This is a genomic window from Halomonas sp. V046 (genome assembly GCF_052645355.1).
In genome coordinates this window covers 171,909-229,579 of sequence record NZ_JBQXYF010000008.1, presented here as the reverse complement: position 1 = coordinate 229,579, position 57,671 = coordinate 171,909, and the positions used below count along the sequence as shown (strand labels likewise).

The window sequence follows — 57,671 nt, the reverse complement described above, 5'->3', positions numbered from 1 at the left end:
AATGTCCACTACGTGGAAGCGCTCTACGAGCAGTACCTCGACGACCCCGCCGCCGTTTCCGACGAATGGCGCGATTATTTCGACCAGCTGGCCGAGGCGGAAGGCTCTGCGGCCCACGATACCCCCCTCACGCCGGTCCGCGAACAGTTCTATCAGCTGGGACGCGAGCGCCGCACCGCGGTTGCCGCAAGCGCCACGGCCGGTGACAGCGAAGAGAGCAAGAAGCAGGTCAAGGTTCTCCAGCTGATCAACGCCTACCGCTTCCGCGGCCACCAGAAGGCGGATATCGACCCCCTCGGCCTGCGCGATCCGACGCCGGTGCCCGACCTGGACTTGTCGTTCCATCAGCTGTCCAAGGCCGATCTCGACACCGAGTTTCAGACGGGGTCGTTCTTCCTTGGCGAAGACACCGCGAGCCTGAAGGTCATCGTTGACGCCCTCGAGCAAACTTACTGCCGGTCCATCGGCTGTGAGTTCATGCACATTGTCGATACCGAGGAAAAACGCTGGCTGCAGCAGCGCTTCGAATCGGTGCGCTCGAAGCCGGCCTTCAGCGAGGACATGCGCAAGCACGTTCTGGAACGCCTGACCGCCGCCGAGGGACTGGAGAGCTATCTGGCTTCCAAGTACCCCGGCACCAAACGCTTCGGCCTCGAAGGCGGCGAGACGTTCATCCCGATGATGGACGAACTGATCCAGCGTTCCGGTAGTTACGGTACCAAGGAAGTGGTCATCGGCATGGCCCACCGTGGTCGTCTCAACGTGCTGGTCAATATCCTCGGCAAGAACCCGGGCGAGCTGATCGACGAGTTCGACGGCAAGAAATTGATCGAACGTGGCTCCGGCGATGTGAAGTATCACCAGGGCTTCAGTTCGAACGTCATGAGCCCGGGTGGCGAAGTTCATCTGGCGATGTCGTTCAACCCCTCGCATCTCGAGATCGTGGCGCCGGTCGTCGAAGGCTCCGTGCGAGCCCGCCAGGATCGGCGTGGCGACACCGAAGGTGGCAAGGTCCTGCCGATCAACGTGCATGGCGATGCGGCCTTTGCCGGTCAGGGTGTGGTCATGGAGACATTCCAGATGTCCCAGACCCGCGCCTACAAGACGGGCGGCACGGTGCATATCGTCATCAATAACCAGGTGGGCTTCACCACCTCGCACCCGCTGGACACCCGCTCCACCGAATACTGCACGGATATCGCCAAGATGGTTCAGGCGCCGATCCTGCACGTCAACGGCGACGACCCGGACGCGGTCCTGCACGTGACTCAGGTGGCGCTGGACTACCGTCACCAGTTCAAGAAGGACGTGGTGATCGACCTGGTGTGCTACCGCCGTCGCGGTCACAACGAGGCCGACGAGCCGTCCGGCACCCAGCCGATGATGTACCGCAAGATCAAGGATCACCCGTCGTCGCGGGCGATCTACGCCGAGCGCCTGGTCAAGGAAAAGGTGCTGACCGAGGAGGCGGCCAAGGCCAAGGTCGAGAAGTACCGCGATGACATCTCAGCCGGTAACCATGTCGCCAATGCGCTGGTTCAGCAGCCGAACACGTCACTGTTCGTCGACTGGAAGCCGTACCTGGGGCACGAGTGGACCGGGCACGCCGATACGTCATTCGACATGAAGCGTCTGCAGCAGCTGGCCGGCAAGATGTGCGAGGTGCCGGACGGTGTCGTCGTCCAGCGCCAGGTGGCCAAGATCTATGACGACCGCCGCAAGATGCAGGGCGGTGGCATGGGGCTTAACTGGGGCTTCGCCGAGACCCTGGCCTATGCCACGCTGATCGATCAGGGGCACCCGATTCGCCTGACAGGGCAGGATGTCGGCCGCGGGACCTTTTCCCACCGCCATGCCGTCATTCACAACCAGAAGGATGGTTCGGTCCATGTGCCGCTCCAGCACATGTCGGATGGCCAACCCACCTTCACCATTCACGATTCGTTCCTCTCGGAAGAAGCCGTGCTGGCCTTCGAATACGGCTACTCCACCACCATGCCCGGTGCGTTGGTGATCTGGGAAGCCCAGTTCGGTGACTTCTTCAACGGTGCCCAGGTGGTCGTTGACCAGTTCATTTCCTCCGGCGAAACCAAGTGGGGACGACTGTGTGGCTTGACCATGCTGCTGCCCCACGGTTTCGAAGGGCAGGGGCCGGAACACTCCTCCGCGCGGCTCGAGCGCTTCTTGCAGCTGTGCGCCGAGTGCAATATGCAAGTGTGCGTTCCGACCACGCCGGCGCAGATCTTCCATCTGTTGCGCCGTCAGGTGATTCGTCCGCTGCGCAAGCCGCTGGTGGTGATGTCGCCGAAGAGCCTGTTGCGTCACAAGGAAGCCACGTCGAGCCTGGATGATCTGGCCAACGGGGCCTTCCAGATGGTCCTGGCGGACCAGGGCAAGCGCGACGCCGACAAGGTCGAGCGCATCATCATGTGTTCCGGCAAGGTCTACTACGATCTCGCCAACTGGCGTGAAGAGAACCTGCGTGACGACGTGGCGATCCTGCGCGTCGAGCAGCTTTACCCCTTCCCGAAGGAAGAGCTGTTCGAGGCGATCCAGGACTACACCAATGCCACCGACCTCGTGTGGTGTCAGGAAGAGCCGCTTAACCAGGGCGCCTGGTACTCGATGCAGCATAACCTGCGTAGCGTGGCAGACCTGCTCAAGGACGGCCACGGCGGCAATCTGAAGTTCGCCGGACGCCCGGCTTCGGCAGCACCCGCGGCGGGCTATATGTCCGTGCATACCGAACAGCAGCGCCAGCTGGTCGAAGACGCCTTCAATCTCTAAGGCGCACGATCGGGACGAGAGAACATACTAAGGATACGACATGGCTACCGAGATCAAGGCACCCACCTTTCCGGAATCCGTTGCCGAAGGCAGCGTCGCCACCTGGCACAAGAAGCCGGGTGACAGCGTCGAGCGCGACGAGTTGATCGTCGAGATCGAGACCGACAAGGTCGTGCTGGAAGTGGTGGCGCCCGAGGCCGGCGTACTTTCCGAGGCGCTGGTGGAAGAAGGCGACACCGTGGAATCCGAGCAGGTGCTGGGCCGCATCGGTGAAGGCAGCGGCAAGCAGGAAGCCAAGGCCGATGGCGATGACAAGGACGATGCCAAGGACGACGCCAAGGACAGCGCCGAGAAAGACAAGGGCGATGACCAGGGCGCGGCGCCCAGTGGCGGCGGTGAAACGACTGAGGTGAAGGCGCCTACCTTCCCCGAGTCTATCCAGGAAGGCACCGTTGCGACCTGGCACAAGAAGGTCGGCGAAGCCGTCAAGCGTGACGAAGTGCTGGTCGATATCGAGACCGACAAGGTCGTGCTCGAGGTCGTCGCACCAGCCGATGGTGCGCTCAAGGAAATCAGCGCAGAAGAAGGCAGTTCCGTCGAATCCGAGGCGGTGCTGGCTGTGTTCGAAGCCGGCGCTGGTGGCGGTGAGGCGAAAAGCGCCGATGGCGGCGCCGACAAGGCCAAGGCCAGCACCGGTGAGGGCACCAACGACGAGCAGGTGGGTGACAAGATCGTGGCCCCCGCCGCGCGCAAGTTGATCGCCGAGCACGACCTCGATGTCGCTGCCATTTCAGGCTCCGGCAAGGATGGGCGTGTGCTCAAGGAAGACGTGCTCAAGGCCGTCAAGGACGGCAGCGCCAAGAAAGCGGCCAAGCCGGCGTCCAGTGCCAAGGCAGCGCCCAGCGCTCCGGCGGTGGAGGGCGAGCGTCCCGAGAAACGTGTGCCGATGACTCGGCTGCGCAAGACCATCGCCAAGCGCCTGGTCGAAGCCCAGCAGACCGCCGCCATGCTGACCACCTACAACGAGGTGGACATGAGCGCGGTGATGGCGCTGCGTGGTCAGTACAAGGAGACGTTCCTCAAGTCTCACGACGTCAAGCTCGGCTTCATGGGCTTCTTCGTCAAGGCGGCCTCCGAGGCGCTCAAGCGTTTCCCCGATGTCAACGCTTCCATCGACGGCAGCGACATCGTCTATCACGGTTATCAGGACATCGGTGTTGCCGTGTCCACCGATCGTGGCCTCGTGGTGCCGGTGCTGCGTGATACCGACAGCATGAAGATCGCCGACGTCGAGAAGGGGATCGTCGACTTCGGCAAGCGCGCCCGTGATGGCAAGCTCGGCATCGATGAGATGCAGGGTGGTACCTTTACCATCACCAACGGCGGCACCTTCGGCTCGCTGATGTCGACGCCGATCCTGAATCCGCCGCAGACCGCGATCCTCGGTATGCACAAGATTCAGGACCGCCCGATGGCGGTAAACGGCCAGGTCGAGATTCGCCCGATGATGTATCTGGCGCTGTCATACGACCATCGCATGATCGATGGCAAGGACGCGGTGCGGTTCCTGGTGACCCTCAAGGAGCTGCTCGAGGATCCGGCGCGCCTGTTGCTCGACATCTAAGACCGTGACTGCAAGCGACTGACTGCGACCCTAAACGAACAGGAGCCAACATGGCCGATAAGTTTGATGTGATCGTCATTGGTGCGGGCCCCGGCGGCTACGTTGCCGCCATTCGAGCCGCCCAGATGGGCCTCAAGACGGCCTGCGTCGAGAAGTGGATCGGCAAGGAAGGCAATGTGGTTCACGGTGGTACCTGCCTGAATGTGGGCTGTATCCCGTCCAAGGCGTTGCTCGAGGCGTCACACAAGTTCATCGAAGCCAAGCACGATTTCGATGATCTGGGTATCCAGGCCGGCGACGTCACCATGGACGTCAAGAAAATGGTCGCCCGCAAGGACAAGATCGTAAAGCAGCTGACCGGCGGTATTTCTGGCCTGTTCAAGGCCAATGGTGTCACTGCGATCGAAGGCACCGCCAAGGTCGCTGCCAAAGGCAAGGTCGACGTCACCGACAAGGATGGCAAGGCCACTACCTATGAGGCCGACAACATCGTCGTCGCCGCGGGCTCCGTGCCGGTGGAGATTCCGCCGACGCCGTTGAAGGACGATCTGGTCGTCGATTCCACCGGCGCGCTGGAATTCCAGGAAACGCCGAAGCGTCTCGGCGTCATCGGCGCCGGTGTCATCGGCCTGGAGCTCGGCAGCGTATGGAATCGTCTCGGCTCCGAAGTCACCGTGCTCGAAGCCCTCGATGACTTCCTGCCGATGGTCGACTCCGCGGTCGCCAAGGAAACCCAGAAGCTGCTCAAGAAGCAGGGGCTGGATATCAAGCTCAATGCTCGCGTGACCGGTTCCGAGGTCAAGGGCAAGGAAGTCGTCGTCAAGTACGAGGACAACGAGGGCGAGAAGGAAATCACCTTCGACAAGCTGATCGTCTGCGTCGGTCGCCGTCCGTACACCAAGGGCGTGATCGCCGACGGTGTTGGCGTCGAGCTCGACAACCGTGGGTTTATCCACGTGGATGATCAGTGTCGCACCAGCGTGCCCGGCGTCTTCGCCATCGGCGACTGCGTGCGCGGCCCGATGCTGGCGCACAAGGCGTCCGAAGAGGGCGTCATGGTGGCAGATATCATCGCCGGCCATAAGGCCCAGATGAACTACGATGCCATCCCCAGCGTCATCTACACCTTCCCCGAAGTGGCCTGGGTCGGCATGACCGAGCAGGACGCCAAGGCGGCCGGTATCAAGGTCAAGAGCGGCAGCTTCCCGTTCGCGGCCAGCGGCCGTGCCATGGCCAACAATGCCACCGATGGCCTGGCCAAGGTGATCGCCGACGAAGAAACCGATCGCGTGCTTGGCATGCACATCGTCGGTCAACATGCCGGTGAGATGATTGCCCAGGGCGTAATCGCCATGGAATTCGGTTCCAGTGCCGAGGATCTGGCCCTGACCTGCTACGCGCATCCGACCATGTCGGAAGCCGTGCATGAAGCCGCTCTGGCGGTGGAAGGCCACGCTATTCACATGGCCAACCGCAAGAAGCGCAAGTAAGACAACAAGCGCCGATGCCCGTGACACCGCAAGCCTGTGCAGTTTTGCCAGGCTTGCCGGTGTTTCTCGGCTGGCGCATCGTCCTCGGCCACGGATCGGGGACGGTCGGTGGCGACACCGGAGTACAGCCCCGCCCAGGGGTGCCGGGTCGCCGTTCGAGTCACATGCAACCAATGGCATGAATCGATGAACCTTCACGAGTATCAAGGCAAGCAGCTGTTTGCCGACTATGGTCTGCCCGTTTCCAAGGGCTTCGCCGTCGACACCCCGGAAGAGGCCCTCGAGGCCTGCAAGAAGATCGGCGGTGAGATGTGGGTCGTCAAGGCCCAGGTCCACGCAGGCGGCCGCGGCAAGGCCGGCGGCGTCAAGCTGATCAAGAGCCCGGAAGAGGCCAAGGCCTTCGCCGAGCAGTGGCTCGGCAAGAACCTGGTGACCTTCCAGACCGACGAACACGGCCAGCCCGTCACCAAGATCCTGGTCGAGAACTGCACCGACATCGCCAACGAGCTGTATCTTGGTGCCGTTGTTGACCGTGCCACTCGTCGTGTGGTTTTCATGGCGTCCACCGAAGGTGGCGTCGAGATCGAGACGGTCGCCCACGAGACGCCCGAGAAGATCCTCAAGGCCCAGATCGATCCGCTGGTCGGCGCTCAGCCGTACCAGGCGCGTGAACTGGCCTTCGCCCTCGGTCTTGAAGGCGCCCAGGTCAAGCAGTTCACCAAGATCTTCCTGGGTCTGTCGAAGATGTTCCACGATAAGGATCTCGCCCTGCTCGAGATCAACCCGCTGGTCATCACCGACGAAGGCAACCTCCACTGCCTCGATGCCAAGATCAACCTGGACTCCAACGCCCTGTACCGTCATCCGGACCTGCAGGAAATGCGTGACCCGTCTCAGGAAGACGAGCGTGAAGCCAACGCCGCGCAGTGGGACCTGAACTACGTCGCACTGGAAGGCAACATCGGCTGCATGGTCAACGGCGCGGGCCTGGCCATGGGCACCATGGACATCATCAAGCTTCACGGCGGTCAGCCGGCCAACTTCCTCGATGTGGGCGGCGGTGCCACCAAGGAGCGCGTTGCCGAGGCGTTCAAGATCATCCTGTCTGACGACTCCGTCAAGGCCGTGCTGGTCAACATCTTCGGCGGCATCGTGCGTTGCGACATGATCGCCGAGGGCATCATCGGTGCCGTCGAGCAGGTCGGCGTCAACGTGCCGGTCGTGGTGCGTCTGGAAGGTAACAACGCCGAATTGGGTGCCGAAAAGCTGGCGTCCAGTGGTCTGAACATCATCGCTGCCAAGAGCCTCACCGACGCGGCTCAGCAGGTTGTCAAGGCAGCGGAGGGCAAGTAATGAGCATCCTGATCGACAAGAACACCAAGGTCATCTGCCAGGGCTTCACCGGCGGCCAGGGGACCTTCCACTCCGAACAGGCCATCGCCTATGGCACCCAAATGGTCGGCGGCGTGACCCCGGGCAAGGGCGGCCAGGAGCACCTGGGCCTGCCGGTGTTCAACACCGTCAAGGAAGCCGTTGCCAAGACCGGTGCCGAGGCCAGCGTGATCTATGTGCCTGCAGCGTTCTGCAAGGATTCCATCCTCGAAGCGGCCAACGCCGGCATCAAGCTGATCGTGTGCATCACCGAAGGCATCCCGACCCTCGACATGCTCGAAGTCAAGGTCAAGTGCGATGAGCTCGGCGTGCGCTTGATCGGCCCGAACTGCCCTGGCGTGATCACCCCGGGTGAGACCAAGATCGGCATCATGCCGGGTCACATCCACCAGCCTGGCCGCGTCGGCATCGTGTCGCGTTCCGGCACCCTGACCTACGAAGCGGTCAAGCAGACCACCGACCACGGCTTCGGCCAGTCCACCTGTGTGGGCATCGGCGGCGACCCGATCCCGGGCTCCACCTTCATCGACATCCTCGAGTTGTTCGAGAAGGATCCGAAGACCGAAGCCATCGTCATGATCGGTGAGATCGGCGGCACCGCCGAGGAAGAGGCCGCGGCCTTCATCAAGGCCAACGTCAGCAAGCCGGTCGTCTCCTATATCGCGGGTGTCACCGCGCCTCCGGGCAAGCGCATGGGCCACGCCGGCGCCATCATCGCCGGTGGCACGGGCACCGCGGACGAGAAGTTCGCCGCCCTCGAAGCGGCAGGCGTCAAGACCGTGCGTTCGCTGGCCGACATCGGCGACGCGCTGAAGGAAGTCACCGGCTGGTAAGCGGTCACTACTGTCAGAGCAAAGGCCACCTTCGGGTGGCCTTTTTTATCGGCGAAATTCGGGGAAGTGTCATGTCAGCACGGAGTGCGACACGGGGCGGAATGGTGGGGGCGCGATCGGAGTGGGGGGATGATCATCTGCCCCTCGCCCGCCACCAGCCGATCAATTGCGCCACAAACACCGGCGCGCCGGCGACCAGATACAGATGGTAGCTGACCAGACGCCACACGATCACCGCCGCTGCAGCCTGTTCTCGCGCCATCAGCGGCAGGAGCAGGGCGCCTACGCTGACTTCGGCCGCGCCGGCGCCGCCCGGCAGCACGCTCAACTGGCTGGCGGCCATGGCCAGCATCTGCACCAGAAAGGTCCAGGCCCAGTCGGCGCTCCCGCCGACGCCCAGCACCGCCAGGTACAACAGACTGTAGCGCACCAGCCAGTGCAGGCAGCACAGCACGAACGTGCCGACCAGTACGCGCTTTGGCAGCCTCAGCGTGCTCGTCAGGGTCTGGCGGCAGCGCAGCAGGCGTCGGGTCAGTCGACGCCTTGGTCCGCGGCCGACCAAGGGTGGGGGAGGCGCGTGGCGTAGTAGCCACGGCAGCCCCACGATGACCACGGCGAACAGCAGGAGCGCCAGCAGCAGTGCCGCCAGGGAGGCCTCCACCAGCGCCTGGTGGGGCCAACTCGCCAGCCCGCTCAGCGATAGTGACACCAGCACGCCCAGCATCAGGCTGAAGAACAGCATGTCCGCCAGCTGATCGACCAGAAAGATCGCCGTGGCCTGGGCCGGTGGATAGCCACGCCGTGCCAGCAGCCATAGCAGGGTGGCGATGCCGCCGCCGCCGGCGGGGGTGGCGCACAGCGCAAACTTCGACGACATCTCGATGGCCAGGGCTCCGCTCTGGCCGAGGCGTCCGGCCCGGCCGTCGAGCAGCAGCCGTAGACGCGCCGCGTTGAGGTTCCAGCAGATCACTGCCAGGGCCGCCATCAGCGCTACCAGGGGCAGCGGGAAGGCGGCGACCGCATTGAAGGTGCCGGTGCCTCCCAGCCACCAGGGCAGCACCAGGGTGATGGTCAGCGTCAGCGCCAGCAGAGCCGCCTTCCACCGTAGCCGTGATCGTGCTCCGACAGGGGGGCGCGTAGTCTCGTCCAGTGCCACCGTTGTCTCGGGCCTAGCCATAGCGTCGATCGTGTGGGCAGACCGGGTCGATTACTGCCTCATAGTGGTTGCGCAGCGCGACCATCCCCTTGTTCCAGTCGAACCGGTGCTCGACGAAGCGTCGAGCGTGGCGCCCGGCCGAGCGAGGGTCATTGGCAAACAGCGCCTCCACGGCCTCGGCCATGGCCGCTGCCGAACGAGGCTGACACAGCATGCCGCCGCCGAGTGGCACATTCTCGATCAGGGCGCCGGCCCGGGCGCCGATCACCGGGATGCCGCTGGCCATGGCCTCCAGGGCGATCAGGCCGAAGGTCTCCCGGGTGCCGGCGTGCAGCATGGCATCGCTCGATGCCAGGGCGCGTGCGACCTCGTGCACGCCGACGCAACGGTTGATCACGCTGACGTTGGCGGGCACCTCGGTGGGCATGCCGGGACCCATCAGCAGCAGGTGGTAGGGACGCCCCAGTCTCCTGGCGGTGTCCAGCAGGATCTCGATGTTCTTCTCCCGCGAGTAGCGCCCGACGAACACCAGCAGGCGGCGGTCGTCGGGGAGGCCCAGCTTGCGTCTGAGCTCAGGGTCGCGCTTGTCGGGGTGAAACGTCGCCAGGTCGACGCCGAGCGGCTGCACCCGCACCCGCTTCACGCCCCAGGTACGCAAGCGGTCGGCCATCGCCTGACAGGGTGCCAGCACGCTGTCAAAACGCGAGTAGAGATCCACCACGTAGCGCTCCAGTCGGCGTTGCACGAGGCCGCCGAAGCGGTCTCCCATCAGGCGCGGCAAGTCGGAATGGTAGAAGCCGACGACGGGTACCCCGAGGCGTTGACCGGCCTCCAGCGCCGCCCAGGCGGTGACGTAGGGATCGCCCGCCTCGATCAGGTCCGGCGAAAGCTCTACCAGGGCGTCGCGCCAGGGGCGGCGGCGCAGAGGAAAGCGGTAGCTCTGCCCGAGCGGCAGGCGCAGCGCGGGTAGGGTGTGATGGTCGCCCAGGCTATCGCGTTCGGCGCCGGGCACCAGCAGGCTGGTGCGAAGGCTCGGGTCGGCGGCGAAGACACGGTGCTTGGCCTGCAGGTAGGTGCGAACGCCGCCGCTGGCGGGGGCGTGGAACATGGTGATGTCGGCGAGATGCAAAGGGGCCTCCATGGCAATCGCGTCGTTGCCACGAGCCTACGAGGGAAGTAAGTCAGTTCAGCGACAAGGGACCAGGCGGCGGGCTGGACCTTTAGTCGATGAGTGCTGTGATCAAGATGTGCTAGCGGATCGTGCCTGGCGAATGGGGCTAATAGTTGAGAATTTTCTTACGGATGCAGGAGGGGAAATCCCTTAGGCTGAGAAAAGTCCACGCTCTAAGGTAAGAGCACTTGGCCTTTTGGTCATGACCCTCGAACCGTTAGCCGTCCTTTCCTCGGAGGATGGAATGGACTCGCTCAGAGAGGGCAGGGTCGGCCTGGCGGTGGCGCTGCTGATCGTGGTCTTCGAAAAGAATCAGCTTGAGACCTGGCTATCGCGCTGCGTCTTTGGCAAGGGAGAGCCGGATGCTCGTTACAGGGACCTTCAGGCGGCGCTCGATGCGCTGGATGAGATGACGCGATAAGGGACGCTTGCGATGATCAATGAGTACTTTACCCAGATTCTGTATCGCCATCGTGGGCTGGACTGGTTTGCCGAGCCGCTGGATATCCCCAAAGACGACGATATCCCCTTTGATCACTCCGTTAGGGCAACGCAAGAGCCCTATGATGCCGAGTTTATCTACGCCAAGAATGATATATTCCTGGAAGCCGTCAATGCCGATGAGTTCTGTCGGCGAGGACTATATACAGCGACATTTGGTTTTTTTTCTTTAGTTTTTTTTTCAATATTTTTTTTATCTTTTTTTATATAATGTCTGGTGGATGTTTGCATTTGAGATTGATGTGCTTTCTATTATATCCGTTGCCTTTTTTTTATTTGCATCTGGGCTCGTTTTTTTTTGTAGTCACCAACGCCCACTCAGCCTGGGACTGCTTTACCTATCGTCATGCGGCGATTCGCTTTAATCGACGCACCCGCCAGGTGCATGTGTTCTATACACCCAAACTCGGTGGTCCGCGCAGCTATAACTGGGACGATATCCAGGCGACGATCACCGCCTTCGACAACGGCGGCTACTTCGTATTGAACTTGCTGGCGGCGACGCCGGATGGCACCCATTACTACGACAGCTTTCCGGTGGGAGGCGAGTTGGTCAAGGAAGAGGAGTGTCTGGGCTGGTGGGAGTATATCCGCCGCTATATGGAAGAGGGCTCGGACAGTGTGCCGGAGCCCGGCTGGTACCACACCGACAGGTTGTCGCTGAAAGAGTCCTTTCTGCGCTGGTTTCCGCTGCGCGAGATGCGGCGTGACAAGGCCCGGGGCCACGATATCCGCTACTCCCAGCGGCGCATGGTCCTGATGTCGCCGATGTTGGTGCTGTTCTCGCTGGGTCACTTCGTCTCGATGCTGACCAGCCGCAAGGTAGTCTGGTCGAAGGAGATCCGTGAAGCCTGTGGAGAGGCTTAGGTGTCGGTAGCCGCAGTGGGACGAATCTCTTGGGTTTTACTGATAAGAAGGCATCGCAAAAAAACGGCGACCCGAGGGTCGCCGTTTCGTTATTCAGGCCAGGCCAGGCGCTCAGGCCACCGGGCGGGCCACCAGCGAGCGGGTTTCCTCCCGCGCTTCGGTCAGGATGACCTGGACCGGGTCGCCGAGCTTGAAGCGCTCTTCGCCCTCGATCTGAATGCGGCCTTCCTTGTCGTCCACCACCACCTTGTCCCGGTCTGAGTGCATCAGCGGTGCCGGCACGAAGGCGGTGGCGCCGTTGGCGGAGAGGCGGACGCGCATGCCGCCACGGTTGATGGCGATGATTTCGGCCTCGAAGGTCTCGTTGGCCTGAGCCGCCGGAGTCAGGTAGCGCACGTACAGCCAGTCCTTGACGTCGCGCTCGGCCATGCGGTTCAGGCGACGACGCTCGGTGAGCTGCTCGGTGAGCGCCTGGCTGGCCTCGGCCGGCGCCTGCTCACCCTTCAGCACGCGCTTGATCAAGCGGTGGTTGACCATGTCGCCGTACTTGCGGATCGGCGAGGTCCAGGTGGCGTAGGCGGCGAGACCCAGACCAAAGTGCGGACCGGGTTGGGCCGACATGTTGGTGAAGCCCTGGAACTTGCGCAGGCGGGCGTCGAGCCAGGCATCGTCGCGACTCTCGAGGGCCCGCTTGAGTTCCTTGTAGCGGCCCAGATCGGTCAGGGCCTCGCGCTCGACGTCGATCTCCTGGCTCGCCAGGAAGGTCTGGGCGGCCTCGGCCTTGTCGTCCTCGAAGGCGCGGTGCACGTTGAAAATGCCGTGCCCGACCTGGCTTGCCAGCAGATCGGCGCAGCAGGCGTTGGCCGCAATCATCGATTCCTCGATCATGCGGTTGGCGATACGGCGTTCTTCGGTACGAATCGCCAGCACGTTGCCGGCGGGATCGAGATCGAACACATAGTCCGGGCGATCCTTGAACACCAGGGCGTTCTCGGCGCGCCAGGCGCTGCGTGCCTCGGTTAGCTCATGCAGGGCCTTGAGCTGCGTCGCGATGGCCTCGGATGGTGCCCAGTCGCCCTGGCCGTCGATCCAGTCGGAAACGCGGTCGTAGACCAGCTTGGCGTGGGAGCGGGCGGTCGCGGCGAAGAAACGGTATTCGCCGAGGGAACCGTCGGCGTTGATGTCCAGGCGGCAACCCAGCACCGGACGATCGCGATCCTCCCACAGCGAGCACAGGTCGTCGGCCAGCTGCTCCGGCAGCATGGTGACGTTCTGACCCGGCAGGTAGACCGTGAACGCGCGGGTGCGAGCTTCGAGATCCGCGGCATGACCTTCCTCGACGTAGGCGGTGGGGTCGGCGATGGCGACCGTCAGGCGCCAGCCGCCGTTCTCACGGGCCTCGACGCGCAGGGCGTCGTCCATGTCGCGGGTCTTCTCGCCGTCGATGGTGAAGAACGGCTCGGCGGTCAGGTCTTCACGCTCTAGGCCCTCGTCCTTCAGCGGCCAGTCGGTTCCCGCATCGGGGCAGTCTTGCTCGAGGGCATGACGCGCCAGTGTCACCCGCCACGGCACCGCCGGGTCATCGTTCTTGGCGACCAGTTCATCGATCTGGGTAAAGAAGGCGCGATCATCGGGCTTCAGCGGGTGGCGCACCAGGCGTGCCACGACCCAGTCGCCGTCGGCGATGCTGTCCTCGTCGAGACTGCGCTTGATGCGTGCCTTGAGCACGTTCTTTACCGACGGATGGTCGGGCAGTACGGCCAGGCGTCCCTCGCGCTTCTGCACGCGAGCGACAAAGCGCTGTAGACCGATTTCGATCAAGGTGTCGGGTTCCACCGACTTGCGCTCGCCGTCTTCGTGCAGCACCGCCTCGACGCGGTCGCCGTGCAGTACCTGCTTCATGGCGGGGGGCGGCACGAAGTAGGACTCGCCCTCGTCGGTTTCGAGGAAGCCGAAACCTTTGTCCGTGGCTTTGATGACACCGGTGACGCGGGGGGTGCTATCGCGGAGGTTTTGCTTGAGCTGAGCCAGTAGGGCGTTGTTCTGCAGCATGGTCTCGATCGAGTGGCGGGAACAAGCGGCCACTATACGTAAATGTCGGCCTGCAGGCCAAACGCCGTGTGCGTCCCAGCGAAGAATCAACGGCTGGATTCTCAGCGCCCGGGAACGGTTCGCCCTCCGATGGGGTATTGCCCCGCCGCTCCGCGGCGTGTCTTGTAGCGATCCGCGTCGGTCTAGTGACGCTTCAGCGTCATTTATGTGCTGAATTAGACCAATGTGGTATGTAATTGGTATTCAATTGGTCTCTATTCGGGTCTATATTGGTCTTATGACCCGTTGACTGAGGTATGCCATGGATTCGCGCTTCGAGAAGCTCACTCTGGACGCTGCGTTGGCGACTCCCCTGTATCGCCAATTGGCGCGACAGCTGGAGCTTGCCATCCGAGAAGGGACCTGGCGTGCCGGCGAGGCCTTGCCGTCGGAGCGCAACCTCGCCGACGCGCTGTCGGTGTCGCGAATCACCGCACGCAAGGCCATCGACCAACTGGCCGACAGCGGCCTGATTCGTCGGGACCGTGGCTCGGGCACCTTTATCCGGCCGAGCATGAATCAGTCGCTGACACGCCTGGCGAGCTTCAGCGAAATGTTGACCCGCCGGGGCTTCACACCGCATTCACGTTGGTTGTCCCGTGAGCTGTGCACCCCGAGCAATGAAGAGAATCTGCGCCTGGGCCTGTCGGCCAACGCCCAGGTCGCCCGGCTGAAACGCCTGCGCCTGGCCGACGATGTGGTGATGGCGGTGGAGGAGAGCTGTCTGCCGGTGACGGTGCTGCCGGACCCCGAGGCGGTCGAAAGTTCTCTTTACAACTGGCTGGAGGCCGCGGGGCGGCCGATCGTCCGGGCACTGCAGCAGGTCACGGCGGTCAATGCCGACGCCGATCTGGCGCGCCTGGCCGAGGTGGAGCAAGGGCAGGCCCTGCTCAAGGTGACGCGGCTTGGCTATCTCGCCGACGACACTCCCGCCGAGCTGACCATTACCTACTGTCGTACCGACTACTACGACTTCAATGTCGAACTGGCGCGCTAGGAGGCCCTATGTCGTTATCCACGCAGTCCCCGTCCTCACTACGCGGCAACCTGCTGACGCCGGACGGGTGGCGTCTGGGCGAGTTGCATGTCGACGGCGGTCGGATCTGTCGTGTCGAGGGTCCGGTGGTCGATCCGGCCGATAACGACCTGCCGCGGTTGCTGCCGGGGTTCATCGACTTGCATGTGCATGGCGGCGGTGGCGCGGATGCCATGGAGGGACAAGCGGCTGTCCGTACCCTGGCCGAGACCCATCTGCGCTTCGGTACCACCAGCTTGCTGGCGACCACCATGACCGCGCGTCGTGATGAGGTGCGTCGGGTGCTTGGCGAAATAGCCGCCTATCTGGAAGCGCCGTCGACGAGGGCAGCGCGGGTGTTGGGCGTACATCTCGAGGGGCCCTACATCAACCCCGGCAAGCTCGGCGCTCAGCCGGCCCATGCCCAGACCGCGACCATCGAAGAGCTTGACGCGTTGCTGGCGATGGCGCCGATCAAGCTGATCACCCTGGCCCCGGAGCTCTCGGGCCATGCCGAGGTGATTCGCTATCTCAGTGACCGGGGCGTTCGGGTTCAGCTCGGGCATACCCTTGGCAGCTACGAGGAGGGTGTCGAGGCCCTGGCTCACGGTGCCTGCGGGTTTACCCACCTGTTCAACGCCATGACCGGCCTTCATCACCGCAAGCCCGGCATGGTCGGGGCGGCCTTGGCTCACGCCGAATACGCCGAACTGATTCCGGATCTGTTGCACGTGCATCCCGGTGCGATTCGGGCTGCCTTGCGCTGTATCCCTCGCCTGTACGCGGTCACCGATTCCACCGCGGCGGCCGGCATGCCGGATGGTGAATACAGGCTTGGCGAGCAGTCGGTCACCAAGTGCCTGGGCGGCGTGCGCCTGGCCGATGGCACCCTGGCCGGTAGCACCCTGACCATGGATCAGGCGCTGCGCAACTTCGTCACCCTCGGCTTGAGCCTGGCCGAGGCGTCCGACCGCCTGTCGCGCTTCCCCGCCGACTTCCTCGGCCGTCATGACATCGGCCGGCTGAGCGTGGATGCCAGGGCCGACGTCGTCACCCTCGATGCCGAACTCAATCTCGTGTCCGTCCATGTGGACGGCCGTCTCGTCTGTGGAGAGTCCCATGTCCCTCATGCTTGAAGAGGCGCTTAACGCGCCGGAACGTCTGCGCGGCCAGCTCGGGCGCAATCAGGAAATGTTGCGTGAACTGGGCCATCGGTTACGCGCCGAGCCACCCCGCGGCGCCGTCACCGTAGCGCGAGGAAGCTCCGATCACGCCGCCAGCTACTTCGCCTACCTGTGCATGCAGACCCAAGGCATCCCGGTGGCCTCGCTGCCCCCTTCGCTGTCGACCCTGGCCCGGGCGCCATGGCGCCTCGATGGCCAGTTGGCGGTGGCCATCTCGCAGTCGGGTCAGAGCCCGGATCTTGTCGCCAGCCAGGCCGCGCTCAAGGCCGGGGGGGCGCGTACCGTCGCCTTGGTCAACTCCCCCGAGTCGCCTCTGGGTGGGGAGAGCGACGTCGAGGTGCCCCTTTACGCCGGTGAAGAGCGCAGCGTCGCCGCTACCAAGAGCTACCTGGCGACCCTTTCGGCCGCTGCCCAACTCATCGCGCATTGGAACGAGAGCTCGCTGATGTTGAGTGCATTGAGCGAGTTGCCGGACCTGTTGGTCGAGGCCGCCGCTCAAGACTGGTCGCCCGCCATCGACGCGCTGCTCGAGGCCGACAAGCTGATGGTCATCGGGCGCGGTCCGGGCCTCGCGATTGCCCAGGAGGCCGCCTTGAAGTTCAAGGAGACGTGCGCCATTCAGGCCGAGCCGTTCAGCGCCGCCGAGGTGCGGCACGGCCCGATGGCGCTGATCGAACCGGGGTACCCGGTGTTGGTGTTCGCTCCTCCGGGACCGGAGCAGGCCGGACTGCTCGAACTGGCCGACTGGCTCGCGAGCGTCGGGGCCAAGGTGCTGCTGGCTGCCGACAACCGCGTCGTGCGTCGCCACCTGACCCTGACCGATGTCGGTCACGAGGCGCTGCAGCCGCTGTCGGTGATCCAGAGCTTCTATCCCATGGTGGCGGGGCTTGCCGCGGCGCGCGGTATCGATCCAGACAAGCCACGCCACCTGCGCAAGGTTACCCGCACGCTCTAAGGCCGATTTCAACCAACAACTATTCGGAGCCGATAATGTCATCCTCCTTTCTCACTCTGGTATCACCGGTCAAGGGGATCATCGTGCCCTTGGCCGAGGTGCCGGATCCCGTGTTCGCCGAGGGGGCTCTGGGCCAGGGCATCGCCCTGGACCCCCTCGGCGGCTGCCTGCATGCCCCCTTTGCCGGTGAAGTCATCCAGTGCGCCCGAACGCACCACGCCTTTACCTTGCGAAGCGACGACGGAATCGAAGTGCTGGTCCACCTCGGCCTCGATACGGTCGCCCTCGAAGGCCGGGGTATCGAGCCCTGCGTGAGCGTCGGGCAGCGGGTGGAAGCGGGGGAGCCGCTGTGCCACTTCGACGTCGATAAGCTGGCCTGCGAGGCATCGTCTCTGATCACGCCATTGGTGGTGCTGGACGCACCGGGGTGGCGGTTGACCGAGACCGGGCTCAGATCGGGGGAGGTGGTTCAGCGGGGGGACCCGCTGATCGTGCTCGAAGCGATCGCCAGCAGCGACCGGGCCGAGGCGTCGGCATCGGGACCTGGGCAGGAACGTCGTGTGGTGGTGGCGCTGGAAACCGGCTTGCATGCGCGCCCCGCGGCTCGCCTGCGGGCGATTGCACGGGAGCACGGGGTCACGCTGCGCGTTGGCCACGACGAGCTCATTGCCAGTGCCGAGAGTGTCAGTGGTCTGATGAATCTTGGCCTGATGTGCGGCGCAACGGTGACGCTGCTAGCCGAAGGCGAACGCGCCGAGGCGGCGCTGGATGCGGCCGAGCGGCTGCTGACGACGCCAGAAGGCACGCCCCCGGTCGCGGTAGCACAGGGCGTGTTGCCGGCGGAGCTGGGCGAAGGCCTTGTCGCCGGGTTCACCGCCAGCCCGGGGCTCGCCAGCGGTCCCCTGGCAAGGCTCGAGGTCGGGCTGCCCAACGTGCCGGAAAAAGGGCAGGGCAGCGCCCAGGAGACACCGCGACTCGACGCGGCCTTGACGGTCGTCGGGTCGCGGCTGGAAGCGGCTCGGGCTCAGGCCGAGCGTGCCGGTCAGAGCGCCGAGGCCGAGGTCTTCGAGGCACACCAGGCCTGGCTCGAGGACCCCGACCTGCGGCAGGCCGCCGTGGCACTGCTGGAGCAGGGGCGTGGCCCTGGCCAGGCCTGGCGCGAGGCGTTGGACGTCGAGGCCGAACGCCTCAAGGCCAGCGGCAATCCGATTCTGGCGGGACGCGTCGATGACCTTCGTGACCTGCAGCGCCAGGTCATGGCCGAGTTCAGCGATGCTTGCGGCGATGCCACGTCGGCGCTGCCCGACGGCGCCATTGTCGCGGCGGCGGACATGACGCCGTCGGCCTTCGTTGAACTGTGCACCCATAACCCTGCGGGCCTGGCCCTCGTCGCGGGAGGAACGACGTCCCACGTCGCGATCCTGGCGCGTGCTCGGGGCATTCCTTGCCTGGTCGCCATGGGCGAGGGCCTGCTCACGTTGGCCGAGACCACGGTGGTGCTGGATGCCGACCAGGGCCGCCTCGAGACTGCCCCCGACCAGGCCCGTCTCGATGAGGTCCGCCGCTGCCTCGAGCGGCGGCGTGCCCAGGCCCGGCAAGAGCGTGCCGAGGCTCACCTCGACGCGGTGACCCGTGATAGCCGCATGATCGAGGTGGTCGCCAATATCGGGTCCAGTGAAGAGGCGCGCCTGGCCGAGGACAGCGGCGCCGATGGCGTCGGCCTGATGCGCAGTGAGTTTCTGTTTCTCGGTCGCGACGCCGCACCGAGCGAAGACGAACAGCGCCACGAGTACCAGGCCAGTGTCGAAGCCATGCGCGGCAAGCCGGTGATCATCCGCACCCTGGATATCGGTGCCGACAAGCAGTTGCCGTATCTGACGCTACCCGAGGCCCCCAATCCTGCGCTCGGTGTGCGTGGCGTGCGTCTGTGGCAAAGCGAGCCGGCCCTGCTCGACACTTAGTTGAGGGCCCTGCTCGGGGTCAAGCCCTTGCGTCACCTGCGCATCATGGTGCCGATGATCAGCGATGGCAGTGAGCTCGAGTGGGTCCGTGAGCGACTCGAGGCGATGGCCGTCGAGATGCGCCTGACCGAATTGCCGTTGCTGGGTGCCATGATCGAAGTCCCCAGCGCCGCGCTGTGTGCCGGCGCCATGGCCCATGTGGCCGACTTCCTGTCGATCGGTACCAACGATCTGACCCAGTATGGCCTGGCCATGGACCGTGAGGACCCGCTGTTGGCGGCCCAGGCCGATGTCCTGCATCCGGGCGTGCTCAGGCTGATCCAGGCCAGCGTGAACGGCACCGCGGGTCGCTGTCCCGTCGGCGTTTGTGGTGCCGCCGCCGGCGACCCCCTGGTGGCGCCGCTGTTGATCGCCATGGGCGTCAATGAGCTGTCGGTGGAGCCATCGCGTATCGCCGCGGTCAAGGCCCTGATACGGCGCCTGGATGCCGCCATCATTGCCCGCGAGATCGACGCGCTGCTGGCCTTGCCCGATGCCCAGGCGGTGCGCCGTCACCTGACGCCACTGGTCGACTCCGCCCTTTTACCCGAGCTTACCCGCGAGAGGATCGTGTCATGACTGCCACCTTCGGATCCCGGATCATGGCGGCCCTGCAGCTGCTCGGCCGCTCCCTGATGCTGCCCATCGCCGTGCTACCCGTCGCCGGCCTGTTGCTGCGCCTCGGCCAGCCTGACCTGCTGGATATCGCCTTCGTCGCCAGCGCCGGTCAGGCGATCTTCGAGAATCTGGCGCTGATCTTCGCCATCGGTCTGGCCGTGGGCTTCGCCGATGACAGCAATGGTGCCGCAGGCCTCGCCGGTGTGATCGGCTACCTGGTCCTCGACGCCGTCCTCGCCAGCATCAATGAGGATATCAACATGGGGGTGCTGGCAGGCATCATCATGGGTACGGTGGCGGGGCTTTTGTACAATCGCTTCAAGGCGATCAAGCTGCCGGACTATCTGGCCTTCTTTGGCGGGCGGCGCTTCGTACCCATCGCCACGGGGCTTGCCGGGGTGGTGCTCGGCATCGCCTTCGGCTGGGGTTGGCCGCCGATTCAACACGCCATCGATACCCTGGGCCACTGGTTGATCGATGCCGGCGCCATCGGCAAGTTCGTCTATGGTGCGCTCAATCGTCTGTTGATCGTCACCGGCCTGCACCACGTGCTCAACAGCTTCGTCTGGTTCGTGTTCGGCGGCTTCGGCGAGGCCACCGGTGATCTCAACCGGTTCTTCGCCGGTGACCCAACGGCGGGTGGCTTCATGGCGGGCTTCTTCCCGGTGATGATGTTCGGTCTGCCGGCCGCGGCGCTGGCCATGTACCACACCGCCGCCAAGGACCGTCGTGCCCAGGTCGGCGGCCTGTTGATGTCGCTGGCACTGACCGCTTTCCTGACCGGGGTGACCGAGCCCATCGAGTTCACCTTCATGTTCCTGGCACCGCTGTTGTATGCCTTCCATGCGGTGATGACCGGGATCAGCATGGCCTTGATGCAGTGGCTCGATGTGAAGCTTGGCTTTACCTTTTCGGCTGGGGCCTTCGACTACGCGTTGTCCTATGGCCTCTCGACCAACGGCTGGCTGATGCTGCCGGTCGGTGGCGCCCTGGCGGTGATCTACTACGTCGTGTTTCGCTGGGCCATCGTGCGTTTCGACCTGCCGACCCCCGGTCGTGAGGTGGAGCCGCAGGGCGCACGGACGGTGACGGCCGAAGAGCTCGGAGAGCGAGGTCCGGCATTTGTGACGGCCCTTGGGGGGGCAGCCAACCTGACGAGTGTCGGTGCTTGTACGACTCGCCTGCGCCTGGTGCTCGACGATCCCTCGCGGATCGACGAGGCGGCGCTCAAGGCGCTCGGATCCCGCGGCGTGATGCGCCTGGGCGGCGGCGGGGTGCAGGTCATCCTCGGCCCGATCGCCGACAGCGTCGCCGACGAGGTGCGTGCCGCCATGGCCGCGGCGGGGCTCGCCCCGGAGGCCGCCCGCCCGGCAGCTAGCGGTCAGACGGCGGGCACCGGCATACCGACGACGAGGCTCGCCCTGAGTCAGGAGCAGGCCACGGCCTGGCGGCAAGCGCTCGGCGGCGAAGATAATGTGCGGCGTTTTGAAGTGCGCGCCGCTACCCGGTTGCGGGTGGAGCTTAAGCGTGACGGCGGGCTCGATGAATCGGCGCTCCGTCAGTTGGGTTGCCAGGGCGTGATGCGTGTCGGTGACGGAATATGGCACCTGATCGTCGGGCGTGACGCCGAGGCGCTGGTCGGCGCCCTGGCCCTGGACGCCAGTGCTCGCTAGTACGAGTTGGGCACGACCTTGAATGGACAACGGCACGCCTTTCGGCGTGCCGTTGTCGTTGATACGCGCTAGCCTAGACGTCCTCTACGGACGGGCCCTAAGGACCAGGGCTCATCGGATTCACCTGCGGAGCCGCCATGACGCCACATCTGATCGTATCCGACCTCGACGGCACCCTGCTGGGGGCCAATCATGACCTGGCCGAGGTCACCGTCCAGACCCTACGTGAGCTGGCCGCCCTGGGACACCACGTGGCGCTGGCCTCGGGGCGCCATCATCTGGATATGCTGCCCTTCTGTGAGCGCCTGGGGGGCGATGTGCACCTGATCAGCAGCAACGGAGCCTGGACCTTCGACCCGGCGGGACAGCGACGCCAGGCCCGCTACCTGGCGCCGGCACTGGCCAGGGCGTTGATCGACCTGCCGCGCCCGCCACAGGTGCGTTTGAACCTGTATCGCGATAACGCCTGGTTGATCGACGACCACGCCCCGGGGCTCCTCGACCTGCACGATGCGACCGGTTTCGCCTATCAGGTTCAGGCCTCCCCGGAGATGAACGAGGAGGGCGTCGGCAAGGCGCTTTACATCGGCATGCCTGATGATCTCGCCCTGATCGAGGCCGAGGCACGAGAGCTTGCGGGCGAACAATTGCATATCACCTACTCGATGGCGCATTCCCTGGAGATCATGGCGGCCGGGGTCAACAAGGGCACCGCCGTCAGCGAGCTGCTCGACTATCTTGGCCTGCCTGCGACCCGCTGTCTGGCCTTCGGTGACAACCTCAATGATCGGGAGATGCTGGCGTTGGCCGGGGAGGCTCAGGTCATGGCCAATGCCCATCCGAGCCTGGCGCAGGACCTGCCCGAGTCCCGCGTTATCGGTCATCACCGCGACGCGGCGGTGGCGCTCTGGCTACGTGAGCGCTTCGCCCTCGACCGCTGATGCGGCCCGGCAAACCCTGCACGGCTAGCCCTTGAGTGTTTCCCGGGAGACGTCGCCGCCGTGGTTGTCGAGCCTGAGCGCGTCGAGGCCGACGTCGGTGACGTTGCCACCATGGTGCAATCGCCGGACCGGCCGCGGTTAGGTAGGCTTGGGGAAAGGCCATGCTGGCCGGCCTGGCCGGTCGGCATGCTCGCCCCGACAATAATGAAGCGCCGCCCATGACGAAGGTCCCCGATACGCTCATCGTGGTCGATGACGACCCCGAGATTCGCGAGCTGCTGGTCGACTATCTAGAGCGCCACGGCTTTCGCGCCTTGGCCGCCGAGGATGCCGATGCGCTCTATGCGTTGCTCGACACCCTGACGCCTGCGTTGGTCGTGCTCGACCTGATGTTGCCCGGCCAGGACGGCTTCGCCATCTGTCGCCGGCTGCGTGAGCAAGGCCAACTGCCGATCATCATGTTGACCGCCAGTGACGATCATACCGATCGTATCCTCGGGCTCGAGTTTGGCGCCGACGATTACTTGAGCAAGCCCTTCGACCCGCGTGAGTTGCTGGCGCGAATCAAGGCCGTTCTGCGTCGCTGTCGTCCTTCGGCCGGCCTCGCTCGGGCCGCTGAAGCGCGGATGGTGGCCTTCGGTGACTGGTCGCTGGACAGGGTCTCGCGGGAATTGATCGATGGTCGCGGCAAGCGATCGGCGCTGACCGGCGCGGACTTCCAGCTGCTGCAGGTCTTTCTCGAGCGTCCCGAACAGGTGCTGTCGCGTGAGGAGCTGTACCGTTTGACCCGGGGGCGTCCGGCGCCTCCCCTGGACCGCTCCATGGACGTGCACGTCTGCCGCCTGCGTCAACGCCTGGGGGACGACGCGCAGGACTCGCCGCTGATTCGCACCGTGCGAGGGGAAGGCTACGTGCTGGCCGCTCGCGTCGCGGCGGTCGCCTGAGTCATGGGGCAGTGGCCCGAGGACGATTCGCCATCACCACTGCGCCATTGGCGGCGCCGGGCCGCGAAGGCGCTGCCGCGCACCCTACGCGGGCGCTTTCTGTTGATCATGATCGTCGGCGTACTCGGGGCCCAGCTCGCCAGCTATGCCTGGTGGAGCGCCCAGGAGCGTGACGAGCAGCATGCGCGCCTCGATGACATGTCGCGCAATCTGGCCTACAGCGTGGCGTCCACGGTGCGCTTCTTTCGCTCATTGCCCCAGGCCTATCGCCATGTGGCGCTGGATCAACTGCGTGACATGGGGGGCACGCGGTTCTTCGTCAGCATCAACGACCATCGCCTGGCGGTAGACGATCTTGGTGACGGCCCCGAGAAAGCCCTGGTGGTCGATAACCTGAGACGGGTACTCAAGCGCGAGCTGGGGCTGTCCGAGGTCGAGGTCGAATTCTCGCGACCCGAGACATTGCGCCTGCTCAATGCCGAGGTACTGTTGACCGAAATGCCACCTCGCTGGGGCCAGCACAGCCTGCTCTCGGCTTCCTTCGATCAGCCGATCGTGGTCTTGCAGCTGGCGTTGGACGAAAGCCAGTGGCTCTATGTGGCGACCCTGATTCCCATGCCCGGCGTGCTGCGCCCCGCCCATTGGCTACTCGCCGGCGACCGGCTGTTCGTGCTGCTGGTGGTCCTGGCCACGGTGATGGGCCTTTCCGGGCTAGGCATCCGCAGCGCTACCCGAACCCTGGGGCGCCTGGCCGCCGCGGCACGGCGCCTGGGGGAGGATCTCGACGCGCCACCGCTCGGTGAGAACGGCCCCCAGGAAGTGGCGACCGCCGCCGCGGCGTTCAATCGCATGCAGCGGCGGCTTCAGCACCAGGTCGAGGAGCGCGAACGCCTGTTCTCGGCGATTTCCCATGACCTCAAGACACCCATCACCCGCTTGAGGCTGCGTGCCGAAATGCTCGACGACGCCCATCAGCGAGAGCGCTTCACCGCGTCTCTCGATGAGCTCGACTGTCTGGTGCGGGGGGCGCTGGAGTCGGTCAAGGGACTCGACATGCACGAGCGTGTTGCGTTGCTGTCACCGCGCACGATGTTGGATGATCTGGCTGAGGAGCTGGACCTGCATGGGGGCAAGATCGAGGTGCAGGGGCAGGCCGATCCGTGTTGGGTCAAGCCCCTGGCGTTCAAGCGCGCCCTGTCCAATCTGCTCGAAAACGCGATCTTCTATGGCTCGGAAGTCACGGTCAGCCTGGCGGACAAGGAAGGCCGGCTATGGGTACGTCTCATCGACCGCGGCCCTGGCATTCCCGCCGACCAGCGCGACAGGGTGTTCGAGCCCTTCGTGCGCCTGGAGCCCTCGCGCAGCCGCCATACCGGCGGCAGCGGTCTGGGCCTTGGCATCGCCCGGCATATCATCGTCTCCCACGGGGGTAGCCTGACCCTGGGGGAGGCGGCGGGGGGCGGTCTCGACGTCACCCTGAGCCTGCCGCGCCCAGGCCCCTTCGCCGAACAGGACCGCGGTATCGCTAACCACCTTGCGACGCGTCCGTCGGCCACGGCGGTCGGGGATAAGACTTTGTAGCAATTCATCGCTGCCGCCGCCAGAGGCCTTGGCGTAGGCTAGGCAGGCTAGCGAGTCTTATTCGATCCGGCGGTGGCCGGATTCTCAGCGACGGGAGACCTTGTCAGATGAACGTTCGTGATCCGGCCTTTCTCGAGCGCCACGTGCGCGACACCATGGCCTTCTATCACCCCCGAGCCATCGACCCCCATGGCGGCTTCTTTCAGTACTTCCGAGATGATGGCTCGGTCTATGACGCCGACCATCGTCATCTGGTCTCCAGTGCCCGCTTCGTGGTGACTTATGCGCGCTATGCCCGGCAGCACGCTCGCCAGGCAGATCAGGCCGAATACCGGCACTGGGCCCGCCACGGTCTCAAGTATCTCGAGCAGGCCCACTTCCAGACACGGCATCAGGGCTATGCCTGGACCCTGCGTCACGGCGAGGTAGAAGATGGAACCCACCACTGCTATGGCCTGGCCTTTGTCCTGCTGGCCTACGCCGAGGCCTTTCGCGCCGGTATTCTAGAGGCCCGCGAGGGCATCGCCCGTACCCATGCCCTGCTCGACAAGCACTTCTGGCAGCCTCAGTGGCAGCGCTTTGCCGACGAGGCCGACCCGCACTGGCACCTGTCTGACTATCGCGGCCAGAACGCCAACATGCATGGCTGCGAGGCGCTGATCAGCGCATTCGAGGCGACCGGGAACAAGCGCTACCTGGACCAGGCCATGGCCATCGCCGCGGCGATCACCGGGGCCAACCGTGACCATGTCCATGGCTGGATCTGGGAGCATTACGATACCCAGTGGCGACGCGATCTCGACTACAACCGCGACGACCCGAAGCACCTGTTTCGGCCGTGGGGCTACCAGGTCGGGCATCAAACCGAATGGGCCAAGCTGCTGGTGCTGTTATCTCACCATCGCGATGACGCCTGGCTGATTCCTACTGCCGAGCGGCTGTTCCTGAGCGCCGCCGATGCCGGCTGGGATCGCCACCACGGCGGCCTGGTCTACGGTCTCGACCTCGATGGCAAGGTCTGCGATGGCGACAAGTACTTCTGGGTCCAGGCCGAGAGCTTCGCCGCCGCCGCACTACTCGCCGAAGCCACCGGCAAGGCGGTGTACTGGCGCTGGTACGAGACGCTATGGGACTACAGCTGGCAGCATATGATCGATCATCGCTTCGGCGCCTGGTATCGCATACTGAGTGCAGAAAATCGGTCGTATTCCGATGAAAAGAGCCCCGCCGGAAAGGTCGACTACCACACCATGGGCGCCTGCCAGGATGTGCTGGCGGTGCTGGCACGAATGGCGCCTGGCCACGTATCCCGGCGCTAGCGCGGCGCCTGCCCAAGAGGCGCAGAGCCGCCGACGCGAAACCCGCCCCGTGGCTTGGCGTTGACGAAACCGAGGCGCAGGCCTTGAGCGTGCGCCATACGCCGAGCCGAGGCGCCGTTTCGATGGCCGGGAGGCAGCGTCGTTCTGTGCCAGGCAGGTCGTTCCGAGAAATGCGCCGCTAGACGGACCAGGTGACACACAAGAAGGCCGGGCTGATGCCCGGCCTTCTTGTGTGTTGGACGCCAGGGGGCGGGTTGGGCTTTTGCCGTCCTGGTCTTACGGCGGCTGAGCCTGACCTGGTCGATTTCAAGGCAAGAGTCCGTCGAAACTCGACGATTTTTCGAGCGACAAATTCAGCGTCATGATGGCAACTTGGGAGTGGGGCCTGTCGACGTTGACTAGGCTGGCGATGCTCTGATCGCCGTTTGTACGCCTGACGGATGTGCCCGCGAAGTGGTCGCCGTCGTCTTACTTGCGTCAGGCCGTTGGCGGGGGCTGCATGAGGCACAGCAATGAACTAGCTGGCTCGGCGTATATGGCCGCCCACCAGCCGAGGAGCTGTTTGGGAGGCACTGCGGAAGAAACCCGCCTGCCCGAGGCTTTGGTGAGTGTCGGCGCGATTGGCACAGCCAAATATTACAAGACCGTAATATCCCGGCAATACTATTCAGCACTTGTTAACCCCACAAGGGGCGAGGATTGGGCTAGCGTGTCAGGACATCCCTGGTGGTGATTCGGCCATGTCGGGGATCGACCCTGGCCGCAGGCCGGTCCCGTCCGCCGCGACGTCGGTCCCGCCCAGTGACGCACGATGAGTTCGATAACAATGATCAGGAGAGACGCCATGTCTGCCAAGCTTCCGTACGCTCGCCGCGCCCTCGGCGCCTTCGTTACCGCCGCTGCCGTGAGCGTCCCAGCCGCCCAGGCGGGGGAGGTTGAGGTGCTGCACTGGTGGACCTCCGGTGGCGAGGCCGAGGCGGTAGGTACCTTGCGCGACCTGCTCGAGAGCGAAGGCCATACCTGGAAGGACTTCGCCGTGGCCGGTGGTGCCGGTGACAGCGCCATGACGGTGCTCAAGTCCCGGGCGATGTCCGGCAATCCGCCGGCGGCGGCTCAGATCAACGGCCCCGAGATTCAGGAGTGGGGAGAGCTTGGCCTGCTGGCCAATCTCGATGCGGTGGCCGAGGAGGGCAACTGGGACGAGTTGCTGCCTGGTGTGGTCGCCGACATGATGCAACACGATGGCCACTACGTGGCGGTGCCGGTCAATGTGCATCGGGTCAATTGGCTGTGGGCCAACCCCGAGGTGCTCGCCGATGCCGGGGTCGAGATGCCGACCACCTGGGATGAGATGTTCAGCGCCGGTGAAGCGCTGCGCGAGGCCGGCTATGTGCCGCTCGCCCACGGTGGCCAGCCATGGCAGGACGCGACCATCTTCGAGTCGGTGGTACTGAGCCTCGGCGGGGCCGACTTCTACCGCGACGCCTTCGTCGAGCTCGACGAAGACAGCCTGAAAAGCGACACCATGATCGAGTCACTGTCGACCTTCAAGCGTCTGCGTGGCTTGATGGACGAGGGCATGCCGGGACGTGACTGGAACCTGGCCACCGGCATGGTGATCAACGGCCAGGCAGCGATGCAGATCATGGGCGACTGGGCCAAGGGCGAGTTCACGGCGGCCGATATGCAGGCGGGCAGCGATTACCTGTGCGCGGCGGTGCCGGGCACCGAGGACGCCTTCACCTTCAATATCGACAGTTTTGCCATGTTCAAGCTGGACGACGAGGCCGCTCAACAAGCCCAGCAGACCATGGCACGATTGGTACTGGAGCCCGAGTTTCAGCAGACCTTCAACCAGATCAAGGGCTCGATTCCGCCGCGCACCGATCTCGACATGAGTGCCTTCGATAGCTGCGCCCAGCAATCCATGGCCGACTTCCAGTCGTCCCGTGAAGCCAGCACTCTGGTGCCGAGCTTCGCTCACCGCATGGCCATGCGCAGCGATGTCCAGGGGGCCTTCTTCGACATCATCACCAACTATTTCAATGATGAGTCGATGAGCGCAGAACAGGCCGCCGAGCGCCTGGCTCAGGCTGCTAGCCTGGCGTTCTGATTCTCCTGCCGCACGCGCAACGCTCAGCCCGGCGTCCGACGACATGACGCCGGGCTGAGGGGCGCTTCCCGAGGTATTCGTGATGACGTCTTCTTCGACTTCTGCCGCCAGCCGCCGGGCGGCGAGCGGGCCCGTTCGCGGGCGACGCTCGAGCGGCGGTCTACTTCAGGCCTGGCTGCCGCGCCTGGTGCTGGCGCCTTCGGTCGCCGTGTCGCTGTTCTTCGTCTACGGCTTCATGATCTGGACGTTCGTGCTGTCGTTGACGAGCTCGCGCATGCTGCCGAGCTACGACTTCGTCGGCTTCGGCCAGTACGCCCGACTCATGGCCAATGAACGCTGGTGGGTCGCGGCCTCCAACTTGGCGGTGTTTGGCGGCCTGTTCGTCGCCATCTGCCTGGTGCTGGGGGCCGTGCTCGCTATCCTGCTCGATCAGCGCATCCGCCAGGAAGGGGCGCTACGTACCCTGTATCTCTATCCCATGGCGCTATCGTTCATCGTGACTGGCGTGGTCTGGAAGTGGTTGCTGAATCCGGGGCTAGGCATTCAGGCGATGGTTCGCGGCTGGGGCTTCGATGACTTCGCCTTCGACTGGCTGGTGCGCTCGGATATGGCGGTCTACACCCTGGTCATTGCCGCGGTGTGGCAGGCCTCGGGCTTTGTCATGGCGCTCTTTCTGGCCGGGTTGCGCGGCATCGATGACGCGATCCTCAAGGCCGCCCAGCTCGATGGCGCGAGCCTGCCGCGCATCTACTGGAGGGTGATCATGCCGTGCCTGCGCCCGGTGGTGTTCAGCGCGGTGATGATCCTCTCCCATATCGCGATCAAGAGCTTTGACCTGGTGGTCGCCCTGACCGGCGGCGGCCCTGGGTATGCCTCGGATCTACCGGCCACCTTCATGTATGCCCACGCCTTCACGCGGGCCCAGATCGGGCTCGGCTCCGCCAGCGCCATGCTGATGCTTGGCGGCGTGCTGGCGATTCTGGTGCCGTACCTGTTCAGCGAACTGAGGAGCCGGCGTCATGACTAGCCAGGTCAGAGACAACGTGATTCGGCGTCGGACGCCCGGCGCCAAGGTGCTGCGCTTGATCCTGTATGCGGTGCTGGTGGTGGCCGCCGCGGCCTACCTGTTGCCGCTGGTCGTCATGCTGCTGACCTCGATCAAGCCGCTTGAAGAGATCACTCCGGGCACCCTGCTGTCGCTGCCGAGTGATCCGACCCTGGCACCCTGGATCAAGGCCTGGGGTGAAGCCTGTACCGGCATGCGCTGCGAAGGCGTCGGGGGCTATTTCTGGAACTCCTTCGCGATCGTGATCCCGGCGGTGATCATCGCAACCGCCATCGGCGCGCTAAACGGCTACGCCCTGACCAAGTGGCGCTTTCGGGGCTCGGAGCTGGTGTTCGCCATGATGCTGTTCGGCTGCTTCATCCCGTTTCAGGTGGTGCTGCTGCCCATGGCCCAGACCCTGGGTTGGCTGGGACTGGCCAGCTCGCGCTCGGGCCTGGTGCTGGTGCACGTGGTGTTCGGTATCGCCTTCACGACGCTGTTCTTCCGAAACTTCTACGTCTCGATACCCGACGAGCTGGTGTCCGCGGCCAAGCTCGATGGCGCCGGCTTCTTTCGCATCTTCTGGCGCATCCTGCTGCCGGTGTCGGCGCCGATCATCGTGGTCTCGGTGATCTGGCAGTTCACCCAGATCTGGAACGACTTCCTGTTCGGGGTGGCCTACTCGGGTCACGACACCCAGCCGGTGACGGTGGCGCTCAACAACCTCGTCAACACCTCCACCGGGGCCAAGGAATACAACGTCGATATGGCCGCCGCCATGATTGCCGCGGCGCCGACGCTGGTGGTCTACGTGCTGGCCGGCAAGTACTTCGTACGAGGCCTGACCGCCGGGTCCGTCAAGGGCTGAGGGCACGCCGGGAGAGCCAGAAAAGCACGCCGGTTGATCGGCGCTCAGGCCCGGCCTGGCGCTCACCACCGGATGACCGGGCAACGATGACCGCCTGGAAGCCAGCGCCGGCTCCAGGCACGAACCATAAGCGAGACCCCCCATGTCAGCATTGGAGATTCGCCACGTCTGCAAGGACTTCGGTACCACTCAGGTGCTCAAGGACGTCAACATCGCCATCGATTCCGGCGAGTTCTTGATTCTGGTCGGCCCTTCGGGGTGCGGCAAGTCGACCTTGATGAATGCCATCGCCGGGCTCGAACCGGTGACCGCCGGTGAGATTCATATCGGCGGCGAGGACATCACCTGGCGCACCCCCGCCGAGCGGGATATCGCCATGGTGTTCCAGTCCTATGCCTTGTACCCGAGCATGACCGTGCGCGGCAACATCGCCTTCGGCCTGGAAATGCGCAAGGTCCCGAAGGCCAGCCGCGAGGCCGCCGTCGAGCGAGTGGCGGATCTGCTGCAGATTTCGCACCTGCTGGAGCGCAAGCCTTCTCAGCTTTCCGGCGGCCAACGCCAGCGTGTGGCGATGGGCCGCGCCCTGGCGCGGGAGCCGCAGATCTATCTGTTCGACGAGCCCCTGTCGAATCTCGACGCCAAGCTCAGGGTCGAGATGCGCACGGAAATCAAGAAGCTCCATCAGCGTTTGAAGACCACCATCGTCTACGTCACCCATGATCAGATCGAGGCGATGACGCTTGCTGATCGCATCGCGGTGATGCGCGATGGCCGCGTGCAGCAATTGGGCACCCCCGACGAGATCTATAACGACCCGGTCAACGTCTTCGTCGCCGGTTTCATGGGCTCGCCCTCCATGAACTTCGTTACCGCCACCCTCGAAGGCGTCGCCGGCGATTACCGGCTGAGCATCGCTATCCCCGGCGGCGAGCCGTTGAACCTGCCCTGGCCCGCCGAGCGAGAGAGCGCCGGCCTCGCCGAGCGCATCGGGCAAGCGGTGCTGCTTGGCCTGCGCCCAGAGCATTTCAGCGAAGAAGACACCCGGCTGTCGGGTCAGGACCTTGGCGAGCCTTTCAGCGCCACGGTCAACGTGGTGGAACCGACCGGGGCCGACATCTTGATGAATGTTCCCCTCGGCGAGGCCGAGGTGACGGTGCGAGTCGGTCCGGACTGTCGTGTGGTCCCGGGGGAGGTGGTCAGGCTGCGTGTGGACATGCGCCGCGCCGTGCTGTTTGACCCGGCCAGCGAGTCTCGGCTGGCGTGAGGTCTGTCAGGGACAGCCGTGAGCGGTGAGGTAGACAGCCCTGAGCGGTGGTATAGACAGCCGTGAGCGGTGAGGTAGACAGCCGTGAGCGGTGGTATAGACAGCCGTGAGCGGTGGTATGGACAGCCGTGAGCGGTGGTATAGACAGCCCTGAGCGGTGATATAGACAGCCCCGAGCCGCTCCGACGGCGCCCCTGGGGCGATGCACAGATACGAGCGAGGACACCGTCATGAGTGATTTGCTTATCGATGCCGATAGCCCGCTGGACCGCACGCTTGCCGCGGACCCCGAACGCCTTGGGCAAGCCATTGCGGCGGCCAAGCGCGAGCTGCGCGAGCGAATCGGCGACGTTCGTGGTGCTTTCGCCAAGGCCGAGGCCGACGTGCTGGCTCAGGTCGAGCGAATAGGCGCCGAGCGGGGACGCGGCGTGCATCCTATACCGAGGCTTCTGGCCGATGACGTGATCGCGGGGCGCATCGGTGATGTCGACCGGGCGCGGCTGAAGGAGCGTGGTGCCTGCGCCATCGCCGGCGTTTTCGATCCCGACCGTGTGACGGGGTGGAATGCCGACGTCGGCGATTACCTGGCGCGTAATCGCTTTTTCGACCGCCTGGCTAACGCCGCAGAAGACAATTACTTCGGCGAGCTCAAGCAGGGTAAACCGCAGATCTACGGGCTCTACTGGTCGCGGCCCCAGGTTCTCGCCCGGCAGGACGCGCGTCTGAACAAGGTTCAGATCTTTCTCAACCGGTTGTGGCAGGCCCACGGCGAGTTCGATCCGAGCCGCATGACCAGCTACGCCGACCGCCTGAGGCGCCGGCCTCCAGGCTCCCAGAGCCTGGGGCTGTCGCCCCATGTCGATGGTGGCTCGGTGGAGCGCTGGCTCGATGGCCACTTTCGCTACGTCTACCGCGACGTCTTCGCCGGGCGCCCCGGGGCCTTCGATCCCTTCGATGCGCGAGGACGCACCCGGGTCGGGGAATTCTCTTCTCCGGCGGTGTGTTCGATGTTTCGTACCTTTCAGGGCTGGACGGCGCTGACACCGCAGCGAGCCGGCCAGGGCACGCTGAACCTGATCCCCATCGCCAATGTGATGAGCTATCTGCTGCTCAGGGCCTTGCAGGACGATGTGCCGGAAGACGAGCTGTGCGGCGCCAAGCCGGGCAGGGCCCTGTCGGTCGACCCCAGATGGCACGCACCGCTGTTGGAAGCGGTGACGCCGATCCCGGATCTTGCGCCCGGCGATACCATCTGGTGGCACTGTGATGTGGTCCACGCGGTGGACCCGGAACACGGCGGAGACTTCGACTCCAACGTGGTCTACATTGGATCGGCCCCCTGGTGTGACAAGAACGCAGCCTATCTGGAGGGGCAGTGGCAAGCCTTCCTCACAGGGCGGACGCCACCGGATTTCGCCGCGGACGACTTCGAGGTGGATTTCGACGGACGAGCGGGGCTCGACGACCTGACCGAGCTGGGGCTGGCTCAGCTCGGGCGCTAGATGCGCGGTGGCGACGTCGACGCGCAGGCGAAGGTGGTGGCGTGAAGGGTGTCTACTGGGCTCGGGGCTCGGGGCTCGGGGCTCGGGGCTCGGGGCTCGGGGCTCGGAGTCGCAGATTACGCGCGCACGCCATCGCGATATACGGCGGGCGTTGGTTGCCCGCTGGTCGGCTGACCCTAACGGCCGGGTCAGTCCTTCTTCGGTGTTTCCATCCGTCTAAGCTGTTGCCACAGCTCCTTGCGCAGGTCACCGAGGCGCGGGCGCTGGTCGGGGCGGAAGGCCAGTGGCCGGGTCAGGCGCTGGGTGCGCAGGCCGAGCCTTGCGCCCAGTAGCCCGACGCCAAGCCCTTGGGCTGCGCGGGTCGACATTCGCCCGGCCAGGTCCAGCGACAGCATCTGCATGCTGGCGTCGGCGGCAAGCTCGGTGGCGCCGGCGAAGGCCATTTGATAGAGCACGCTTCTGAGCAGGCGCAGCCGGGCGCTGTAGCCAAGCTCCAGGCCGTACAGGCGACACAGGCGGTCGATCATGGCCAGATGGCGCCACGCCACCAGGCCCATGTCGACCAGGGTCAGCGGGCTGACGGCAACCATCACCGCGGTTTCTCCGCTCATGCGTGAGATCAGCCGCCGGGCTTCCCTGTCGCGGGGTGCCAACAGGTGATGATCGACCAGGGCGGCGAGGTCCTGGCCATCGTGGTGGGGCTCGCGGGCGGTCTCGAAGGCCTGCCAGTGGGGGTGGTCGTCATGCAGCTTGAGCTGGCGCTTGAGGCGCCCGACCAGGGCCATGGCGTCCTTGGGCGAGCGCTGTGGCAGCTCGGCCAAGTCCTGGCGCAGCACATCGTGACGCTTGAGACGCTTGAGTCGGGTTAGCTCTCGCGTTAGCGCCAGGCCGCCAAGCCCAATGGCGCCAAGCCCCAATAGCTGCCAACCGGTGGCAATAAGATCACCGCCAGCAAGCGTCGCCGGTACCCCGGTGGCAAGCTCTGCGGTGCCGAGCCCAAGACACCCGGCGAGTATGGCAAGCACGCCCCAGCGGCGCTTGCGCGGTCGCGACAGGATGCGGTCGAGATCGGGGTTTTCGGCCGAGGGCTCCGGGGCGGCCGGTGTCAGGGCTCGGCTTTCCTGGTCCTCGGCGAAGTGCACCCGGGGCCTCGGGTCTGCCTGGGCGATATCGTCGTCGGCGAAGCGCACGCCGGGGCGCGGGTCGTCGCCGGAAGAAGCGGGTGTCATCTGAGCTTGTCTCCAATCAGCCAGTCGAGGGCGGCGTCCATGCGGATATGAGGCAGGGCGCCGGGCGTGGCCGGCAAGGGGCGATAGGCGCCGAAGTCGAAGCCCTGGCGTGCCCAGAAGCTGGCGTCGGGCAGGTGCGTCGGGACTTCGCCGGGGAAGCTCAGCAGCGGCTCGCCGGTCAAGCTGGTGCCCTTGAGGGCCGGTGTGGTGCGGCCCTGATGGTTCACCTCACGGGCTTCGGTCGCCCGAATGGCCGCCAGTGAGAACGCCTTGACCGGAATATTGGCGTACTTGAGGTTCTTCAAGGGCTCGGCCAACAGGGCCTCGAGCAGCGATACCAGGCGCGTGTGCTGTTCCGGGGTGACATGGTCGGCCTTGGTGGCGGCGATGGCCAGTCGGTCGATGCGTGGGGTGAACAGCCGCGAGAACAGGCTGCGGCTGCCGTAGTTGAAGCTCTGCATCAGCCGGGTGAGCGCCTGGGAAAGATCCTCGAAGCGCTCGGGGCCGGCGTTGAGCGCGCCGAGCACATCGACCAGCACGATCTGACGATCGAAGCGGCGAAAGTGTTGACGATAGAAGGGCCGCACGATGTGGCTCTGGTAGTAGCCGAAGCGCTTGGCGAGCGTCGCGTAGACGCTGGTGTCGGGCAGTGCCGATAGCGTCTCCGGTGTCCAGTCGTTGAGCCCCGTCAGCGGAAAGAACTGCAACACCGGTGCGCCATCGAGCTCGCCGGGCAGCAGGAACCGGCCCGGCTGCAGATTCGAGAAGCCGGCTTCTCGGGCCGCTCTGAGGCCCTTGGCATAGTGTTCACTGATGGCGGCAAGGCGTGCCTCGTCGGCATCGTCGTCCGGGGCGAGGGTGGCCATCTCGGCGCGCCAGTCGGCGAGCATGTCGCGACGGCTGAGCCCTACGTCGTCGATCTGGGCGCGGCTCCAGCTGAGGAAGTCGTGCTCGAGCAGGGGCAGGTCCAGCAGCCATTCGCCGGGGTAATCGAACAGGTCGAGGGTCAACTCCGCGGTGTCCGGTCGCAGCCAGCCCTGGCTGCCGGGGCGGTAGCGGATCTTCAGGCGCAGTTCGCTGATGCCCTTGGTGGGCTTTGGCCAACTCGGCGGCGATTCTGCGAGGGCTGCCCGGGCCTGATCGAAGGGAAAGCGCGGCACGCCAAGATCCTGCTGCGCCACCCGCTGGGCGCCGAGCAGGCGCCCCTCGCGACTGGCGCCAAGCAGGTCCAGACGTGCCTCGAGCCCTGCGTGGCGCAGCTGATCCACCAATGAGGTCAGAAAGGCCGTCTTGCCGGCGCGGGACAACCCGGTGACCGCCAGGCGTAGCTGGCGGTCGCGTCCGCGTTCTATCAGGTCGATCAGGTCTCGGGTCAGGTCCTGGGGCATGCACGCATCCGCTGGCGAAGGTCAGCCCCTAATCTGCGGGTCGGCGCGGCGGAAAACAAGGGACCGAGTGGCCAACCAGACTAGCGGAAGGGCACTAAAGGGCACCAGCCAGGCATTCAGGTTCGCCCAGCCGACGAGGTTGACCAGAGGGCCGGCGACGAGCGCCGTGAGGGCGACGACGGAGAACACCAGAAACTCGTTGGTGGCCTGGGTCTTGGCCTTCTCCGCTGGGCGGTAGCACTCGGTGACGAGCCCCGTCGCGGGCAGAAAGGTGAAGTTCCAACCGACGCCGAGCAGCACCAGGGCGATGTTGAAGCCTGTCAGTCCCGGTATCCAGCGCGCCGTCAGGGCGCTGGCAATTAACAGCACGCAACCGATGGCGATCATGCGCTGGGCGCCGAGCCACGCGGTCAGGCGCCCGGTGACGAAGGACGGGGCGAACATCGCCAGCACATGCCACTGAATCGTCATCGAGACATGGTTAAAGCCATGGCCTGCGTGGGCCATGGCCAGCGGCGTCGCGGTCATCGCCAGGTTCATGACGCCGAAGCCGACCATGGCCGCGAGCACCGCGAGGATGAAGTTGGGCTGCGCCACGATGGCCGCGAGTGGCCGAGCGTCGCCGGCCTGGGTGTCCACCGGATCCGCCGGCAGGCGGGTCACGCTCAGTACCGCAAGGGCGATCAGGTACAGGGCACCGAGGCCGATAAAGCTGCCAAGGAACGGGGTCGTGGCGATGTCCTGGCTATGACGGGCAAGCCAAGGGCCGAAGAACGCCGCCAGCACGCCTCCGCCCATGACCAGGCCGATGGCGCGGTCCTTGGCCGCGGCCGGTGCGGCCTCGACGGCGGCGAACCGATAGAGTTGTCCGAAGCCGATGCCGACGCCGATCGCCGTGGTGGCAAGCGCAAACAGCCAGAAGCGGCCGCCGGCCAACGCCAGCACGGCAAGGGCGGTGCCGGCCAGGCCGACCAGGTTACCGAGCACGAAGCCCCGGCGTCGCCCCAGTCGGGCCATGATCAGCGAGGCGGGAATGGTCGCCAGCATCAGCCCGAGCCACTGAGTGGCCACCGGCAGTGTGGACAGCCAGGCATTGGGTGCCAAGCGCTCACCCAGCAGCGGCGATACGCTGATCAGCAGGATATTGCCGCTCACCAGCAACGCCTGGCACAGCGACAGCAGGGTAACGCTCAAGGGTAGAAAGGGAGACTTGGCGGATGTCATGCGGGATTCCTGTCGTGGGCCGGAGAGGGTGAGCCATTGGTTGCACGCTGTGGCGCCGCGGCGGGGCCGAAGCGTGCGTGGTAAATCGAGGGTGAGACGCCATAGTGGCGATGGAACAGGCGGCGCAGCTGCTCGGGGCCGCCGAGTTGCCAGCGGCTTGCCAGACGCGCCAGCGAGACCTGCCCTGCGGCTAGCTCTTGGCGCGCCGCGTCGAGCCGTAGCCGAGTGAGATACTCTCCCGGGGACTGGCCGAGCTGTTGCCGGAACAGGCGCGACAGGTGTCGGGGCGTCACCGCCAGGCGTTCGGCCATGGAGGCGAGATCGTGCGCCGCCCCGGGGTTGGCGAGCAGTTCATCGATCAGCGGGCGCAGGCGTCCGCCGGCCTGGGCCTGGTGGGCCAGGGGGCCGCTGAACTGAGATTGGCCGCCCGGGCGGTGCAGGAACATCACCAACTCGCGGGCCACTCGCGCGGCCAACGACGATCCATGGTCGGCCTCGACCAGCGACAGGGCCAGATCGATGCCGGCGGTAACGCCGGCGCTGGTGTAGCGTCCGTCGTCCTCGACGTAGAGCGCGTCGGGGTCCACGTCGATGAACGGGTAATGGCTGCGTAGCGTGTCGCAGTGGCGCCAGTGGGTGGTGGCGCGACGACCATCGAGCAGGCCGGCCTCGGCCAGCAGGAAAGCACCGCTACAGATCGCACCAAGACGCCTGACGGACGGCGCCAGGCGGCGTAGCCGGTCGAGCGAGGCGGCGCGCCGGGTCTCGGCGAAGACGCCGCTGCCGCCGACCACCAAGAGGGTATCCGGCGGGCCCAGCTCGGCAAGACCGGCATCGTCGAGGTCCGCGACCACGGACAGGCCGCCGTTGGTCGGCAGGGCGCCTCGGGCGTCGGCCAGCAGGTTGAGCCGATACAACGGCTGCGCGCTGAGATCGTTGGCGCTGGCGAAGACCTGCCAGGGACCGCTGACGTCGAGCAGCTGGCAGCCCGGATAGGCCACCAGAACGACATGGCGGCAGGGGCTGCCGGCGCCGGCCGCCGTGGGATCGGGTGGGGCATGGTAGGCGGGAAAGCGAGACATGACAGGCCCTTGAGCAACGACAGGAGCCTTGAGTGTGGCGCGAGGCAGAGATGTCCGCAATGACCTATATCCCACCGATATGGACATGGGGCGCGCCCGTCATGCCCTCGGCCTGGCTACCTGGCCCGCGCCAACGACGGCGTCGCAGCGGCGAAGAACGCCCCGAGGGCGAGTCGAACCGCCTCGGTGTCCTCGGTGCTGGGCGAGGGAGAGGAAGAAGGTGAGGGCACGTAGCTGAATTGCACGCTGTGAATGCCCAGCGTCGATAGGGCATGGGTGAGATACGGCGTGAGAAAATCGGGTTGCCTTGCATTGTCTCCAGTGCACTGCGCTCCTGCGCGGGTTACCACCAGGGTCGGGCGGTCCTTTAGGGTGCCAACCTTGCCGTGTGGTGTGGCGATGAAGCTGCGGTCTTTGCGCAGTACGTAGTCGATCCACAGTTTGAGTGCCGCAGGAACGGTAAAGTTGTGCATGGGAGTTGCGATCACCAGGATATCGCTCTGCTCCAACTCCTGGATTAGTGTCTCAGAGCAGGAAAACTCACCGGCGTCTGGCGGTGCCGATGTGCAGACGGCTTGCGCGTAGCCTGCCGAGAGCGGCGGCAGCGGTGCACGGGCGAGATCACGCGTCAGTGACGAGAAGCCGTGGTGGCGCGACACGACGTCATCGACGGCGTGCTGCGCCAGTCGCGTGCCGAGAGAGTCAACGGAGTGTGGGCTGCAGGACAGCAGGAGGATGCGGCTCATGGGTATCGTCTTCTGAGGTAGATGGGGGCCAGGCCACGCTTCGTGCCCCCCTGTCCAACAGGAATCGCACGTTGGCGTTGTGGCGGGTGGCACTTGGTCACCACGGCGGCAAAGGATCGCGCTACGTGGTGGCGTACGGAAAGGGGCCAACCAGTGCCGAGAGTTGGCCCGTTGTATCGATGTATCGTCACGTGTGGCGTCGGATGAGCTCCTCAAGGTGTTGGCAGCTGCTGTGAAGGACCGCCTCCGACAGGTTGGTCACGCCCAGGAGCAGCCCGCTTCTGGCCTCGTCGCTATCGGCATACCAGGAAGACAACGGCGCCAGGCCCAGCGTTTCGCCCGCCTCGGCGATTCGAATATCGTCGGTGCCGTCCGGCAGCGTCAGCGGCAACGACAGTCCGGCCATGCTAGTGGGCGACAGCCGTGGGCCCAGCGTGTGAAGCAAGCCGTCGCGCCGCTGCGCATAGAGTCGTTTCATGCGCCGGATATGGCGAAGGTAGTGACCATCACGCATGAAGGCCGCCACCGCCAACTGGGTCGCAAGCGATGAGGCCGGCGATAGCGCCGCAGCGACGTCGCCGGCGAGGCAGGCCAGCGCCGATGGCACGACCATGAAGCCGAGCCGCAGGGTGGGGCTGATGGTCTTGCTGAAGGTCCCGACATGGATGACGCGTCCGTCGACGTCCAGAGAGGCCAACGCCGGCGCCGCCTTCCCCCCGAGCTTGAGTTCACTGAGGTAGTCATCTTCGATGATCCAGGCCCCTGACGCGGCTGCCCATTCGAGTAGTTCGCGGCGTCTGGTCGGCGAAAGCGGCATGCCAAGCGGTGCCTGCTGGCCGGCCGTGACAATGGCCAGAGACGCGTTGGGGGCCCGTGCTCGTCCTTCGGCGACATCGATCCCTTGGCTGTCGACGGGGATGGGGACCGGCGTATAGCCAGCTAGCGCTATTGCCCGGCGCGTCAGCGGGTAGCCAGGGTTCTCCACCCACACCTGTCGGGTGCCAAGCCCAAGCGTGTGCAGGGCAAGGCCGAGTGCACCGGCGTAGCCCGTGGTGATGATGACCTGGTCGGGGGAGCACTGCAGGCCACGGGCCACCGGCAGATACGCCGCAATTTCCTTGCGCAGGACCACGTCCCCTCGAGGGTCGAGGTAGCGCGTGGGCTCCATGGCGGCCTGGCGTGAATGGCGAACGACGGTGCGAGACCACACCTGGTACGGAAACATGTCCGTGGCCGGAACACCGATCTGAAAGGGCTTTGGCGGGGTGTCGAAGTCACGATAGAGCTCCGGCAGGGGCAGTCGCGTAGCGACGTTGTCAAGGCCGGACTGAACCGCGGGTAGCGGGCTTGCAACGAAGGTTCCCGCGGCGCCACGAGCGACGATCAACTGCTCGTCGGCCAGGCGTTCATAGGCGGCCTTTACCGTGCCTCTGGCAACGCCCAGTTGGATGGCGAGGTCACGCCAGGAAGGGAGGCGTGCGCCGCCATAGAGATGACCCGCGCGGATCGCGCTGGCAATGCTGTCGTGTATCTGCTCGGTGAGCGGACGTCGATGGCAACGATCAAGGTCAATGTGAAGAGGATTCATGCGTCATGGTATAGCGATAACGAACATTCTTGGTACTTTTTTCGGCACTGTGCGGCGCCCAAACTAGGCCCGATTTCGTCATTCTTCATTCACCAATGCCGCCGTGCAGGGCAATAAGGGACACCATGATGGCAATGCGAACACCTAGGATTGGGTATGGGCTGTTGCTGGCGCTGATGGTCAGCAGTCTTGGCACCATCTCTGTGGCAGACGCCGCCGGTGAGACACAGAGTCAACCGCCGGCAATCGAAGACTACGATCTGGATGCCGAAGGTGAACGCCGCGCCAAGAGTGCCGGCGAGTCTCTGGTAGGACAACCAGGCCCCGATGTCACGGTCACAACGCTGGATGGCGAGCAGATCGCGCTGTCTGAGCTGTACGGTGACAAGCCCGTGTACCTGAAATTCTGGGCGACCTGGTGCGTGCCCTGTCGTCAGCAGATGCCCGGGTTCCAGACAATATATGAAACGTACGGCGATGATATCCAAGTCATCGCGGTCAACACCGGTTTCAGCGATACCGCCGAAGCCGCGCGCAAGTATCGTGAAGAGATCGGCCTTGGCATGCCTATCACGGTCGATGATGGCACCCTCGCCGACGCCTTCAATCTGCGGGTTACCCCGCAGCATGTGCTCATCGATCGTAGCGGGCATATCGCCTATGTCGGACACCTGGATGATCAGGAGTTCGAGGATGCCCTTCGCCAGGTCGTGCAGGGTGACGCTGGCGATAGTGATACCGACGGTGTCGGTACCGCGGGCGTGGCGGCGCTGGACATTGGCGATAGCGTCGATGGGCTCACGCTTGGCACGCTGTCAGGCGACGTTGTCACCTTGTCCGCCGCTGACAGCGACAAGCCCCGTGCCGTCGTGTTCTTTGCCCCGTGGTGTGAGTGGTATCTGGAGCAGAGCCAGCCGCAAACCTCCCAGGCGTGCGGCCGCGTACGTGAAACCGTCGAGGCGTTAGCCAAGCAAGGTAACGTCGACTGGATCGGGGTTTCGTCCGGACTTTGGACGTCGCAGCAGGACCTTGAGGATTATCGCGAATCCAGTGATATCCGCATCCCCCTTGCCCTCGACGCCAGCGGAGACGTCTATCGCTTATTCGGCGTGCAACAGATTCCCACCGTCGTGCTGATCGATGGCAGTGGACGGGTGGCCGAGAGGCTCGGCCCCGAGGATACGGCGTTGGCCGACGCCATACAGCGTGTCGTTACCCCATGACATCACCCTGTCGCTAGACCGATTGTCGATACCGATATCCACTCGATGGAGACGCCCATCCATGATGGGCGTGCGACTCATGCCGATCACTATAGTTCGCTGTTTTGTCACGGTGCGTCTGCTGGCGTTGGTCGCTGTCGTAGGTGTGCTGACCCTGATGCCGATAAGAGACGTGGTGGCGCAAACCTCTCTTGTGGGGTCGGGCGATGTGATGATCCAAACGTCACTCGTGGCCGAGAGTACTCGCCCGGCCGCGGGAGAACAGACGACGATTGCCATCGTCATGCAGCCTCAGAATGGTTGGCACGGCTACTGGAAACAGCCAGGAAGCGTAGGGCTTTCGCCACAGTTTTCCTGGCAACTGCCAGAGGGCATGACGCCAGAAGAGCCACGTTACCCGGTCCCCGAGACCCTGCTCATCGGCGGCTTGATGAACCATGTCTATGAGCACCCTTACGCCATTTTAGTACCACTGAATGTGCCGGATACTCTGGATGAGGGGACGACGATTCCCGTTCGTGTCGATCTTCAATACCTGGCCTGCCGCGAGGATGCCTGCATCCCTGAACGGGCGACACTATCGACGGAACTGTCCGTCGGCGATGGCGCAATATCGCCCCAGCACCAAGCCGATTTCAACCGCTGGCGCCAAGCGTTACCGCGACCGCTGGGCGCGCGAGCGACCTACTCCCTCGCGGGCGATCGCCTGCGTATTTCTCTTCCCTTGCCGGCCGGCGTCGAGCTCGACCAACCTCATCTCTTTGTCGCCAGTGAGGGGGCGGTTGATCCGGCCGCCAAGCAGGACTTCAGGCGCCGGGGGGATGAGCTGATCGTCGAGACGACGGCGGGCGAGACATCGCCCGAGCCTCTTGAGGCGGTCGTGACGCTTGCCGGGGGAACGGGGTTGGCCTTTCAGGCGGATCCTGGCCCCGTCCCTTTGCAGGGCAGCGCTGAGGGTGTCGCCGGTGGGCCACCGGGAAGCGGCGATGAGGCTGGCGCGAAGGCGGGCGAGAGGGCGGTTCTTGGTGTGATGCTGACGGCCCTGCTCGGGGCGATAGCCGGTGGGGTCTTGCTGAATATCATGCCCTGTGTCTTTCCCATTCTTAGCCTCAAGGTGCTGAGTCTGGCGAGGCTGTCCGGTGGCCCTCGTGAGGCGAGGCGAGAAGCCCTAGCCTACAGTGCAGGAGTCGTCGGGGTGTGCGTGCTGCTCGGAGCAGGGATTCTTGCCTTGCGTGCGGCTGGCACCCAGGTGGGCTGGGCCTTCCAGTTGCAGGATCCGCGCGTCATCGTCGGGCTGACGCTGCTGATCACGGCAATTGCCTTCAATCTGGCGGGACTTTTCGAGCTCGGTGGATTCAATGGCGGTGCTCGGCTAGCCGAGAAAGGCGGCGCCGGCGGGGCGTTCTGGACCGGTGTGCTGGCGGCCTTCGTCGCGACACCCTGCTCGGGGCCGTTCATGGCGACCGCACTGGGAGCGGCAATATTGCTGCCGGCCCCAGCGGCGCTGACGGTCTTCGCGGGGCTGGGGGTTGGCATCGCTCTGCCGTTTCTGATCATCGGTTACTTTCCCGCACTCCGTCGCAAGCTGCCGCGTCCTGGTCCCTGGATGCAGAGCGTTCGGCGGTGTCTGGCCATTCCGATGTTGATCACCGCACTGGCGCTGTTCTGGGTATTGGGACAGCAGCTTTCCAGTGACGGCGTGGTGGCGACCCTGGGCCTGGTCATGCTGCTGGTGCTCGGGCTATGGCTGACTGGACTGCGCCAGCGTAATGGAAATCGCTGGGCCTGGGGGCCGTCAGCGGTAGCGGCCGTGATGGCGTTGAGCGCGGGGTGGCTCGTCCCGGCGGCGTTCTCTGCACCCTCGGGGAGCGCCGACGAGACCCTGCAGCGGGTGGCGTTCGACGAGAGCCGCCTTGAGGCACTGCGCCAGCAGAGTACGCCGTTGCTGCTGTACTTCACGGCAGACTGGTGTGTCACCTGCAAGATCAACGAGACGAATGCCATCGATCGCCAGGCGACGCGTGAGGCCTTTCGGCAGGCCGGCGTGACGACCATGGTGGGAGATTGGACCAATGGCGACCCTGCTATGACGGCCTTCCTCAATCGGCATGATCGAACGGGGGTGCCACTCTATCTGTGGTACGCCCCCGGGGCCGAAAACCCCAGGGTGCTGCCGCAATTGCTTACACCGATGCTACTCGCTGACTTGGCGGCGCAATGACATGCGTGGGCCAATGCCGCCTGTCGTGTTCTCGTGAAGGAGTTCGTAATGAAGAAACTACCATCGATGGCGCTGTCACTGGTCGCTCTTATCGCCGCTGCACCGCCTTGCCTGGCGCATGAGAGCGTCGCGGATGCGTCGGAAGAGGCGTCGAGGGAGACGGTCAAAGAGGAATTTCGCTATGCCATCCCGACGATGCCGGGGAAAGTTGTCACCAGCCTCTCGGTCGAGTACCCGCCGGGGGCGTCGACACCGCCCCATCGGCATGGTGACGCCTTCGTCATCGGCTATGTGCTGGAAGGCTCGATCCGGAGCCAGGTAGACGGCGAGATGACGGTCTATGGCGTCGGTGAAAGCTGGACCGAGCGTCCCGGCGCCTCCCACGAGGTGAGCGAGAACGCCAGTGACACGCAGCCTGCCAAGATGTTGGCCATCTTCGTCTCGGACGCAGAACAGCAGGCACTCGTGGAAATGCCCGAATAGGGGCGGCGAGGCCATCACGCCCGGCCTAGGCCGGGCGTGATGGTGGCGAGTCGACGGTCGGCCTTGCGCGGCTGAGCTTAGCCGGCGAAGGCCAGGTAGATCGCGATGACCAGCACGATCAGCACGATGCCCGACGGCACGGCGCCTTTCCACGGCGTCAGGTCCACGGCGCCAGCGTCTTCCTGCACCCAGTCGTCGGCGCGCGGGCGCAGCTTGCCGATCACCAGCATGATGCCCACCAGCAGCACGAAGACCAATGCCACGAAGTGGAAGTTGCTGATGGCGTCGGGAATCTTGTTGAACGGCGGAATGAAGTAGCCGGCGAAGATGGCCAGACAGCCACCGACCAGGGCGACCTTGGCGGCCATGGGCGGCACCCGCTTGGTGGTGAGGCCGACCACGACCACGGCGAGAATCGGGATGAAGTAGATGGCGTTCATCGCCTGCAGGTAGCCGAACAGGCTTTCCTGGCCGGCCAGCAGAGGTGCGATGGTCATGGCGGAAACGGCCATGATCCAGCCGAACACCTGACTCGAGCGCACCACCTCGGCTTCCGTTGCGTCCTTCTTCAGCACGCCCTTGTACAGCCCAAGGCTGAACAGGGTGGTGGTGGAATTCAGCGCCGAGTTGAACGACGACAGAATGGCACCGACCATCACCGCGGCGAAGAAGCCGGTCAGCGGTGCCGGCAGCACATTGAAGACCAGGTGGCCGTAGGCGGCGTCGGCCTTGATGCCCTGATCGGCATAGAGGTGGTAGGCGATGATGCCGGGCAGCACCAGATAGAGCGGGCCCAACAGCTTGAAGAAGCCGGTCAGCAACACGCCTTTCTGGCCTTCGGCCAGGGTCTTGGCGGCGAAGGTACGCTGAATGATCTGCTGGTTGGTGGTCCAGTAGAAGACGTTGATCAAGAATACCCCGGTGAACAGGGTGAAGAAGGGCACCTGCTGGTCGGCGCCGCCGATGGAGTTCATCTTCTCGGGGTTCGACGCCTTCAAGATGTCCCAGCCGGCCATGACGCCGCCACTGTCGCTGACGGCCTGCAGGCCAAAGTAGACGATCACGAAGCCGCCGATCAGCAGGCCGACCCCGTTCAGGGTATCGGAGACGGCGACGGTACGCAGACCGCCGAATAGCGCGTAGACGGAGCCGATGATGCCGACGATCCAGACGGTCAGCCACAGCAGGGTGGTGCTGGATTCGATACCGGTCAGTCCGGAAAGATCGAGCATGCCCTGCAGGCCGATGGCGCCGGAGTAAAGAATGATCGGCAACAGGATGATGGCGTAGGCGATCAGGAAGATCACGTTACAGATCAGTTGGGTGCCCTTGTCGAAACGAATCTCGAGCAGCTGTGGCAGCGTCGCGATGCCACTCCTGAGAAAGCGCGGCAGGAAGAACAGGGCGAGAGCGACCAGGGCGATGACGGCGACCACCTCCCAGGCCATGACGCTCAGGCCATCGGTGAAGGCCGAGCCGTTGAGGCCGACCATCTGCTCCGTCGATAGATTGGTCATCAACAACGAGCCCGCGATCAGCGGAAAGGTCAGGCTACGCCCAGCGAGGAAGAAGCCGCTGGTGCTGGAGTGATCATCGCGGCGCGTGATGCGCCAGGTGATGAAGGCGACCAACCCGGTAAAGAACAGGAAGGACGCGAAGGTGAGTAGGGGCATGGTGTCTTCCTTGCAGTCTCAGGTACCGGGATCGGCTCGGGGGCCACGAGGCTTCTGTCAGCGTAGGTGCTGCTGGGGACGTCGGGCCACGCCCGCGTCCACGCAACCGCCACTCCGGCAGCGTCGCCGTGAGCAAGAAGTATCGAAACTTACGTACCCGGCGCCGGACTAGCGCATCTTAATGGATTAAGTTGATGGGCGAATTTGTTTTAAAACGACATCAAGGCGAGTTTAGGGACTTGAATGGGGGATGCCATACGCCTTTTGTCGTAGCCGCTAGGCCGGCGGTAGTGACGACATCGGCACAGGTTCGATCACTCCCAGGAGTTGCAGCAACGTCGGTGTTGCCGCGATGATGAACCCTAGCAGGGCCAGGCTGCGCCCGATCCAGCGTCGCTGGGGGCGTCGCGCCAGGCCGAGCCCGGCCAGACAGACGGCGAGACCGGCCAGGTGAAAGATCACCGATACGGATTGCAGCACTTCGAACGAGGTCATGGAAGATCCTTGGCCAAGGCGCGGGGCCGAACTGGCGTGCCCCGGTTACCCGGATCGCCGTGGGACGGCGACATTTGATGCGGAGGATGCCACGCCCATGCCCAGCATGCGACCCGAGAACGTCATCGACTTCTGGTTCACCCAACTGACGCCGCATCAGTGGTTCGTCAAGGACGCCGCGCTCGATGGTGCCATCGCCGACCAATTCGGTCCGACGCTTGAGGCCGCCGCCGCCGGAGAGCTGTGGCACTGGCGGACTTCGGCGCGCGGGCGTCTCGCCGAGGTGCTGGTGTTGGATCAGTTTCCGCGCAACATTCATCGGGATAGTGCAGCGGCCTTTGCCCACGATAGCCAAGCCTTGATCCTGGCCCAGGAGGCCGTGGCTCAAGGGGCCGACCGGATACTCGACGTGCCGTGGCGAGCGTTCTTGTACATGCCCTATATGCACAGTGAGTCCCTGGTGGTGCACGAGGAAGCGCTGAGGCTGTTCGATCAGCCAGGCCTCGAGGAGAACCTGCGATTCGAGCATCGCCACCGAGAGATTCTGCTGAAGTTTGGTCGCTATCCGCATCGCAACGCCTTGCTTGGCAGGACGTCGAGTGAGGACGAGCAAGCGTTTCTGTCGCGGCCGGGGTCTTCCTTCTGAGCGCTTTTAGCCTCATTGTGTGTATCAGGAGGTGCCGATACTAGGACCTCGGGTCTCCGGGCCGTCTCACGGGACGGACGGAGCTCATGGCAAACCGTAGACATAAGGAGCGTCTCATGAGTTTCATTGCCTGGTTAATCATCGGTGGCCTGGCGGGCTGGATCGCCGGCAACATCATGCGCGGCGGCGGCTTCGGCGTGTTGGGCAATATCGGCGTCGGCATCGTCGGTTCGGTGATCGGTGGCTTCTTGTTCAGCTTGCTTGGCCTGGCTTCCGGCGGCTTCATCGGGTCGCTGGTCACGGCGGTCGTCGGAGCGGTGGTGCTGCTCTGGATCATCGCCAAGGTGCGCAAGGCCTGACCGGCCTCGGCCGCAGCGGATAGCGCTGAGGGTTTAGCGCTGCACTAGAACGCCAGACGCCCGATGCCACGCATCGGGCGTCTGGCGTTTTGGTCTGGGGGGCGGGTCAGGCACCGGCGCGACGCGTGTCGCAGGCGGTCGCTCAGCCGCCGGTGCGGGTGGGATCGGGCAGCAATGGAAAGCGCGGCGGGTGGGCCTTGAGGTAAGCATGGCTCGCTCGTAGCACCCGGATATCATCGAACTTGCCACCGGCAATCTGAAAGCCCACCGGGAGTCCATTGTCGGTGAATCCGCAGGGCACCGAGGCGGCGGGTTGCTGGCTCAAGTTGAACGGATAGGAGAAGGGGGCCCACTCTTCCCAATCGCGCATATCGCTGCCTGGTGGCACCTGATGATTGGCTTCGAACGGCTCGATCGGAACCGATGGTGTCATCAACAGGTGATAGTGCTGATTGAAGCGTTCGAGGTGCATGGTCAGTTTGGCGCGCGCGGACTGGGCGCGAAACAGGTCGATGGCATGCCAGTCCTCGGCGCGCATGGCGTTTTCGTAGAGCCCCGGGTCGAGCCTGGCGCGGTCGGCTTCGGACAGTTGTGACACCATCTCGAGCGAGGCGGTGAACCACAGGCGCTGAAAGATCCACAGCGGTGAGGTGATCTCGGGGTCGATCTCGATCACCTCTGCGCCAAGATCCGCCAGCCGGTCGGCGGCTTCGCGGACCCGAGTCGCGACCTGGGGATCCACGTCGGCAAAGCCAAGGGTCGGTGAGAAGGCGATACGCAGCCCCTCGACGCCCTGGTCCAGGTCCTGGCCCCAGTCCTCGGGTTGGCCGCGGGTGGCGTAGGGATCGATGTAGTCATAGCGACCGATCACATTGAGCATGGCCACGGCATCTTCAACGCTGCGGGTGATCGGGCCAATATGGGACAGTGTCGGTTCCTCGGCAGGGGGCCACTGGGGCGTCCAGCCGAAGGTCGGCTTGAAGCCGAAGACACCGCAGAACGCGGCGGGGATGCGGATCGACCCGCCGGAATCGCCGCCCTGGTGGAGCACACCCATGTTCAGTGCCGCCGCCGCCGCCGCCCCGCCTGATGAGCCGCCGGTGGTCAGCCGGGTGTCCCAGGGGTTGCGCGAGGCGCCGACGACCAGGTTGTCGGTGACCGCCTTCCAGCCGTCTTCCGGCGTGTTGGTCTTGCCGAGCAAGATGGCACCGGCTTCGCGCAGTCGTTGGGCCGGCGGCGCATCGGTGGTGCACGGCTTGGTGGAGCTCAGTAGAGAGCCATGGGAGGTGGGCATGCCGGCGACGTCGGTCAGATCCTTCAGCGAGACGGGTATGCCATCGAGGGGGCCGAGCGGCTTACCCTGTCCCCAACGCCGGGCGGACGCCTTGGCGGCGTCTTCGGCGCCACCGGCATCGACGTAGGTGTAGGCGTTGACCGCATCGTTGTAGTGCTCGATTCGCTCGAGGGCCGCCCGGGTAGCGTCCAGGGGGCTTACATCGCCCTTGCGGTAGCATTGACTCAGGGCGGACACGCCCATCTGTCCCAGTTCGCTGTCGCTCATGACGTCCTCGCACATCCCGCGTGAGTGATGGCACCACCCTAGCGCGAATCGGCACGGTTCGGCCAGGAGGGCTCGCCGGGTTGCGGCGCGTCACGCCGGGTGCCGTTGGCGTGAGGCGTCACGGTCACTCGGTGTTGCCGCGGAGGTGGTGACGTCAGGCGCGACGAACCAAAAAAGCGCCACCGAAAAACGGTGGCGCTTGGGTCCGGCGCTTGTGACGGGCTGAGGTGCCTGCGACAGGCATTGCCGAGGCCCGTTGCAAGGTCGTCGCGGGCTTCGCTATCAGGCGGTAGCGGCAGCGCTGCCGACCAGCGCCTTCAGGTTCTTCTCGACGATGGCCAGGCCTTCCTCGAGGATCTCGTCTTCGATGGTCACCGGCATGAGGAAGCGGATGGTGTTACCGAACATGCCACAGGACAGCAGGATCAGGCCCTGCTCACGAGCCTTCTTGCACAGATCCGCGGCCAGCTGCGGGGCCGGTTCGCCGTTGGCGTCGTTGAGCTCGAAGGCGGCCATGGCACCCAGGTTGCGCGGATGGACGACGGCGTCGAAATCGCTTTCCCACTGGGCGAAACGCTTGGCCAGCTTGTCACCCAGCGCCTGGCTCCTGGCCAGGATATTGTCGTCCTCGAATACCTCGAGCACGGCCAGGGTCGCAGCGCAGGACACCGGGCTGCCGGTGTAGGTGCCGCCCAGCGAGTTGCCGCCAGACGCATCCATGTGCTTGTCGGTGCCGACCACGGCGGAGATCGGCATGCCGGCGGCCATGCTCTTGGCCATGGTCATCATGTCCGGCTCGACGCCGCTGTGTTCGATGGCGAACATCTTGCCGGTACGGCCGAAACCGCTCTGGACTTCGTCGACGATCAGCAGCATGCCGTGTTCGTCGCAGATCTCGCGTAGCTTCTTGAGGAAGCTATGCGGCGCGGCGTAGAACCCGCCCTCGCCAAGCACCGGCTCCAGCACGATGGCGGCGGTGTCCTTGGGGTTGGCGTCGGTCTTCATCACCATCTTCAGGCGACGAATGGCCTCTTCCTCGGTGACGCCGTGCTCGGGCACCGGGTAGGGTGCACGGAACACGTTGCCGGGCATGGTGCCGAAGTCGGTGGCGTAGGGGGCGACCTTGCCGTTCATGGCCATGGTCATGAAGGTGCGCCCGTGGTAGCCGCCGTCGAAACAGATGACGTTGTTGCGACCGGTGGCGGCGCGGGCGATCTTGACCGCATTCTCGAGCGCCTCGGCGCCTGAGTTTGCCAGCATTACCTTGGCATCGCCGCGCACCGGTGAGATCTTGGCCAACTGCTCGGCGACCTTCACGTAGCCTTCATAGGGCATGACGGTCTGGCAGGTGTGCATGACCTTGTCGAGCTGGTCCTTGACCGCCTGGACGACCTTGGGGTGGCAGTGGCCGATGTTGAGGACGCCGATGCCGCCTGCGAAGTCGATGAAGCGGTTGCCGTCGGCGTCCCAGATCAGGGAATTCTCGGCACGCTCGGCGAAGGCCGTGGCGGGGCTTGCGGCACCCTTGGCGACGTAGCGTTCCTTGAGCTGGTTCAGTTCGGCGTTGGTCATGACGCGTCTCCTTTTATCGGGGGTAACTCGTTAGCGTAGAGGTTGATCGGCGGCTCTGCCTGGTGAGCCCCGAGATCGTCTTACAGACCGCCCACACAGGCGTATTTCAGCTCGGTGTACTCATCGAGACCGTGACGCGATCCCTCGCGGCCGAGCCCTGACTCCTTGACACCACCGAAGGGAGCGAGTTCGGTGGACAGGATGCCCTCGTTCACCGCGACCATGCCGTACTCGAGTCCTTCCATGGTGTGCCAGATGCGACGGTAGTCGTTGGCATAGAAGTAGGCTGCCAGGCCGAATTCGGTGTCGTTGGCCATGGCGATGGCTTCATCGTCGGTGTGAAAGCGAAAGACCGGGGCCAGAGGCCCGAAGGTCTCCTCCTTGGCCACGCGCATCTCGCCGGTGACGTCACGCAGCACCGTTGGCTCGAAGAAGGTGCCGCCGAGTTCATGGGGCTTGCCACCGCACAGCAGAGAGGCGCCCTTGGCGACGGCGTCGGCGATATGTGACTGGACCTTGTCGACGGCGGCGGAGTTGATCAGTGGCCCCTGCAAGACGCCTTCTCCGAGGCCGTTGCCGACCTTGAGCTCGGTCACGCGTTTGGCCAGCTTGTCGACGAAGGCGTCGTAGACACCGTCCTGGACCAGGAAGCGGTTGGTGCAGACGCAGGTCTGACCAGAATTACGATACTTGGAGGCAATCGCGCCTTCGACCGCAGCGTCCAGGTCCGCATCATCGAAAACGATAAAGGGAGCGTTGCCGCCAAGCTCCATGGACGCCTTCTTGACGGTGGCGGCGCACTGGGCCAGCAGGATCTTGCCCACCGGGGTGGAACCGGTGAACGACACCTTGCGTACCCGCGGGTCGCCGGTGAGGACCGGGCCGACCTCGCGCGGCGAGCTCGAGGTCACCACGTTGAGTACGCCGGCAGGAATGCCGACGTCTTCGGCCAGCTTGGCCAGCGCCAGGGCGGTCAGGGGGGTGGCTTCGGCGGGCTTGACCACCACCGTGCAGCCGGCGGCCATGGCCGGGGCGCATTTGCGGGTAATCATCGCCAGCGGGAAGTTCCAGGGGGTGATCGCGGCGACGACCCCGATCGGCTCGCGAAACACCAGGATGCGCTTGTCCGGTCCGTGGCCGGGCAGGGTCTCGCCGGCAACCCGCTTGGCTTCTTCGGCGTAGTACTCGACGAAGGCGGCGCCGTAGGCGACTTCGCCCTTGGCCTCGGCCAACGGCTTGCCCTGCTCTCGAGTCATCAGCTCGGCCAGGGGGGCCTGGTGGGCCATGATCGCCTCGAACCAGGCGCGCAGCAGGGTCGAGCGCTCCTTGGCGGTCTTGCGTTTCCAGGCGGGCCAGGCGTCGTCGGCGGCGGCGATGGCTTCGCGCACGGCGTCCGCGTCCAGGTCCGGCACCTCGGCCAGGGTCTCGCCGGTGGCGGGGTCGGTCACGGCGAAACGACGCTCGGCGTCATGCCAACGGCCACCGAAGTAGGCCTTGTCGATGATCAGGTCCCGATAGCTAGGCGGAAGAGTGGACATGAAGAAGGGCTCCGAAACGGGGATGCGAGAGGCAGGGCTGCCATGTCATGTTTGACGAGTGTGCATTATTTCGAACATCCGTCCAAGACATGCCTCGAAAAAATTTCCGCGAGGCAATTTCTGTGATGGTTTGGACCAGAGGCATCGGCTCGGCGGACGCTTTCCGCTACACTGTGTCGCCCTATTCCCGCAGCACTCCACTAGGCCTTGGCCGGCCGGGAGCGTTGCCGTTTCCCTCTCATGGTGAGGTGAGCCTTGGTAGATCCCGTTAACGCCTGGTGGGCCCAGCAACTGGTGCTGTGCGACTGGGCTTTCATGCCCGACCCCTTGATGCTGCCTGAAGAGGCGGCTCGGGAGCGCCTGTCGGCGCTCGAGGTCGTCGATCGCGGCGAGCTTGGCTGGCGCCTGCTCGAGCATCGCGCCGACAGCGACGCGAGTGCGGCACAGTTGCTGGCAGGGCTTGAACTGGTCGCACTGGCCGGGGCTGCCGGGTGGCTGGAGGGTGATCACACTCGGCTCTGGGCGGTGTCGTTGATCGCCGAGATCCACACTCGCTACGATGACCTGGATGCTTGGCTGGAGGCGCTGTGTGCGTCGCGTAGTGCGTCTGGTTGGTTGCAGGGCGATGACGGGCTGCTGGAGGCCTGCCAGGCGCTGTCCAAGCTCGATGCCGACGGTGATGGCGTTACCTGGGCCCTGCTGGGTCAGAGCCTGAGCAAGGAAAAGCGCGCCGACTTATGGCCGGACGCGCCTCTGGCGCGGGTCTGGCGTTTGCGTGCGGCCTTCGCGCCGGTGTTGGCGTGCCCAGCGGGCCCGGACGACTGGAATGGCGTGGAAGCCTGGCTCGCCGAGGGGTGGCAGGTCCATGGTCGCGATGACCTGGTTCGTTCGGTGCTGTGGCTGACCAGTCAGGGGGATCGCCAGGGGTGGGACATCGATGCGGCGCGGCTCATGCAGCTTCCCGCCGCCGAAAGGCACGCGTGGTGCGAAGGCCTTGGCGCCCAGGAACGCCCCTATGGGCGAGTACTATGCCGATACGTCGATCAGGGCGAGCCGCTGGAATGGGCCGCGTGGGATTGGCTGCGCGCGGTGGATCTGGCGTGGGCCGGCGCCTGTGCTGGCTGGTTCGACGCCCAAGAAGCCAGCTTGCTGGCGTGTCACGCCGGCGACCTGATACTGCGACGCTACAGCGACTGGAGTGCGCTTTCCCGCTCTTACCAGCGTGGCCGGAGTCTGTTTGAGGGTAAGGATCATCTGCCGACGCATGTGGTCGACTGGCGACTGCTGATGTCATCCCCTGTCAGTCCCTGGCGTCTCCCGCTTCGCGAGCTATTGAGCGATGAGGTGTTGGTCGCATCTCGCCAGATGGCACGTGACTGGCGGGCCGATCCACGTCACTGGGTGCTGGCACTGGCCGCTGTGCGCGAGCCGGAGCTCGCGACTCGACAGGGGCCGCTACCGTCGTTGGCCGAGGCGCGAATGCACGAAGCCCAGCAGTACCTGATCGAGAGCCTCGAATTGTACGCCGATGAGGGCGCGCATGCGCTGGTGCGCTACTGGTTACCGGCCCAGGCACATCACTTGAATCAGCTGGCCGCCGATGCCGTGCACAAGGCGCTGCCGCCAGCGGCCTGCGCCTTCGGTGAGGCACCGGGTGCCGACGTCGCGACACGTGATTCGATCGCCGCTGCCACGCGACACTCCGCCACCGTCCATATGGCCGAGAAGTACGCCTTTTATCTGCAGATGGCGATGGATAGCGAGCAGTTCGATGCCGGACAGCTGGCGACCATGGGCGCGTCGCTGCGGGATGTGTTGTGCCGTTTCTACAACGGGCCGCGTCGTCTGCTCGAGTCCTGGGCGACCTGGGACGGGCTACTTCCGGAGCCCGACCAGCCACCGCTGTCGTTGGAAGTCCGTTGGCACATCGACGATCCGGGTAGCATCTTCCACTGGCTGAGCTGGAGCAGTGCGACCTGGAACGAGCCGGGTGAGCGGCCGAGCCTTACCCATTTCACCGCCCTCTCTCTGGTGGGGCCGCTCAACAGTCCGGCCTGGAGCATGCCGTGCCCGGAGAGTGACCGCGAAGCGGCTTCCATCCGTGACTGGATCGATGGCCACTATGGGCTGCATTCGGCGACGGAGCTCATCGACTTCCTGCGCTTCCTGCTGGAGGCAGGCGATCGTCAGGAGTATCAGATCAACTACGCTCCCTACACCCTCAATGCCGGGCGCCTCAACTCGGAGATCGCCACGCTCGAGTCGGGGGACTGTAACGAGGAGGAGCGTAATCACCTGGAGCGCCTGATCCGCGTGCGTGACAACGAAGACGGCTGCAACGACCTGGACATGTGCGCCTGGGACGTGGCTCAGGCGGTCGACCTGGCCATCGCCGGACGCCAACTCGGCTGGCTCGCTGCGGAGGACTTTGTCGCCATGCTCGAACAGGCCTACGGGCTGGCGGCCGAGCACTACGCAGGGTGGCAGGATTATGCGCAGGGGCTTTATGCCGGTTTTTCCTTCTTCATGGGCGAAACGCCGGAAAGAGAAGCCTTTCTTGCCGGTTTTCGTCAATCTTTGGTCGCTTGGCTTTCCGGTGCGCCGCCGCTTGCCGGCAGTTGGGCAAGCCTGGATTTTCCCGGTGCGCGACCGAGGCACTGGGCCCCCTTGCATATCGATACTCTGCCGGGAGATGGCAGGACTTTGCACTGATCGGCATCTAACGCCCAAAAAATTGAGATGAGCTATCGTCAATCCGGCAGAATTTGGCTAGTATCGTCTTGATAACTCAAGAAGGCCTCCACGTGGAGGAGGCCCAGTTGCCAATTAGCGAGCCGTGGGCCGCTTTGGTAGTGACACACGACCATGGGTCGTATTCACTTCCACAGCGACTCTCAGGCGCCGGCCGGGAAGCCTTCTCGCGGCATGGCCTGGCTCAGGGAATGAGGTTTCCGTTACATGAGTGTCGCACAGACCTGCCGTGCTGCCACGGTGTTGATTGCGCTCGGTTTATTGACAGGGTGCGCCGCCAGCGGCCAGCGAGATGTCGCCGATAACGAGTATTTTTCGCGTGATATGCCAAGCCTCGCCGAGCGAGCCGCGGGACGAATGTCTCCCGTGAACAACCCCCTGGCCCAGGACGACAATTTCCTGACCAACCCCACCGGTGATATCCGACGCGCGCTGCTCGCCGAGCACGATCGCTGGGCCGGTACGCCTTATCGTCTCGGGGGCACCAGCTTCAGTGGCGTCGACTGCTCGGCATTGGTCCAGAACATCTTCAATGAAGCGTTTCAGGTTGATCTGCCACGTACCACGGGCAGCCAGGTGCATGCCGGCGTGCCCATCGCCAAGGGCGAGTTGAGCGCCGGCGATCTGGTGTTCTTCCGGCCGCCCGGTTCCTATCGTCACGTGGGGATCTATGTGGGTGAGGGGCGTTTTCTTCATGCTTCGTCATCGCGTGGGGTCATGATTTCCAAGCTCAGCAACAGCTACTGGTCTCGCTACTACTGGCAGGCTCGTCGCCCGATGGCGTCGACGGATCTGGCGATGCGCCAGTTCGCCTTTACCGACGGGTAAAGGGTAGTCGTCGTCGCGACGGGTATCCTTACCCGCCGATGTCATCGAGTGCCCCAGGTGGCTCGGTAGTGCAGATGGTTCAACAATGGCCGCCCCGCAAGGGCGGCCATTGTTGTATGGGCCTGCATTACCGTTGCTGCGTGTCGTTGCCAGCTGTCGGCCGCCGCGATGCCCAGGGTGCTGTGCACGGTCAGGACGGTCTGGTACGTGGCGCCGAGACGGCTAGGCGACAGCGCGCTAGAGGGCATCTCGCTGCTCGCCGGCATAGTCGATGAAGGCGCGAGCGGCGCGAGAGAGATAGCGTTCCGGCCGCCAGGCCAGTGCCAGGGTGAGCCAGGTCGGCGGAGAGAACGGCACCGCGACCAACTCCGGTTCGTCGATGACTCGGCGCAGAAAGGTGGTGATGCCGAATCCCTGGCGCACGATGGACTTGGTCAGTGGGATGAGATTGGACTGGAAGGCCAGATTCGGCTCCTTGCCGAGTTGGCGGGCCAGACTTTCGACGAATTCGCGATGAAAGTAGCCGTCCTGGAACAGCACCAGCGGTTCGTCGAAGAAGGCTTCTGGCGTCACGCTTTCGCAATGGGCGAAAGGGTGGTCGCTGGACACGCAGACGACCATCTCTTCCCGAATCAGGTGGCGTCGCTCCAGGGCACTGGCGCTGGCGTCATCGATGATCACGCCGAGATCGAGCTCGCGGTCATCGATCATCTGCTGCAGGCGACGGGCACCAGCCTCGACGACCGTCAGGCGAATGCCGGGGTAGCGGGACTTGAAGCCCATCAATAGCGGTGGCAGGTAGTAAGAGCCGAGCATGGAGGGGATACCGATGCGAACCTCGCCCTTGGCCATGCCCTTGAGTTCTTGCATGGCCAAGTGGGCGGCTTCCGCTTGCTCGAGCAGTTGGCGAGCGTGGGTCAGAAGGACGCAAGCCTCTGGCGTCAGTTCGGTACGACGCTCTTGGCGGTGGAACAGTGGTGTCTCCAGGCGCCGTTCCAGGGTCGCGATCGTCTGGCTGACGGCTGACTGGGCGACGTGAAGAGAGCGGGCGGCGGCGCTGAACCCGCCCTGGTCAACCACGGCGACGAAAACCGTTAAGGAGCGCAGGTCAAAGGCTAGAGGCATAAGTAAAACCGATCTTGTGGATCATATTCTTCTGTTGTGATGATCGAAGTGAAGCATGGATGATGGGGAAGGCCAAGGAGTCGACCATGATCAAAGCCAAGACAACCGCCTGGTGGAGAGCTACGTTGGCTCTGTGCCTGGGCTCCATGCTGGTGTTCATCAACCTTTATGCCGTGCAGCCGTTGCTGCCAGAGATGCGCACGCTGTATGGCGTTTCGACCCTGGTTGCCAGTCTGGCCATGTCGGTCGCGACCCTGGCGCTGGCGTTTTCGCTGCTGATCTACGGCCCACTGTCGGATGCTATCGGGCGCGGTCCGCTCATGCGCTGGTCGCTGCTCCTGGTGGCTGCCATGACGCTGGCACTGGCGTGGGCGCCCTCGATGGATAGTCTGCTGGTGTTGCGCGGGGTGCAGGGCCTGGTGCTGGGCGGACTTCCCGCCGTGGCGATTGCCTGGATGGGCGATGAGTTCGAGCCGGAGGCGATGGCGCCGGCCGTGGGACTGTACATCGCGGCCAATACGCTGGGCGGTATCGGCGGTCGGGTGATCGGCGGCGCCATCGGTGAGTGGCAGGGCCTGTCGGTCAGCTTTCTGGTCATCGGCGCGCTGACACTTGTCGGGGTGGCCATCTTCTGGCGTCTTCTTCCTGTCGCTCGCACCTTCGAGCCCCAGGCCTTCGATCTGCGCCGGGCCCTGGGAGGCATCGCCGGGCACCTGGGCCATCCGTCGCTGCGTCTTGCTTACCTGTTCGGGGGCCTGAACTTTCTGGTGTTCATCAACCAGTACAGCTACATCACGTTCCGTCTTGCCGAGGCGCCGTTTTCCCTGGGGCCGCGATGGCTGGGTCTGCTGTTCTTGACCTATCTGGGTGGCACCCTCGGCTCCACGCTTTCGGCCAGGGTCGCGGCTCGCGCCACGGCCCCTGGTTGCATGGCGCTGGGTGTCGTGATCATGGTCACCGGCAGCGCCATTACGCTTCTCCCATCGCTTCCGGCCATCGTGGTCG

The 57,671-nt window shown here is 64.7% G+C and carries 44 protein-coding genes and 1 pseudogene (2 of these 45 cut by a window edge); 30 read left to right on the top strand and 15 right to left on the bottom strand.

Going from position 1 to position 57,671, the window contains the following annotated elements; all coding sequences use genetic code 11:
- The 5 genes from ACUN9Y_RS12945 to sucD all read left to right on the top strand — a co-directional run.
- Positions 1-2,787 carry the 3' portion of a 2-oxoglutarate dehydrogenase E1 component gene (locus ACUN9Y_RS12945; RefSeq protein WP_445461125.1) on the top strand. Its footprint begins 54 nt before the window's first position, so only the last 2,787 of its 2,841 coding nucleotides appear in the window; its start codon lies off the left edge, out of view; the stop codon is at positions 2,785-2,787.
- A gap of 40 nt (positions 2,788-2,827) precedes the next feature.
- On the top strand, positions 2,828-4,411 hold the full coding sequence (gene odhB / locus ACUN9Y_RS12940; protein WP_445461124.1) for a 2-oxoglutarate dehydrogenase complex dihydrolipoyllysine-residue succinyltransferase: 1,584 nt from the start codon (positions 2,828-2,830) through the stop codon (positions 4,409-4,411).
- A gap of 50 nt (positions 4,412-4,461) precedes the next feature.
- Entirely contained in the window at positions 4,462-5,901 is a 1,440-nt protein-coding gene (lpdA, locus tag ACUN9Y_RS12935) for a dihydrolipoyl dehydrogenase (RefSeq protein WP_445461123.1), read from the top strand.
- A 186-nt stretch (positions 5,902-6,087) separates the two neighbouring features.
- Positions 6,088-7,254 (top strand): ADP-forming succinate--CoA ligase subunit beta, encoded by a 1,167-nt coding sequence (sucC, locus tag ACUN9Y_RS12930; protein WP_445461122.1) that lies wholly within the window; start codon positions 6,088-6,090, stop codon positions 7,252-7,254.
- Positions 7,254-8,126 carry a succinate--CoA ligase subunit alpha gene (sucD, locus tag ACUN9Y_RS12925; protein ID WP_445461121.1) on the top strand — a complete coding sequence of 291 codons (873 nt, stop codon included), beginning with the start codon at positions 7,254-7,256 and terminating at the stop codon, positions 8,124-8,126. Before sucC ends, sucD begins: the two co-directional genes overlap by 1 nt.
- A 133-nt stretch (positions 8,127-8,259) precedes the next feature.
- Here the strand turns inward: sucD and ACUN9Y_RS12920 are convergent, their stop codons facing one another.
- Both ACUN9Y_RS12920 and ACUN9Y_RS12915 read right to left on the bottom strand, forming a co-directional pair.
- Complete coding sequence (locus ACUN9Y_RS12920; protein ID WP_445461120.1) at positions 8,260-9,303, bottom strand: lysylphosphatidylglycerol synthase transmembrane domain-containing protein; 1,044 nt, start codon at positions 9,301-9,303, stop codon at positions 8,260-8,262.
- Complete coding sequence (locus ACUN9Y_RS12915; protein ID WP_445461177.1) at positions 9,296-10,411, bottom strand: glycosyltransferase; 1,116 nt, start codon at positions 10,409-10,411, stop codon at positions 9,296-9,298. The genes ACUN9Y_RS12920 and ACUN9Y_RS12915 overlap by 8 nt, the downstream gene beginning before the upstream one ends.
- Positions 10,412-10,697: 286 nt before the next feature.
- On the opposite strand from ACUN9Y_RS12915, the gene ACUN9Y_RS12910 reads away from it, so the two are divergent.
- From ACUN9Y_RS12910 to ACUN9Y_RS12900, 3 genes are read left to right on the top strand one after another with little or no spacing between them, the layout of a single operon-like run.
- A complete protein-coding gene (locus ACUN9Y_RS12910; protein WP_445461119.1) occupies positions 10,698-10,874 on the top strand; it encodes a hypothetical protein in 177 nt (58 codons plus the stop codon).
- Between the two features lie 12 nt (positions 10,875-10,886).
- The gene (locus ACUN9Y_RS12905) at positions 10,887-11,165 is read left to right on the top strand and encodes a hypothetical protein (protein ID WP_445461118.1); all 279 of its coding nucleotides are present in this window, start codon (positions 10,887-10,889) and stop codon (positions 11,163-11,165) included.
- Complete coding sequence (locus tag ACUN9Y_RS12900; protein ID WP_445461117.1) at positions 11,165-11,821, top strand: DUF6708 domain-containing protein; 657 nt, start codon at positions 11,165-11,167, stop codon at positions 11,819-11,821. Before ACUN9Y_RS12905 ends, ACUN9Y_RS12900 begins: the two co-directional genes overlap by 1 nt.
- A gap of 111 nt (positions 11,822-11,932) precedes the next feature.
- Here ACUN9Y_RS12900 and ACUN9Y_RS12895 read toward each other — a convergent pair whose 3' ends face one another.
- Positions 11,933-13,873 carry an exoribonuclease II gene (locus tag ACUN9Y_RS12895; RefSeq protein ID WP_445461116.1) on the bottom strand — a complete coding sequence of 647 codons (1,941 nt, stop codon included), beginning with the start codon at positions 13,871-13,873 and terminating at the stop codon, positions 11,933-11,935.
- 301 nt (positions 13,874-14,174) lie between these two features.
- Here ACUN9Y_RS12895 and ACUN9Y_RS12890 point away from each other — a divergent pair, with 301 nt between their 5' ends.
- The 14 genes and pseudogenes from ACUN9Y_RS12890 to ACUN9Y_RS12825 all read left to right on the top strand — a co-directional run bounded on the left by ACUN9Y_RS12890 (position 14,175) and on the right by ACUN9Y_RS12825 (position 32,934).
- Positions 14,175-14,909 (top strand): GntR family transcriptional regulator, encoded by a 735-nt coding sequence (locus tag ACUN9Y_RS12890; RefSeq protein WP_445461115.1) that lies wholly within the window; start codon positions 14,175-14,177, stop codon positions 14,907-14,909.
- Positions 14,910-14,917: 8 nt separating this feature from the next.
- The gene (gene nagA / locus ACUN9Y_RS12885; RefSeq protein ID WP_445461114.1) at positions 14,918-16,063 is read left to right on the top strand and encodes an N-acetylglucosamine-6-phosphate deacetylase; all 1,146 of its coding nucleotides are present in this window, start codon (positions 14,918-14,920) and stop codon (positions 16,061-16,063) included.
- Positions 16,047-17,066 (top strand): SIS domain-containing protein, encoded by a 1,020-nt coding sequence (locus ACUN9Y_RS12880; RefSeq protein WP_445461113.1) that lies wholly within the window; start codon positions 16,047-16,049, stop codon positions 17,064-17,066. The genes nagA and ACUN9Y_RS12880 overlap by 17 nt, the downstream gene beginning before the upstream one ends.
- Positions 17,067-17,101: 35 nt before the next feature.
- A pseudogene (ptsP, locus tag ACUN9Y_RS12875) lies at positions 17,102-19,645 on the top strand (phosphoenolpyruvate--protein phosphotransferase).
- The gene (gene nagE, locus ACUN9Y_RS12870) at positions 19,642-21,357 is read left to right on the top strand and encodes an N-acetylglucosamine-specific PTS transporter subunit IIBC (RefSeq protein ID WP_445461112.1); all 1,716 of its coding nucleotides are present in this window, start codon (positions 19,642-19,644) and stop codon (positions 21,355-21,357) included. The pseudogene ptsP and the gene nagE overlap by 4 nt, the downstream one beginning before the upstream one ends.
- Positions 21,358-21,494: 137 nt before the next feature.
- Positions 21,495-22,298, top strand: a complete 804-nt coding sequence (locus ACUN9Y_RS12865; RefSeq protein WP_445461111.1) for a Cof-type HAD-IIB family hydrolase — start codon at positions 21,495-21,497, stop codon at positions 22,296-22,298.
- A gap of 218 nt (positions 22,299-22,516) precedes the next feature.
- Entirely contained in the window at positions 22,517-23,242 is a 726-nt protein-coding gene (locus ACUN9Y_RS12860) for a response regulator (RefSeq protein ID WP_445461110.1), read from the top strand.
- Between the two features lie 3 nt (positions 23,243-23,245).
- Positions 23,246-24,823 (top strand): ATP-binding protein, encoded by a 1,578-nt coding sequence (locus ACUN9Y_RS12855; RefSeq protein WP_445461109.1) that lies wholly within the window; start codon positions 23,246-23,248, stop codon positions 24,821-24,823.
- A gap of 107 nt (positions 24,824-24,930) precedes the next feature.
- On the top strand, positions 24,931-26,142 hold the full coding sequence (locus tag ACUN9Y_RS12850; RefSeq protein ID WP_445461108.1) for an AGE family epimerase/isomerase: 1,212 nt from the start codon (positions 24,931-24,933) through the stop codon (positions 26,140-26,142).
- 844 nt (positions 26,143-26,986) lie between these two features.
- Positions 26,987-28,255: an ABC transporter substrate-binding protein gene (locus ACUN9Y_RS12845; protein ID WP_445461107.1), complete on the top strand. Its 1,269-nt coding sequence runs from the start codon at positions 26,987-26,989 to the stop codon at positions 28,253-28,255.
- A gap of 82 nt (positions 28,256-28,337) precedes the next feature.
- A complete protein-coding gene (locus tag ACUN9Y_RS12840; RefSeq protein WP_445461106.1) occupies positions 28,338-29,282 on the top strand; it encodes a carbohydrate ABC transporter permease in 945 nt (314 codons plus the stop codon).
- Positions 29,275-30,168, top strand: coding sequence for a carbohydrate ABC transporter permease (locus tag ACUN9Y_RS12835; RefSeq protein ID WP_445461105.1), 894 nt, complete (start codon positions 29,275-29,277; stop codon positions 30,166-30,168). The genes ACUN9Y_RS12840 and ACUN9Y_RS12835 overlap by 8 nt, the downstream gene beginning before the upstream one ends.
- 142 nt (positions 30,169-30,310) lie before the next feature.
- Entirely contained in the window at positions 30,311-31,432 is a 1,122-nt protein-coding gene (locus tag ACUN9Y_RS12830; RefSeq protein ID WP_445461104.1) for an ABC transporter ATP-binding protein, read from the top strand.
- 230 nt (positions 31,433-31,662) lie between these two features.
- Positions 31,663-32,934: a YbiU family protein gene (locus ACUN9Y_RS12825; RefSeq protein ID WP_445461103.1), complete on the top strand. Its 1,272-nt coding sequence runs from the start codon at positions 31,663-31,665 to the stop codon at positions 32,932-32,934.
- A gap of 188 nt (positions 32,935-33,122) precedes the next feature.
- Here the strand turns inward: ACUN9Y_RS12825 and ACUN9Y_RS12820 are convergent, their stop codons facing one another.
- The 6 genes from ACUN9Y_RS12820 to pdxR form a co-directional block, all read right to left on the bottom strand.
- A complete protein-coding gene (locus ACUN9Y_RS12820; RefSeq protein ID WP_445461102.1) occupies positions 33,123-34,163 on the bottom strand; it encodes a YcjF family protein in 1,041 nt (346 codons plus the stop codon).
- The gene (locus tag ACUN9Y_RS12815) at positions 34,160-35,551 is read right to left on the bottom strand and encodes a YcjX family protein (protein WP_445461101.1); all 1,392 of its coding nucleotides are present in this window, start codon (positions 35,549-35,551) and stop codon (positions 34,160-34,162) included. Before ACUN9Y_RS12815 ends, ACUN9Y_RS12820 begins: the two co-directional genes overlap by 4 nt.
- A gap of 21 nt (positions 35,552-35,572) precedes the next feature.
- Positions 35,573-36,775 carry an MFS transporter gene (locus ACUN9Y_RS12810; RefSeq protein ID WP_445461100.1) on the bottom strand — a complete coding sequence of 401 codons (1,203 nt, stop codon included), beginning with the start codon at positions 36,773-36,775 and terminating at the stop codon, positions 35,573-35,575.
- A complete protein-coding gene (locus ACUN9Y_RS12805) occupies positions 36,772-37,857 on the bottom strand; it encodes a GlxA family transcriptional regulator (protein ID WP_445461099.1) in 1,086 nt (361 codons plus the stop codon). Before ACUN9Y_RS12805 ends, ACUN9Y_RS12810 begins: the two co-directional genes overlap by 4 nt.
- A 116-nt stretch (positions 37,858-37,973) precedes the next feature.
- The gene (locus ACUN9Y_RS12800) at positions 37,974-38,603 is read right to left on the bottom strand and encodes an FMN-dependent NADH-azoreductase (protein WP_445461098.1); all 630 of its coding nucleotides are present in this window, start codon (positions 38,601-38,603) and stop codon (positions 37,974-37,976) included.
- A gap of 187 nt (positions 38,604-38,790) precedes the next feature.
- Positions 38,791-40,191, bottom strand: coding sequence for a MocR-like pyridoxine biosynthesis transcription factor PdxR (gene pdxR, locus ACUN9Y_RS12795; RefSeq protein ID WP_445461097.1), 1,401 nt, complete (start codon positions 40,189-40,191; stop codon positions 38,791-38,793).
- A 125-nt stretch (positions 40,192-40,316) separates the two neighbouring features.
- Here pdxR and ACUN9Y_RS12790 point away from each other — a divergent pair, with 125 nt between their 5' ends.
- From ACUN9Y_RS12790 to ACUN9Y_RS12780, 3 genes are all read left to right on the top strand, one after another.
- Complete coding sequence (locus tag ACUN9Y_RS12790) at positions 40,317-41,414, top strand: TlpA family protein disulfide reductase (RefSeq protein ID WP_445461096.1); 1,098 nt, start codon at positions 40,317-40,319, stop codon at positions 41,412-41,414.
- A 79-nt stretch (positions 41,415-41,493) separates the two neighbouring features.
- Positions 41,494-43,635: a protein-disulfide reductase DsbD family protein gene (locus ACUN9Y_RS12785; RefSeq protein WP_445461095.1), complete on the top strand. Its 2,142-nt coding sequence runs from the start codon at positions 41,494-41,496 to the stop codon at positions 43,633-43,635.
- Positions 43,636-43,683: 48 nt separating this feature from the next.
- On the top strand, positions 43,684-44,118 hold the full coding sequence (locus ACUN9Y_RS12780) for a cupin domain-containing protein (RefSeq protein ID WP_445461094.1): 435 nt from the start codon (positions 43,684-43,686) through the stop codon (positions 44,116-44,118).
- 77 nt (positions 44,119-44,195) lie between these two features.
- On the opposite strand, the gene ACUN9Y_RS12775 is transcribed toward ACUN9Y_RS12780, so the two are convergent.
- Entirely contained in the window at positions 44,196-45,791 is a 1,596-nt protein-coding gene (locus tag ACUN9Y_RS12775; protein WP_445461093.1) for a solute:sodium symporter family transporter, read from the bottom strand.
- Between the two features lie 276 nt (positions 45,792-46,067).
- The gene (locus ACUN9Y_RS12770) at positions 46,068-46,286 is read right to left on the bottom strand and encodes a hypothetical protein (RefSeq protein WP_445461092.1); all 219 of its coding nucleotides are present in this window, start codon (positions 46,284-46,286) and stop codon (positions 46,068-46,070) included.
- 97 nt (positions 46,287-46,383) lie between these two features.
- Here ACUN9Y_RS12770 and ACUN9Y_RS12765 point away from each other — a divergent pair, with 97 nt between their 5' ends.
- Entirely contained in the window at positions 46,384-46,932 is a 549-nt protein-coding gene (locus ACUN9Y_RS12765) for a DUF924 family protein (RefSeq protein WP_445461091.1), read from the top strand.
- A gap of 116 nt (positions 46,933-47,048) precedes the next feature.
- Complete coding sequence (locus ACUN9Y_RS12760) at positions 47,049-47,291, top strand: GlsB/YeaQ/YmgE family stress response membrane protein (protein WP_445461090.1); 243 nt, start codon at positions 47,049-47,051, stop codon at positions 47,289-47,291.
- 142 nt (positions 47,292-47,433) lie between these two features.
- On the opposite strand, the gene ACUN9Y_RS12755 is transcribed toward ACUN9Y_RS12760, so the two are convergent.
- From ACUN9Y_RS12755 to ACUN9Y_RS12745, 3 genes are all read right to left on the bottom strand, one after another.
- The gene (locus ACUN9Y_RS12755; protein WP_445461089.1) at positions 47,434-48,852 is read right to left on the bottom strand and encodes an amidase; all 1,419 of its coding nucleotides are present in this window, start codon (positions 48,850-48,852) and stop codon (positions 47,434-47,436) included.
- A gap of 282 nt (positions 48,853-49,134) precedes the next feature.
- A complete protein-coding gene (gene gabT, locus ACUN9Y_RS12750; protein WP_445461088.1) occupies positions 49,135-50,424 on the bottom strand; it encodes a 4-aminobutyrate--2-oxoglutarate transaminase in 1,290 nt (429 codons plus the stop codon).
- Positions 50,425-50,504: 80 nt separating this feature from the next.
- Positions 50,505-51,962 (bottom strand): NAD-dependent succinate-semialdehyde dehydrogenase, encoded by a 1,458-nt coding sequence (locus tag ACUN9Y_RS12745; protein ID WP_445461087.1) that lies wholly within the window; start codon positions 51,960-51,962, stop codon positions 50,505-50,507.
- A 255-nt stretch (positions 51,963-52,217) separates the two neighbouring features.
- On the opposite strand from ACUN9Y_RS12745, the gene ACUN9Y_RS12740 reads away from it, so the two are divergent.
- Both ACUN9Y_RS12740 and ACUN9Y_RS12735 read left to right on the top strand, forming a co-directional pair.
- A complete protein-coding gene (locus ACUN9Y_RS12740; RefSeq protein ID WP_445461086.1) occupies positions 52,218-54,674 on the top strand; it encodes a DUF1266 domain-containing protein in 2,457 nt (818 codons plus the stop codon).
- Positions 54,675-54,920: 246 nt separating this feature from the next.
- Positions 54,921-55,541 carry a C40 family peptidase gene (locus tag ACUN9Y_RS12735; RefSeq protein WP_445461085.1) on the top strand — a complete coding sequence of 207 codons (621 nt, stop codon included), beginning with the start codon at positions 54,921-54,923 and terminating at the stop codon, positions 55,539-55,541.
- A 237-nt stretch (positions 55,542-55,778) separates the two neighbouring features.
- Here the strand turns inward: ACUN9Y_RS12735 and ACUN9Y_RS12730 are convergent, their stop codons facing one another.
- The gene (locus ACUN9Y_RS12730) at positions 55,779-56,666 is read right to left on the bottom strand and encodes a LysR family transcriptional regulator (protein ID WP_445461084.1); all 888 of its coding nucleotides are present in this window, start codon (positions 56,664-56,666) and stop codon (positions 55,779-55,781) included.
- Positions 56,667-56,752: 86 nt separating this feature from the next.
- On the opposite strand from ACUN9Y_RS12730, the gene ACUN9Y_RS12725 reads away from it, so the two are divergent.
- Positions 56,753-57,671, top strand: partial view of an MFS transporter gene (locus ACUN9Y_RS12725; protein ID WP_445461083.1) — the 5' portion only. It continues 284 nt past the right edge of the window; only the first 919 of its 1,203 coding nucleotides appear in the window; its start codon is at positions 56,753-56,755; its stop codon lies off the right edge, out of view.

Excerpts from the sequence above, each read along its gene's own strand:
- odhB (WP_445461124.1), top strand. The coding sequence starts at position 2,828 with ATGGCTACCGAGATCAAGGCACCCACCTTTCCGGAATCCGTTGCCGAA.
- lpdA (WP_445461123.1), top strand. The coding sequence starts at position 4,462 with ATGGCCGATAAGTTTGATGTGATCGTCATTGGTGCGGGCCCCGGCGGC.
- sucC (WP_445461122.1), top strand. The coding sequence starts at position 6,088 with ATGAACCTTCACGAGTATCAAGGCAAGCAGCTGTTTGCCGACTATGGT.
- sucD (WP_445461121.1), top strand. The coding sequence starts at position 7,254 with ATGAGCATCCTGATCGACAAGAACACCAAGGTCATCTGCCAGGGCTTC.
- ACUN9Y_RS12920 (WP_445461120.1), bottom strand. The coding sequence starts at position 9,303 with ATGGCTAGGCCCGAGACAACGGTGGCACTGGACGAGACTACGCGCCCC.
- ACUN9Y_RS12910 (WP_445461119.1), top strand. The coding sequence starts at position 10,698 with ATGGACTCGCTCAGAGAGGGCAGGGTCGGCCTGGCGGTGGCGCTGCTG.
- ACUN9Y_RS12905 (WP_445461118.1), top strand. The coding sequence starts at position 10,887 with ATGATCAATGAGTACTTTACCCAGATTCTGTATCGCCATCGTGGGCTG.
- ACUN9Y_RS12900 (WP_445461117.1), top strand. The coding sequence starts at position 11,165 with ATGTCTGGTGGATGTTTGCATTTGAGATTGATGTGCTTTCTATTATAT.
- ACUN9Y_RS12895 (WP_445461116.1), bottom strand. The coding sequence starts at position 13,873 with ATGCTGCAGAACAACGCCCTACTGGCTCAGCTCAAGCAAAACCTCCGC.
- ACUN9Y_RS12890 (WP_445461115.1), top strand. The coding sequence starts at position 14,175 with ATGGATTCGCGCTTCGAGAAGCTCACTCTGGACGCTGCGTTGGCGACT.
- nagA (WP_445461114.1), top strand. The coding sequence starts at position 14,918 with ATGTCGTTATCCACGCAGTCCCCGTCCTCACTACGCGGCAACCTGCTG.
- ACUN9Y_RS12880 (WP_445461113.1), top strand. The coding sequence starts at position 16,047 with ATGTCCCTCATGCTTGAAGAGGCGCTTAACGCGCCGGAACGTCTGCGC.
- nagE (WP_445461112.1), top strand. The coding sequence starts at position 19,642 with ATGACTGCCACCTTCGGATCCCGGATCATGGCGGCCCTGCAGCTGCTC.
- ACUN9Y_RS12865 (WP_445461111.1), top strand. The coding sequence starts at position 21,495 with ATGACGCCACATCTGATCGTATCCGACCTCGACGGCACCCTGCTGGGG.
- ACUN9Y_RS12860 (WP_445461110.1), top strand. The coding sequence starts at position 22,517 with ATGACGAAGGTCCCCGATACGCTCATCGTGGTCGATGACGACCCCGAG.
- ACUN9Y_RS12855 (WP_445461109.1), top strand. The coding sequence starts at position 23,246 with ATGGGGCAGTGGCCCGAGGACGATTCGCCATCACCACTGCGCCATTGG.
- ACUN9Y_RS12850 (WP_445461108.1), top strand. The coding sequence starts at position 24,931 with ATGAACGTTCGTGATCCGGCCTTTCTCGAGCGCCACGTGCGCGACACC.
- ACUN9Y_RS12845 (WP_445461107.1), top strand. The coding sequence starts at position 26,987 with ATGTCTGCCAAGCTTCCGTACGCTCGCCGCGCCCTCGGCGCCTTCGTT.
- ACUN9Y_RS12840 (WP_445461106.1), top strand. The coding sequence starts at position 28,338 with ATGACGTCTTCTTCGACTTCTGCCGCCAGCCGCCGGGCGGCGAGCGGG.
- ACUN9Y_RS12835 (WP_445461105.1), top strand. The coding sequence starts at position 29,275 with ATGACTAGCCAGGTCAGAGACAACGTGATTCGGCGTCGGACGCCCGGC.
- ACUN9Y_RS12830 (WP_445461104.1), top strand. The coding sequence starts at position 30,311 with ATGTCAGCATTGGAGATTCGCCACGTCTGCAAGGACTTCGGTACCACT.
- ACUN9Y_RS12825 (WP_445461103.1), top strand. The coding sequence starts at position 31,663 with ATGAGTGATTTGCTTATCGATGCCGATAGCCCGCTGGACCGCACGCTT.
- ACUN9Y_RS12820 (WP_445461102.1), bottom strand. The coding sequence starts at position 34,163 with ATGACACCCGCTTCTTCCGGCGACGACCCGCGCCCCGGCGTGCGCTTC.
- ACUN9Y_RS12815 (WP_445461101.1), bottom strand. The coding sequence starts at position 35,551 with ATGCCCCAGGACCTGACCCGAGACCTGATCGACCTGATAGAACGCGGA.
- ACUN9Y_RS12810 (WP_445461100.1), bottom strand. The coding sequence starts at position 36,775 with ATGACATCCGCCAAGTCTCCCTTTCTACCCTTGAGCGTTACCCTGCTG.
- ACUN9Y_RS12805 (WP_445461099.1), bottom strand. The coding sequence starts at position 37,857 with ATGTCTCGCTTTCCCGCCTACCATGCCCCACCCGATCCCACGGCGGCC.
- ACUN9Y_RS12800 (WP_445461098.1), bottom strand. The coding sequence starts at position 38,603 with ATGAGCCGCATCCTCCTGCTGTCCTGCAGCCCACACTCCGTTGACTCT.
- pdxR (WP_445461097.1), bottom strand. The coding sequence starts at position 40,191 with ATGAATCCTCTTCACATTGACCTTGATCGTTGCCATCGACGTCCGCTC.
- ACUN9Y_RS12790 (WP_445461096.1), top strand. The coding sequence starts at position 40,317 with ATGATGGCAATGCGAACACCTAGGATTGGGTATGGGCTGTTGCTGGCG.
- ACUN9Y_RS12785 (WP_445461095.1), top strand. The coding sequence starts at position 41,494 with ATGCCGATCACTATAGTTCGCTGTTTTGTCACGGTGCGTCTGCTGGCG.
- ACUN9Y_RS12780 (WP_445461094.1), top strand. The coding sequence starts at position 43,684 with ATGAAGAAACTACCATCGATGGCGCTGTCACTGGTCGCTCTTATCGCC.
- ACUN9Y_RS12775 (WP_445461093.1), bottom strand. The coding sequence starts at position 45,791 with ATGCCCCTACTCACCTTCGCGTCCTTCCTGTTCTTTACCGGGTTGGTC.
- ACUN9Y_RS12770 (WP_445461092.1), bottom strand. The coding sequence starts at position 46,286 with ATGACCTCGTTCGAAGTGCTGCAATCCGTATCGGTGATCTTTCACCTG.
- ACUN9Y_RS12765 (WP_445461091.1), top strand. The coding sequence starts at position 46,384 with ATGCCCAGCATGCGACCCGAGAACGTCATCGACTTCTGGTTCACCCAA.
- ACUN9Y_RS12760 (WP_445461090.1), top strand. The coding sequence starts at position 47,049 with ATGAGTTTCATTGCCTGGTTAATCATCGGTGGCCTGGCGGGCTGGATC.
- ACUN9Y_RS12755 (WP_445461089.1), bottom strand. The coding sequence starts at position 48,852 with ATGAGCGACAGCGAACTGGGACAGATGGGCGTGTCCGCCCTGAGTCAA.
- gabT (WP_445461088.1), bottom strand. The coding sequence starts at position 50,424 with ATGACCAACGCCGAACTGAACCAGCTCAAGGAACGCTACGTCGCCAAG.
- ACUN9Y_RS12745 (WP_445461087.1), bottom strand. The coding sequence starts at position 51,962 with ATGTCCACTCTTCCGCCTAGCTATCGGGACCTGATCATCGACAAGGCC.
- ACUN9Y_RS12735 (WP_445461085.1), top strand. The coding sequence starts at position 54,921 with ATGAGTGTCGCACAGACCTGCCGTGCTGCCACGGTGTTGATTGCGCTC.
- ACUN9Y_RS12730 (WP_445461084.1), bottom strand. The coding sequence starts at position 56,666 with ATGCCTCTAGCCTTTGACCTGCGCTCCTTAACGGTTTTCGTCGCCGTG.